45 protein-coding genes are annotated in these 53394 nt (G+C 64.6%); 40 read left to right on the forward strand and 5 right to left on the reverse strand.

Annotated features, from left to right (window positions below; translation table 11 throughout):
• Positions 1–520: 520 nt before the first annotated feature.
• Entirely contained in the window at positions 521–1972 is a 1452-nt protein-coding gene (gene rlmD / locus ACWTSU_RS07725; RefSeq protein ID WP_455139406.1) for a 23S rRNA (uracil(1939)-C(5))-methyltransferase RlmD, read from the reverse strand.
• Between the two features lie 314 nt (positions 1973–2286).
• Here rlmD and ACWTSU_RS07730 point away from each other — a divergent pair, with 314 nt between their 5' ends.
• The 17 genes from ACWTSU_RS07730 to ACWTSU_RS07810 all read left to right on the forward strand — a co-directional run bounded on the left by ACWTSU_RS07730 (position 2287) and on the right by ACWTSU_RS07810 (position 20845).
• On the forward strand, positions 2287–3303 hold the full coding sequence (locus ACWTSU_RS07730) for an SPFH domain-containing protein (RefSeq protein WP_455139408.1): 1017 nt from the start codon (positions 2287–2289) through the stop codon (positions 3301–3303).
• A gap of 12 nt (positions 3304–3315) precedes the next feature.
• Positions 3316–3492 (forward strand): Arc family DNA binding domain-containing protein, encoded by a 177-nt coding sequence (locus ACWTSU_RS07735; RefSeq protein ID WP_455139410.1) that lies wholly within the window; start codon positions 3316–3318, stop codon positions 3490–3492.
• Between the two features lie 398 nt (positions 3493–3890).
• Positions 3891–4298, forward strand: a complete 408-nt coding sequence (locus ACWTSU_RS07740) for a PTS sugar transporter subunit IIA (RefSeq protein WP_455139412.1) — start codon at positions 3891–3893, stop codon at positions 4296–4298.
• 15 nt (positions 4299–4313) lie between these two features.
• Positions 4314–4805: a PTS system mannose/fructose/N-acetylgalactosamine-transporter subunit IIB gene (locus tag ACWTSU_RS07745; RefSeq protein WP_455139414.1), complete on the forward strand. Its 492-nt coding sequence runs from the start codon at positions 4314–4316 to the stop codon at positions 4803–4805.
• Between the two features lie 63 nt (positions 4806–4868).
• Positions 4869–6497 carry a PTS system mannose/fructose/sorbose family transporter subunit IID gene (locus ACWTSU_RS07750; RefSeq protein WP_455139492.1) on the forward strand — a complete coding sequence of 543 codons (1629 nt, stop codon included), beginning with the start codon at positions 4869–4871 and terminating at the stop codon, positions 6495–6497.
• Between the two features lie 76 nt (positions 6498–6573).
• Positions 6574–7683, forward strand: coding sequence for a DgaE family pyridoxal phosphate-dependent ammonia lyase (locus tag ACWTSU_RS07755; RefSeq protein WP_455139416.1), 1110 nt, complete (start codon positions 6574–6576; stop codon positions 7681–7683).
• Between the two features lie 2 nt (positions 7684–7685).
• The gene (gene dagF / locus ACWTSU_RS07760; RefSeq protein WP_455139418.1) at positions 7686–8420 is read left to right on the forward strand and encodes a 2-dehydro-3-deoxy-phosphogluconate aldolase; all 735 of its coding nucleotides are present in this window, start codon (positions 7686–7688) and stop codon (positions 8418–8420) included.
• Between the two features lie 151 nt (positions 8421–8571).
• Positions 8572–9294: a GntR family transcriptional regulator gene (locus ACWTSU_RS07765; RefSeq protein ID WP_455139420.1), complete on the forward strand. Its 723-nt coding sequence runs from the start codon at positions 8572–8574 to the stop codon at positions 9292–9294.
• A 66-nt stretch (positions 9295–9360) separates the two neighbouring features.
• Positions 9361–10014 carry an HAD family hydrolase gene (locus tag ACWTSU_RS07770; RefSeq protein WP_455139422.1) on the forward strand — a complete coding sequence of 218 codons (654 nt, stop codon included), beginning with the start codon at positions 9361–9363 and terminating at the stop codon, positions 10012–10014.
• Between the two features lie 145 nt (positions 10015–10159).
• Positions 10160–12235 carry an elongation factor G gene (locus tag ACWTSU_RS07775; RefSeq protein ID WP_455139424.1) on the forward strand — a complete coding sequence of 692 codons (2076 nt, stop codon included), beginning with the start codon at positions 10160–10162 and terminating at the stop codon, positions 12233–12235.
• A gap of 147 nt (positions 12236–12382) precedes the next feature.
• The gene (locus ACWTSU_RS07780) at positions 12383–13576 is read left to right on the forward strand and encodes an FprA family A-type flavoprotein (RefSeq protein ID WP_455139426.1); all 1194 of its coding nucleotides are present in this window, start codon (positions 12383–12385) and stop codon (positions 13574–13576) included.
• Positions 13577–13772: 196 nt separating this feature from the next.
• Entirely contained in the window at positions 13773–14789 is a 1017-nt protein-coding gene (locus tag ACWTSU_RS07785) for a hypothetical protein (RefSeq protein ID WP_455139428.1), read from the forward strand.
• A gap of 432 nt (positions 14790–15221) precedes the next feature.
• Positions 15222–16568 carry a hemolysin family protein gene (locus ACWTSU_RS07790; protein WP_455139430.1) on the forward strand — a complete coding sequence of 449 codons (1347 nt, stop codon included), beginning with the start codon at positions 15222–15224 and terminating at the stop codon, positions 16566–16568.
• A gap of 80 nt (positions 16569–16648) precedes the next feature.
• Positions 16649–17458 (forward strand): cyanophycin synthetase family protein, encoded by an 810-nt coding sequence (locus ACWTSU_RS07795; RefSeq protein WP_455139432.1) that lies wholly within the window; start codon positions 16649–16651, stop codon positions 17456–17458.
• Between the two features lie 51 nt (positions 17459–17509).
• A complete protein-coding gene (locus ACWTSU_RS07800) occupies positions 17510–17959 on the forward strand; it encodes a YtxH domain-containing protein (protein ID WP_455139434.1) in 450 nt (149 codons plus the stop codon).
• Between the two features lie 10 nt (positions 17960–17969).
• Positions 17970–19001, forward strand: a complete 1032-nt coding sequence (locus ACWTSU_RS07805; protein WP_455139436.1) for a PRC-barrel domain-containing protein — start codon at positions 17970–17972, stop codon at positions 18999–19001.
• 191 nt (positions 19002–19192) lie between these two features.
• On the forward strand, positions 19193–20845 hold the full coding sequence (locus ACWTSU_RS07810; RefSeq protein WP_455139438.1) for an RNA-binding domain-containing protein: 1653 nt from the start codon (positions 19193–19195) through the stop codon (positions 20843–20845).
• Between the two features lie 118 nt (positions 20846–20963).
• Here the strand turns inward: ACWTSU_RS07810 and ACWTSU_RS07815 are convergent, their stop codons facing one another.
• The gene (locus tag ACWTSU_RS07815) at positions 20964–22361 is read right to left on the reverse strand and encodes an endonuclease/exonuclease/phosphatase family protein (RefSeq protein ID WP_455139440.1); all 1398 of its coding nucleotides are present in this window, start codon (positions 22359–22361) and stop codon (positions 20964–20966) included.
• A gap of 495 nt (positions 22362–22856) precedes the next feature.
• On the opposite strand from ACWTSU_RS07815, the gene loaP reads away from it, so the two are divergent.
• Genes loaP through ACWTSU_RS07865 form a run of 10 tightly spaced genes read left to right on the forward strand, consistent with a single transcriptional unit; the run spans position 22857 to position 33550 of the window.
• Positions 22857–23381, forward strand: a complete 525-nt coding sequence (loaP, locus tag ACWTSU_RS07820) for an antiterminator LoaP (protein WP_455139442.1) — start codon at positions 22857–22859, stop codon at positions 23379–23381.
• Complete coding sequence (locus tag ACWTSU_RS07825) at positions 23350–24027, forward strand: sugar transferase (RefSeq protein ID WP_455139444.1); 678 nt, start codon at positions 23350–23352, stop codon at positions 24025–24027. The genes loaP and ACWTSU_RS07825 overlap by 32 nt, the downstream gene beginning before the upstream one ends.
• A complete protein-coding gene (locus ACWTSU_RS07830) occupies positions 24024–25004 on the forward strand; it encodes a hypothetical protein (protein ID WP_455139446.1) in 981 nt (326 codons plus the stop codon). Before ACWTSU_RS07825 ends, ACWTSU_RS07830 begins: the two co-directional genes overlap by 4 nt.
• The gene (locus ACWTSU_RS07835; protein WP_455139448.1) at positions 25001–25816 is read left to right on the forward strand and encodes an NAD-dependent epimerase/dehydratase family protein; all 816 of its coding nucleotides are present in this window, start codon (positions 25001–25003) and stop codon (positions 25814–25816) included. The genes ACWTSU_RS07830 and ACWTSU_RS07835 overlap by 4 nt, the downstream gene beginning before the upstream one ends.
• A 21-nt stretch (positions 25817–25837) precedes the next feature.
• Positions 25838–26959, forward strand: coding sequence for a glycosyltransferase (locus tag ACWTSU_RS07840; protein ID WP_455139450.1), 1122 nt, complete (start codon positions 25838–25840; stop codon positions 26957–26959).
• Positions 26960–26975: 16 nt separating this feature from the next.
• On the forward strand, positions 26976–28133 hold the full coding sequence (locus ACWTSU_RS07845; RefSeq protein WP_455139452.1) for an EpsG family protein: 1158 nt from the start codon (positions 26976–26978) through the stop codon (positions 28131–28133).
• Between the two features lie 25 nt (positions 28134–28158).
• Positions 28159–29307, forward strand: coding sequence for a polysaccharide pyruvyl transferase family protein (locus ACWTSU_RS07850; RefSeq protein WP_455139454.1), 1149 nt, complete (start codon positions 28159–28161; stop codon positions 29305–29307).
• Between the two features lie 17 nt (positions 29308–29324).
• Complete coding sequence (locus ACWTSU_RS07855; protein WP_455139456.1) at positions 29325–31067, forward strand: thiamine pyrophosphate-binding protein; 1743 nt, start codon at positions 29325–29327, stop codon at positions 31065–31067.
• 27 nt (positions 31068–31094) lie between these two features.
• Positions 31095–32489 (forward strand): oligosaccharide flippase family protein, encoded by a 1395-nt coding sequence (locus ACWTSU_RS07860; RefSeq protein WP_455139458.1) that lies wholly within the window; start codon positions 31095–31097, stop codon positions 32487–32489.
• Positions 32486–33550, forward strand: coding sequence for an NAD(P)H-binding protein (locus tag ACWTSU_RS07865; RefSeq protein WP_455139460.1), 1065 nt, complete (start codon positions 32486–32488; stop codon positions 33548–33550). Before ACWTSU_RS07860 ends, ACWTSU_RS07865 begins: the two co-directional genes overlap by 4 nt.
• Before the next feature lie 285 nt (positions 33551–33835).
• Here the strand turns inward: ACWTSU_RS07865 and ACWTSU_RS07870 are convergent, their stop codons facing one another.
• A complete protein-coding gene (locus ACWTSU_RS07870) occupies positions 33836–35131 on the reverse strand; it encodes an ATP-binding protein (protein WP_455139462.1) in 1296 nt (431 codons plus the stop codon).
• Between the two features lie 870 nt (positions 35132–36001).
• Here ACWTSU_RS07870 and rfbA point away from each other — a divergent pair.
• The 13 genes from rfbA (at position 36002) to amrS (ending at position 49798) form a co-directional block, all read left to right on the forward strand.
• Positions 36002–36904, forward strand: coding sequence for a glucose-1-phosphate thymidylyltransferase RfbA (gene rfbA / locus ACWTSU_RS07875; RefSeq protein ID WP_455139464.1), 903 nt, complete (start codon positions 36002–36004; stop codon positions 36902–36904).
• 2 nt (positions 36905–36906) lie between these two features.
• Entirely contained in the window at positions 36907–38385 is a 1479-nt protein-coding gene (locus ACWTSU_RS07880) for a sugar nucleotide-binding protein (RefSeq protein WP_455139466.1), read from the forward strand.
• A gap of 266 nt (positions 38386–38651) precedes the next feature.
• Positions 38652–39677 carry a dTDP-glucose 4,6-dehydratase gene (gene rfbB, locus ACWTSU_RS07885; protein ID WP_455139468.1) on the forward strand — a complete coding sequence of 342 codons (1026 nt, stop codon included), beginning with the start codon at positions 38652–38654 and terminating at the stop codon, positions 39675–39677.
• A gap of 366 nt (positions 39678–40043) precedes the next feature.
• Entirely contained in the window at positions 40044–40778 is a 735-nt protein-coding gene (locus tag ACWTSU_RS07890) for a sugar isomerase domain-containing protein (RefSeq protein ID WP_455139470.1), read from the forward strand.
• 8 nt (positions 40779–40786) lie between these two features.
• Positions 40787–42613 carry a BglG family transcription antiterminator gene (locus ACWTSU_RS07895; protein WP_455139472.1) on the forward strand — a complete coding sequence of 609 codons (1827 nt, stop codon included), beginning with the start codon at positions 40787–40789 and terminating at the stop codon, positions 42611–42613.
• A 3-nt stretch (positions 42614–42616) separates the two neighbouring features.
• Positions 42617–43084 (forward strand): PTS sugar transporter subunit IIA, encoded by a 468-nt coding sequence (locus ACWTSU_RS07900; RefSeq protein WP_455139474.1) that lies wholly within the window; start codon positions 42617–42619, stop codon positions 43082–43084.
• A complete protein-coding gene (locus tag ACWTSU_RS07905; protein ID WP_455139476.1) occupies positions 43071–43802 on the forward strand; it encodes an N-acetylmannosamine-6-phosphate 2-epimerase in 732 nt (243 codons plus the stop codon). Before ACWTSU_RS07900 ends, ACWTSU_RS07905 begins: the two co-directional genes overlap by 14 nt.
• Positions 43802–44551: a sugar isomerase domain-containing protein gene (locus ACWTSU_RS07910; RefSeq protein WP_455139478.1), complete on the forward strand. Its 750-nt coding sequence runs from the start codon at positions 43802–43804 to the stop codon at positions 44549–44551. The genes ACWTSU_RS07905 and ACWTSU_RS07910 overlap by 1 nt, the downstream gene beginning before the upstream one ends.
• Positions 44552–44566: 15 nt before the next feature.
• A complete protein-coding gene (locus tag ACWTSU_RS07915; RefSeq protein ID WP_455139480.1) occupies positions 44567–44863 on the forward strand; it encodes a PTS sugar transporter subunit IIB in 297 nt (98 codons plus the stop codon).
• A 15-nt stretch (positions 44864–44878) separates the two neighbouring features.
• A complete protein-coding gene (locus ACWTSU_RS07920) occupies positions 44879–46165 on the forward strand; it encodes a PTS ascorbate transporter subunit IIC (RefSeq protein ID WP_455139482.1) in 1287 nt (428 codons plus the stop codon).
• Between the two features lie 209 nt (positions 46166–46374).
• Entirely contained in the window at positions 46375–47439 is a 1065-nt protein-coding gene (locus tag ACWTSU_RS07925; protein WP_455139484.1) for an NAD(P)H-dependent glycerol-3-phosphate dehydrogenase, read from the forward strand.
• A gap of 83 nt (positions 47440–47522) precedes the next feature.
• Complete coding sequence (amrA, locus tag ACWTSU_RS07930) at positions 47523–48929, forward strand: AmmeMemoRadiSam system protein A (RefSeq protein ID WP_455139486.1); 1407 nt, start codon at positions 47523–47525, stop codon at positions 48927–48929.
• Positions 48926–49798 (forward strand): AmmeMemoRadiSam system radical SAM enzyme, encoded by an 873-nt coding sequence (gene amrS / locus ACWTSU_RS07935; RefSeq protein ID WP_455139488.1) that lies wholly within the window; start codon positions 48926–48928, stop codon positions 49796–49798. Before amrA ends, amrS begins: the two co-directional genes overlap by 4 nt.
• Before the next feature lie 180 nt (positions 49799–49978).
• On the opposite strand, the gene ACWTSU_RS07940 is transcribed toward amrS, so the two are convergent.
• A complete protein-coding gene (locus ACWTSU_RS07940) occupies positions 49979–51169 on the reverse strand; it encodes an Nramp family divalent metal transporter (RefSeq protein WP_455139494.1) in 1191 nt (396 codons plus the stop codon).
• Positions 51170–51264: 95 nt separating this feature from the next.
• Positions 51265–53139: a magnesium transporter gene (locus ACWTSU_RS07945; RefSeq protein ID WP_455139490.1), complete on the reverse strand. Its 1875-nt coding sequence runs from the start codon at positions 53137–53139 to the stop codon at positions 51265–51267.
• Positions 53140–53394: the final 255 nt, after the last annotated feature.

Consider the following 53394-nt stretch of genomic DNA (forward strand, 5'->3'; position numbering starts at 1 on the left):
TTGTGGTGACTGCGATTCTAGGGAACGGCCGCGCCCCTCCGGGCGCCGGCCGAGTCGCCGCCTACACCAAAATTCGGGACGCGTCCCGATGGAATATCCTGTATTCCTCTCTCGCGCACATTAGTTCAGAAAAAGGTGTGCATAGTGTGTCAACGGGTCGTACTCCCCGATGGTTGCGGGAAAAACCCCGACACACTTCCGATTTTCGTAGTGTGTCAGGAAATCGCCGATTTTCGCGTACTCCCCGATGGGATGGGGAAGGAGCCTGACACACTATTTTTTCGCGATAGTGTGTCAGGACGCCGTCCGACCCATGCAGACCCCAACCTGTACCCCGGCCCGAGACTCGAACCGCCGCCCGCAGGGCGGCCAGCCCCAGCATCGAGCGCACGCGAGATGCGCACCTGCGCCCTCTGTCCCTCTAACGCGCTCAGAGCCGTTTTAAGACACGAAAAAAGCCCGAGGGGTACGCGAGTACCCCAACGGGCTTAAAACGTCTTAAAACGGCAAATGCGTGCCTCTAATCCTCCTCGGACCCGTCCTCATTCATCCCGAAGTGACGGAACGCGTCCAGAATCGCCTCGCGCTTCTCGGGCGGGCAGTTCGGCTGCTTCTTGTCGCCGGAGCGGTCGGCCTGCTTCTCCAGTCCGCACTCCGCCTTCATCTGCGCGATGTTCAGCGTGCTCACGGTCAGGCCGCGGGTCTTCTTCACGTACTCGCGGATGTTTTCGTACGTGGGCTTCTTAATCTCGCCACCCATTCCAAGCTCGGACGGGGAGATGTTGACGTACGCGTAGCTCTTGACGGATTTTTCTCGGGTTAGGAGCGCTACCGTCTCCACGTGCTTGGTGTGCGGGAACATGTCCACGGGCGCCACGCGCGCGAGGCGGTAGCCGTGCGCGCGGATGATCTCCAGGTCGCGCGCCTGCGTGACCACGTTGCAGCTCACGTAGACCACGCGCTCCGGGGCGAGGCGTGCCACGCCGTCGAGGAACTCCGGCGTGCTGCCGGCGCGCGGCGGGTCCATGATGACGACGTCTGGGCGCTCGTCGGACCCGGAGCGCGCCATCCACTCCGTGGCGTCCGCCGCGACGAACGAGCAGCGGTCGTCCACGCCGTTCGCGGCCGCGTTGCGCCGCGCGCACGCGACGGCCTCGCGGCCCCTCTCGACGCCGGTGACCCGCGCGTCGCCTGACGCCGCCGCGCAGATGCCGATGGTGCCGGTGCCGCAGTAGGCGTCGAGCACGTGGCGCGCGCCTGCGGCCCCGTCGAGCGCCAGCCGGTAGAGGACCTCGGTCTGGGCGGGGTTGGTCTGGTAGAAGCTCGTGGGACCTATCTCGAAGGTGCAGCCGAGCAGGCGGTCGTGCATGACGCCGGGCCCGTGGAGCGCGCGGCTGCGGCGTCCCAGGATCGCGTTGGTCCTGCGGTCGTTGACGTTGAGGACGATGCTCGTGACCTCGGGGCACGCGGCGCGCAGCTCGGCCGTCACGCGGCGCTCGTCGCGCAGCTCGGGCACGCGCGAGACTAGGGTGAGCAGCACGTCGTCCGTCTTCCACCCGCAGCGCACGACGGCGTGGCGCAGCACGCCGGTGCCGCGGTCCTCGTCGTAGGGCGGGATGTGCAGGCGCTCGGCCACGCGGGCGACGGCGTTCAGGATGCCCCGGGCGCGCGCGTCCTCGACCAGGCAGTCCCGGCACGGCACGATGCGGTGCGTGCCGGCGGCGTAGAACCCGCAGGCCACGCGCCCGTGCGCACGGTGCACGAAGGGGGTGGCCGCCTTGTGGCGGTAGCGGACGGGCTCGTCCATGCCGCGGATGGGCTCCAGGACGGTGTCGTCCTTCTCGGTCATCGCGGCAAGCAGGCGCTCCACCTGCTCCTGCTTGCGCCGGAGCTGGATGGGGTAGGGGACCGCGAGCCACTCGCAGCCCCCGCAGTCCCGAGCGATCGGGCAGGTGTAGGTCTTGTATCCCATGCGACCAGTGTACCCGAGAGCCTTGCGAGGGGCTTGGCTCACAAGTTGGGTGGTTTTTCAGGGCCCCTCGAAGTAGTCACAAAACCAGCGAGCCTTCTACCTGCACGTTTATCACGTCGCCGCGCGCGGCTACTTGGTGCACTCCCGGAAAACCACCCAACTTGTGAGGGCGGGGCCGCAAAGCGGCCGTACCGCCCGCGGCGGAGGCCCAGCCGCTCGCGGAACTCCTTGCGAAGAAACCAATGTGATATCACAATGGCATCAGGCGAGGACGCCCGCCCCGGGGCGCGCCCGCCACTAGGAAAGGAACCGCAATGACCGTGGAGAAGCAGGCCCGCGCCGCGTCCGGCTGGCCCATGCTCTTCGTCAACCTCGCCCTGTACGCCGTCGTGGTCTGGGCCTTCGTCGAGTCGATCGTCCTGTTCGTGGCGGCCGACGAGGCCGCCGCGCCCGCTCCCGCCCTCGCCGCGGCCCTGCTCGTGGCGAGCATCGTCCTGTTCGTCGTCAACCTGATCGTGAGCTGCGGCTTCTTCAGCCTGCAGCCGGGCCAGGCGCGCGTGCTCGTGCTCTTTGGCAACTACGCGGGCACGGTCCGCGACTCGGGCTTCTACTGGGCCAACCCGTTCTACGCTCGCAGCCTGGGCTCGGACGGCTCCGGGGTCTCCGTGGACGTGAGCCTGGAGGAGGGCAGCCCGTCCGTGAAGGCCGCCGCCGGCAAGGCGCTCTCCACCAAGGTCTCGCTGCGCGCCCGCACGCTCAACGGCGACCGCCTCAAGGTCAACGACAAGATGGGCAACCCCATCGAGATCGCCACCGTGGTGGTCTGGCACGTGGCCGACACCGCCAAGGCCCTCTTCGACGTGGACAACTACCCCTCCTTCGTGGCCATGCAGACCGAGACCGCCCTGCGCCACGTGGCGAGCATCTACGCCTACGACCACATGGAGGACGACGACGCCACCAACCGCTCCATCACGCTGCGCTCCAACATCGAGGAGGTCTCCCAGTCCCTGCGCGACGAGCTCGACCGGCGCCTCGCACCGGCCGGCGTCTCGGTTGACGACGCCCGCCTCACGCACCTGGCCTACGCGCCCGAGATCGCCCAGGCCATGCTACGCCGCCAGCAGGCCGAGGCCATCATCGCCGCGCGCAAGAAGATCGTGGAGGGCGCCGTCAGCATGGTCGACATGGCGCTCAAGGAGCTCTCGGACGGCGGCGTGGTCGAGTTCGACGAGGACCGCAAGGCCGTGATGGCGTCCAACCTGATGGTGGTGCTCTGCGGCGAGTCAGAGGCCCAGCCCGTGCTCAACACCGGCTCGCTGTACCAGTAGGCGGCGAGCAGCGTGGCCGCGCGCAAGCAGTATCCGCTCCGCATAGACCCGGAGGTCTGGGCCGCGGTCGAGCGCTGGGCCGCCGACGAGATGCGCAGCGCCAACGGCCAGGTGGAGTGGATCCTGCGAGACGCGCTGCGCCGGGCCGGTCGCCTGCCCAGGCGCGACGACAAGAGGCGCGAGAGATGACCGCGGGGGCGGAGGCGTGACGAGCGCCTCCGCCCCAACCGTTGCGCGGCGCACCACGGGGCGGCCGTGGGGACGGGGCCGACGTCGGCCCGCAGCCCCGCGGCCGTCCCGCCATGACGCCGTTCGCGGGTGCCGCTCGCGGATGATATACGTCCGCTGGCGGCATTCCCCCTATTGTCCGCATTTCCTCCACCAAGCGTCCAAATTAACGAAATAGCACGATTTACCTGCGGATTTCCTAAATGGGAAACCAACCAGTAAAGGTGAATAAATCGTACCGGTACAATTTGACAACAAGTACCAATTATCCTAATTTCGTTTCGGGATAGAGAAGAAAACACCTGATAGAAGGGCCTGTTTTGCGGCCATACGGTGTACGAGGCGAAGGGATGGTCCCCATGGAGAAGAAGACGGAAATCGTGCTTCTGACGCACGGCGGCTGGGGGGAGGCGCTCGTGAAGAGCCTCCGGATGATCCTCGGGAGCATCGACTGCGTGCACGAGATCGCTCTCGAGCCGTCCTACACCCTGCCCGAGTACATGGCGATGGTCCGCGAGTACGTGGACACCGTCTCGCCCGACTCCCTCATCATCACCGACCTCTTTGGCGGCACGCCCTCCAACGTCGCCGCCGCCATCGGCAACCAGACCGGAATCCGGGTCTTCTGTGGCCTCAATGCCCCCATGCTGCTCGAGGCGTGCGTCGAGCTGCAGGGGGACGGGAAGCTCGACTACGACGCAATCCTCTCTGCGGGCGCGGGTGCCTGCAAGGATGTCGTTGCCGAAGTCAAGTCGAACATGAGCTAGGAAAGGAGGATAGAAATGGGAAACATCGTACTTACGCGAATCGACTCCCGACTCATCCACGGTCAGGTCATGACCAAGTGGGTCAACCAGGTCCAGGCAAACAAGATCGTGGTCGTGAGCGATGAGCTCGCCAACGACGAGTTCATGCGGAGCATCTACCTCATGTCCGCCCCCGCGGGCATCGAGGTCGAGTGCGTGACCGAGGCCCAGGCCGTCGAGCAGTACAAGGCCGACGTCTTCGGCTCCGGCAACGTGCTGCTGCTCCTGCCGAGCCTCAAGGCGCTCAAGAACGTCTACGACCAGGGCCTCACCGTCAAGTCGGTCCAGGTGGGCGGTCTCGGCGGCGGTCCCGAGCGCAAGGTCGTGTTCCAGAACATCACCCTGGACGACCCCGACGCGGCAATTCTCGACGCGCTCGCCGCGGACGGCGTGCAGATCGTGTTCCAGACGATCCCCGAGGACGCCCCGCAGACCGTCGACGCGATTCTCAAGAAGTATCGCGGGTAGGCGCCCGTCCGCTCGCCCCCGCACAACAAACCTCACAAGAGAAGGAGGTAACCAGTGAGCACTATGGGTATCGCAATCGTGATGGGCGTCTACTACTGGTTCGCCCGCCTGCGCTTTGGCTACACCATCTCGAGCGCCCTGCTCCAGCCCGCCACCATCGGCGTGGTCGTGGGCCTGCTTACGGGCCAGATGGTGCTGTCCATGCAGATCGGCGCCGCCCTTCAGCTCGTCTACCTCGGCGTCACCTCGACGCCCGGCGGCAACGTCCCCAACGACCCGTGCCTGGCCGGCTGCATCGCCATCCCGCTCGGCGTCATGTCCAACATGACCCCGGAGCTGGCCGTGGCCCTCGCCGTGCCGTTTGGCGTCATCGGCGTCTTCGTCGACCAGCTGCGCCGCACGACCAACGCGATCTGGGTCCACATGGCCGACAAGTACGCGGAGAACGCCAACACCGCCGGCATCATGCGCTGCGCGTTCCTGTTCCCCGCGCTCATGGGCTTTGTGATCCGCTTCCCGTTCGTCTTCGTCATCGACCTGTTCGGCGCCGAGTGGGCCAATGCCCTCATCGCCGCCCTGCCCGACGTCCTGATCCACTCGTTCGAGGTCATGGGCGGCATCCTGCCGGCCCTGGGCTTCGCGCTCACGATCATGGTCATCGGCAAGAAGGAGCTCATCCCCTTCTTCTTCCTCGGCTACTTCGCCGTGGCGTACCTGCAGATCCCGGTCATGGGCATGGCCATCTTCGGCCTGATCATCGCTCTCGTGCTGCGCATGATCATGTTCCCGGACACCGCCAGCGCCTCCGCCGCGCCTGCTGCCTCGCCTGAGGCGAGCGCCGCCGCCGACGCCGAGGCCAAGACCCTCAAGGACGCCGAGAAGAGCGGGCTCATCACCAAGAAGGACGTCACCAAGGCCTTCTGGCTCTACTACTTCGGCTGCGAGGAGTCCAACTCCTACGAGCGCCTCCAGAGCCTGGTGTTCTGCGCCTCGATGTCGCCGATCCTCAAGAAGCTCTACCCGGCCAAGGAGGACCTGTCCGAGGCCCTCAAGCGCCACCTCGCCTTCTTCAACACCGAGGGCTCGCTCGGCGGCATCATCCAGGGAATCACCATCGCCATGGAGGAGGAGAAGGCCATCGATGGCAACCTGCCCGGCTCGGCCATCACCTCCATCAAGACCGGCCTCATGGGCCCGATTGCCGGCATGGGCGACGCCATCGTCTGGGCCGTGGTCATGCCCGTCATCTACGGCATCTTCATCCCGTTCGCCGAGCAGGGCAGCGCCCTCGGCGGCATCGCCCCGCTGATCCTGTGGCCCGGCATCTCGATCATCATCCAGTACTTCATGACGCAGCGCGGCTACTCGCTCGGCCGTGAGTCCATCACCGGCCTGCTCAAGTCCGGCGTCATGCAGTCGATCATCTTCGCCGCTAACGTGCTCGGCCTGATCATGATGGGTGCCCTCTCCAGCTCCTACATCACGATCTCCTCGCCGCTCGAGTTCACGCTCGGCGCGGGCAACGTCATCGGCGTGCAGTCGATCCTCGACAGCATCGCCCCCGGCATCCTGCCGCTCGTGGCCGTCTTCGCCATCTACTTCTACATGATGAAGAAGGGCCCGCGCTACAACGTCATCCTGATCTCGATCGTCGTCATCAGCGTCGTCTGCGCCGTGCTCGGCATTCTCTAGTCACTGGTTCGGTCGTGCTGGGCACGCGGCACCCTTGCGCCGCGTGCCCAGCGTCTTTCTCAAGAGGGAGGAACCATTGAGCGTCTATCAGGACATCGGTCTCAAGAGGGTCATCAACGCCTCGGGCCGCGTCACCGTGCTCGGCGTCTCGACCTTCAGCGACCGCGTGGCGCGGGCCGCCGTGGCGGGCGGCCAGTCCTACGTGGTGATCGAGGACCTCATGACGCGCGCCGGTGAGATCATCTCCGAGCACACCGGCGCCGAGATGAGCTGCGTGGCCCCCTGCGCGTCGGCGGCCATCGCGCTGACCGTGGCGGGACTCGTCACCAAGGGGCGCTACACCGACATGATGCGCCTGCCCGACCCCACGGGCCTCGCCAATGAGGTGGTCCTGCAGAAGGGCCACTCCATCAACTACGGCGCCCCGATCCCCTCGATGATCCGCCTGGGCGGCGGCGTTCCCGTCGAGGTGGGCCAGGCCAACGAGGTGCACCCCGAGGACATCGAGGAGGCGATCACCGACAGGACGGTCGCCCTGCTCTACGTCAAGAGCCACCACTGCGTCCAGAAGGGCATGGTCGACATCGAGACCATGCGCGACATCGCCCACGCACACGGCCTGCCGTTCATGATGGACTGCGCCGCGGAGGAGGACTTCCGCAAGTACGTGGCGCTCGGCGCCGACATCGTGTGCTACTCCGGCGCCAAGGCGCTCGAGGCCACGACCTCCGGGTTCGTCACGGGCAAGCGCGCCTACGTCCAGTACGTCCAGCCCCAGTACAAGGGCATCGGCCGCGCCATGAAGGTCGGCAAGGAGCAGATCATGGGGCTTCTCGCCGCGCTGGACCAGTACGACGAGCGCGACCACGAGGCCGAGGTCAGGGAGAACGTCGCCAAGGTCGACTATCTCGTCGAGAGGATCGGCGAGATCGACGGCCTGCGCGCCCAGAAGATCCAGGACGAGGCGGGCCGCGCGATCTTCCGCTGCCGCGTCGAGTTCGACGGCACGCAGCGCCCGGAGCTGACCATGGGAGCCGTGAACGAGCGGCTGCGCTCCGGGGACCCGATCGTCTGGGCCCGCACCGAGTTCCTCAACCTCGGGAAGATCGACTTCGACCCGCGGCCACTGGGCGAGGGCGACCCCGAGCTCATCGTCAAGAGACTTCGCGAGATAATGGAGGTATAGCCATGCCGATCAACTACTACAACGACCGCGTCTGCCTGAACGTCCTCGGCGGATCGCTCGACAACGCGCGCGAGGTGTACGAGGCCGCCGAGGGCCACGTCGAGGTGGGCGTGCTCACCGCCGACTACCCCACGGTCGAGGCCTACGTCGAGGACGCGCGGCGCTACATGGAGGTCCTCGAGGGCAACCTCTCCGTCGGTCTGGGCGGCGGCAACCCCAACCAGTGGCGCGCCGTGGCCGAGGTGGCCAAGTACGTCAAGGCGAACCACTTCAACCAGGCGTTCTGCGCCGTGGGCTGGACGCGCGCCAACCTCGACGGGGCCGAGTGCCACGTCAACGCCATGGTCGCCCCGTCCGGGACGCCCGGTCTCGTCAAGATCTCCACGGGCCCGCTGTCCAAGGAGTGCGAGAAGCCCGCGCTCGTCGACGCCGACACCGTCGTCGCCATGGCCAAGGAGATGGGCGCCGACTCGCTCAAGTTCTTCCCGATGGGCGGCCTGAAGGTCGCCGACGAGCTCAAGGCCGTCGCCGAGGCGTGCGCGCGCCACGACTTCATCCTCGAGCCCACGGGCGGCATCACGATCGAGAACTTCGACGAGATCATGCGCATCATCCTCGACGCGGGCGTGCCGAAGGTGATCCCGCACGTCTACAGCTCGATCGTTGACAAGGCCACGGGCAACACGCGCCCCGAGGACGTTGTCACCCTCATGGACAAGGTAAGGGCTCTCGTCTAGTCCCCTAGGGATTTGATATCCTTTGTCACGAGTTCAGACGCTTGAAGACATCCTCATCGAGTGGCCCATGGTGGGTCCCGGAGCGCCCGGGGCCCGCCGAGGGCCGCTTGCGGGAAGAGTCGAGCGCGTTGTCGTGTCAGAGGAAGGGTACGTGCCGAAGTACAAGGCCATTGTGCGGGAGATCGAGGAGTCGATCAGGACGGGTGAGCTCAGGCCGTTCGACCAGCTCCCCACCGTGGTGGAGCTCACCAAGAAGTATCACGTGAGCCGCACCACCATCGAGCAGGCTATGGATGACCTCGAGAAGCGCGGGCTCGTGTCGCGCAAGCGCGGCTCGGGCGTCTACGTCAAGAAGGTCGCCACGCCCTCGCTGGGCAAGTCGCTCAACACGGTCTCGCTCTCCGACGACATCGACCGCGACCTCGCCGAGAACCCCACGTGCGACGTGCACGAGTTCACGGTGCTCAAGCCCGACGAGCACGTCCGTCGCGAGCTGGGCCTGCACGAGTACAGCTTCGCCTTCTACATCGAGCGCTCGCACCTGCACGAGGGCGCGCCTCTCGACATGCAGTACCTCTACTATCCGGTGGAGATATTCCGCGACATCCGCCTCACGGCGGCCGAGACGAGCGTGCGCCCCTGGATCGCCGAGAACTACGAGGTTACTCCTGACAGCTATCACAAGACGCTGCGCGCGGTGACGGCCAACGAGCGGGAGTGCGAGATTCTGGGCGTGACCGCCGGCAGCCCCCTGCTCGAGATCGAGCAGGTCGGCTACCTCGACGACGGTCGACCCTTCGAGTATCTGCTCGCGCGCTTCCCCGGGGACCTCGCCGAGTACCAGACGGTGGACTCCGACTCCCTGCCCGTCTAGGGTCCGTCGGACGGGCGCGTGAGCTCGCCCCCCGTCGTCGCGCGCGGCAGAGAGGAGGCTCGATCCATGCGTCCGGAAGCCGTCGTCTTCGACATGGATGGCCTGATGTTCGACACCGAGCCGGTGTGGGCCTCGTCCTGGCCGCCCGCCTTCGCCCGCTACGGCCTCACGGTGCCCGACGGTCTCGTGGAGTCGTGCGTCGGGGCCGCGCGCGAGCGCGTGATGGCGCTCGTCGAGGAGGCCTTCCCCGGCAACCCCGACGCCCTTCGCGCCGTGGACGACCACTACGAGATCGGGGCCGAGCTCTTCGTTGCCGGCGGAGCGCCCAAGAAGCCCGGCCTCGACGAGCTTCTCGACTGGCTTGCCGACCAGGGCGTTCCCTGCGCGGTCGCCTCGTCGAGCGCGCGCCGCGTGGTCGAGGCCAACCTCGCGCACGGGGGCGTGCGCAAGCGCTTCTCGGTCATCGTGACCGGTGACGACGGGCACCCCTCCAAGCCCGCCCCCGACATCTTCCTCGCGGCTGCGGCCTCGCTCGGTGCCGATCCGTCCGCGTCGATCGTGCTGGAGGACAGCCCCTCCGGGGTGCGGGCCGCCTCTGCGGGCGGGTTCGTGACCATCATGGTCCCCGACCTGATCCAGCCCGACGAGGGGCTGCGCGCCCGCTGCCGCGCCATCTGCGGCGACCTGCGCGAGGTGCGCGCCCTTCTCGCCGCGCTGTGAGGGCGGGCGCCCCGCCGCCCGCGCCGCCCGGTGCCCGCCCGCCTTCGCCGCTCTTCTCGCCCGCTGCCCGATACGTGCGCGCCGCCTCCCCCGCGCACGACTAAGGTGGGGCCATCGTGCACACACCCCGTTCGAGGGAGGCATCATGGCTGCAAAGGGAAGCGAGAAGGTCAAGAACGTGGTCCTTGTGGGCCAAGGCGGCGTGGGCAAGACCATGCTGGCCGAGGCCATGCTCCACCTGACGGGCCGCACCACCCGCCTGGGGGGCCACGCCGGCACCAAGCCCACGCTGGACTATGACGGCGAGGAGGGGGAGCGCGGCTTCTCGATCTCCACCGCCATCGCGCCGATCACGTGGGAGGGCACCCGCATCAACGTGCTCGACGCCCCCTGCTACCCCGACTTCGTCGGCGACGCCTACGCCGCGATGAGCGCCTGCGAGACCGCCGCGTTCGTCGTGGACGCGGCCTCCGGGCCCGGCACCGTCACCACGCGCCTGTGGTACGCGGCCGAGGACCTCTCCCTCGCGCGCGCCCTGTTCATCAACCGCCTCGACCGCCCGGACGCGGACTACGACGTCGCCTTCGCCACGCTGCAGGAGCGCTTTGGCACCAACCTCGGCGCCGTGACCATCCCCATGGGCTCCGGCGAGGCCTTCTCGGGCGTCATCGACGTCGTGCACATGAAGGCCCGCCACCTCGAGAACGGCAAGCCCGTGGTCACCGGCGTGCCCGCCGAGTACGCCTCCGCGGCGGAGGCCGCCCGCTCGCAGCTCACCGAGCTCGTCGTCGAGGCCGACGACGAGATCATGATGAAGTACCTCGAGGGCGAGGAGGTCACCCAGGAGGAGCTCGAGGGGCTTCTCGCCAAGGCCGTCCGCGACCGCGTCTTCGTGCCGGTCTTCTCGGGCAGCTGCGTGCGCGAGGAGGGCGTCGTCTCGTTCATGGACGCCGTGGTCGAGTGGTTCCCCACGATGGCGGACTTCGGCCGCATCCCGCTGGTCAACGGCGAGCAGCTCGACATCTCCGAGGACGACGAGCGCCCCGTGGTCTTTGCCTTCAAGTCGCTCAACGATCCGCAGAACGGGCGGCTGTCGTTCCTCAAGGTGCTCGCCGGCACCATCACGCCGGGCATCGAGCTCACCAACGCGCGCACGCGCAAGACCGAGCGCCTGGGCCACCTCTACCAGATGTGCGGCCGCGAGACCACCGACGTGCAGAGCGCGGCGGCCGGCGACATCGTGGTGGTGCCCAAGCTCGAGGCCATGACCGGAGACACGCTGTCCGTGACCGGCAAGGTCGAGGCGGCCGAGTTCCGCTTCCCCAACTCGCTGTACCGCATTGCCATCGAGCCCGACAAGCGCGGCACCGAGGGCAAGCTCTATGCCTTCCTCGAGAAGAGCGCGGACGCCGACCCCACACTCAAGGTCGAGCGCGACGAGGACACCGGCCAGACCGTCATCTCGGCCATCGGCGAGGCGCAGGTCAGCGTGCTGCTCGACCGGCTCGAGGACCGCGCGGGCATCACCGCGCACACCGTGGCGCTCAAGATCCCGTACCGCGAGACCATCCGCCGCGTGGCGTCCGCCCAGGGCCGCCACAAGAAGCAGACCGGCGGCGCCGGCCAGTACGGCGACTGCTGGCTGCGCATCGAGCCCAACCCGGGCGCCGGCTACGAGTTCGTGGACGAGGTCGTGGGCGGCCACATCCCGCGCGGCTTCATCCCGGCCATCGACAAGGGCGTCCAGGAGACCATGCGCGACGGCGTGCTGGCGGGCTACCCGATGATCGACGTCAAGGTCGCCGTCTACGACGGCAGCTACCACCCCGTCGACTCCAACGAGATGGCGTTCAAGACCGCCGCGCGCATCGGCTTCCAGAAGGCCGTCGCGCAGGCCGAGCCCGTGCTGCTGGAGCCCATGGCGCACCTGCGCATCACCGTGCCCGAGAGCTACGCCGGCTCCGTGATGGGCGACGTCTCGGCGAGCCGCGGCCGCGTGGAGGGCATGGAGGCCGGCACCGGCGCCGCCGCCGGCGAGACCACCGTCGTGGCTACGATTCCGTACGCCGAGGTCACCGACTACGCCACGCGCCTGCGCTCGCTCTCGCGCGGCACCGGCGAGTTCGAGATGGAGCTCTCCGGCTACGAGCAGGTCCCGCACGAAATCCAGCAGCGGCTGGCCGACGAGTACGCCGCCCGCCGCGCCGCCGGCGAGAAGTAATGTGGAAAAGGGACAGTCCCTTTTCCACATCTGACCCCCAGGCGGGCGGTCGGTCCATCCGGGCCGGCCGCCCGTCCTTCTCGCCGTGCCGTGCTATGCTGACTGCGAGTTGACCAGCCGCAAACAGCCCGCATCAAGGGAGGGGCCATGCTCTCTGCAGTTCAGATCAAGCCGGACGTCTACTGGGTCGGCGCGCTCGACTGGAACGCGCGCGAGTTCCACGGCTACACCACCGAGGACGGCATCACGTACAACGCCTACCTCATCCTCGACGAGAAGGTCACGCTGATTGACACCGCCAAGGTGACCTTCGCCGACGAGCTGGTGCAGCGCATCTCCTCGGTGATCGACCCGTCGAAGATCGACGTTCTCATCGCCAACCACGTGGAGATGGACCACTCCGGTTGCACGCCGCGCATCCACGAGCTCGCGCCCAACTGCGAGATCTACTGCTCCGCGCCGCAGGGCGTCAAGAACATGATCGCCCACTACGGCGACCTGGGCTACCACGGCGTCAAGACCGGCGACACGCTCTGCATCGGCAAGCGCACGCTGGCCTTCGTGCAGACGCCGATGGTCCACTGGCCCGACAACATGGTCACCTACGACGCCTACGACAAGATTCTCTTCTCCAACGACGCCTTCGGCCAGCACTTCGCCAGCTCGGCACGCTTCGACGACGAGAACGACATGTGCGAGGTCATGCACCAGGCGCGCAAGTACTACGCCAACATCGTGCAGCCCTATCGCGCGCAGGCCGCGGCGGCGGTCAAGGCCGTGCGCGGGCTGGGTGCCGACGCAATCGAGCTGATCTGCCCGGCGCACGGCGTGATCTGGCGCAGCCACGTGGAGGACATCCTGAGGGCGTACGAGGGCTTCGTCTCCGGCGAGGTGCGCGAGCGCGCCCTGGTGGCGTACGACTCGATGTGGCACTCCACCGAGGAGATCGCCCGCGCGCTGGTCGACGGCTTCCTGGCCGCCGGCATCCCCGCGCAGCTCATGGACATCAAGGAGAACCACATCTCCAACATCATGGAGGTCTTCCTGGACTGCCGCTACGTCTGCGTGGGCTCGCCGACGCTCAACAGCCAGATGCTGCCCACGATCTCGAGCCTGCTCACGTACATGAAGGGGCTCTCGCCCAAGAACGACAACCGCATCGGCCTCGCGTTCGGCAGCTACGGCTGGGCGCCGGCGGGCCCCAACAACGTGGCCAAGGAGCTCGAGGCGATGGGCTTCCAGATGCCCGAGAAGACGTTTGCGGTGAACTTCGTCCCGAGCGAGGAGCAGCTCACCGAGGCGCGCGATCTCGTGGCGCACCTCGTGGAGGCGGGGAAGTAGCGGGGCCGACGGCTTCGTTGCGAATTGTGACGCCGGCGTGCGGGGCGACCCTCCGCGCGCTGGCGTTTTTCTGTAACTTGCACGAGGCTCGCCGCTGGCTTCCGGACCCGATCCGACCGCTCGCCGATTGCGCGCGCTGCCGTCGCACGAGGGATGGCAGAGGGCTACGCTCTGCTCCCAACGGAAGGAGCTGGTCATGGGCGAGCGTGATTTGGTGATCGGGTACGAGTCAGCCCTCGCGTTCTGGCGCCGCGCCCGCGTCGGTGCGACGCCGGAGCCCGCGGGGGATGACGCCGGCGGGCGCGTGTACGGCACGCGACGGCTCACGCTGTCGGAGCGAGCGCGCAGGGGGATCGAAGTGTGCTCGTGCGATGGGCCGCTCGACGTCGTGCGCGCAGGAAGTGGCCCGCGGCACAACAACAAGTTGATTGCCGACCACATATGGCGGGGCCCGATTGCTGACCAGCATCTCGTCAGTGTCGGGGACGGGCTGTGGGTGTGTCGCGCGCCGCTCGCGCTTGCTCAGCTCGGCGCCTCGACGGACGTGGTGGAGCTCGCGGAGCTTGCCTACGAGTTGGTCGGGAGCTACGCAGTCGTGCCCGGGTCAGCGTCGGGCACCGTCGGCGACCTGGAGCCGCTGACGAGTCTCGAGGAGCTGCGAGGGTATGCCGCGGACGCTGCTGCGCTGGGCGTGAGGTGCGCCGACCGCGTGCTCGACGCCCTCGACCTGGTGGTGCCCGGCTCCCGCTCGGTGCGCGAGTCGGACATAGGCATCATGCTCTCTTTGTCCCGTGTGCGCGGAGGGGCGCTGATGAGAGGCTTCTCCCTGAACGCGCCAATCTCCCTTCCCAGGTCACTGGCCGCAACGATAGGGCAGAGGCGAATAATTCCGGATTTCAGCTGGCCATGCGGCACGGTGGTCGAGTACGACAGCACGCGGTGGCACCAGAGTCCGGAGGCCCGTGCTCGCGACGAGCGGAAGCGTCGTGCCTACAAACAAGAGGGGTTGGACTACCTTACGCTCACCCGTGGAATCTTGGGTAGCGACGCCGAGCTCGATCAGTTCCTCGAGGACCTCGAACAAAGTTTGGGCATCAAACGCCGGGCGCCGAGCGAGCGAATGCTTTCCGCCCGGCACGCGCTCAGGGCTCGGCTCTTTGGTCCGGAACTCACCGAGGCGGCCTTGCTGCACCTTAACAACGGCGTGGGATAGGGTCGTCTGATTTCAAAAGTGCCGCGAGATGGCTAGGGTGTGCAATTTGGCTGTTCGTTACGCAAAATGGACCGCGAATGCGCAATACCGTGTTTTCTTACACAGGGTTTGAGCGGAGCCTCCAGTATCGAAAGACCTTCCTTAATGGTAAGTATCATATATTCGCAGGTAGAATGAGTGATTATATTTTTAAGTATACGTGGTCTACTCAAGGTGTCGTCAAAACCCCGTGTAAGAAGCTGACGTTTTGCGCCTTGGAAGCTCAAATTGTGTAACGAATGGGCGAATTGCGCGGGTGCCGCACTCGGCATGCGTTCTCGTGCCGTCCGCACGCTGACGACCTGCTAGAATTATCTGACTGTGCCGGTGGCGCCAACGTCCCTGCCGACGGCACGCATCTGACCCTCGACCAAGGAGGTTGCGCACAGGCGCATGGACGTAGCGATAAGTATTGTGGTCACCTTCCTGCTCACGCTCGCTAACGGATTCTTCTCCATGTCCGAGCTTGCGGTCGTGAGCGCAAAGCGGGCGCTTCTCGAGCCGGAGGCGGAGGACGGTGACCGCAAGGCGCGTGCCGCGCTCGACCTGGCCTCCAACTCCGAGCAGTTCCTCGCGACCATTCAGGTCGCCATCACGCTCGTCGGCTTCGCGTCCTCCGCGTTCGCGAGCACCAGCCTCTCCGACCCGCTGGGCAGCTGGTTCGAGAGCCTCGGCATGCCCGCGCTCATCGCCGAGCCGCTCGCCCCCATCCTGATCACCCTCGCCGTCTCCTACCTCTCGATTGTCGTCGGCGAGCTCGTCCCCAAGCGCATCGCCCTCGCCGACTCCGAGTCCGTGGCCAAGTCCGTGGTGGGTCCCATCCGCGCGTTCATGCACGTCGCGCGCCCGCTGGTGTGGTTGACCGCCGCATCCGCCAACGGCCTCTCCGCGCTCCTGGGCATCAAGTCCGCCGACGAGCGCGACAGCGTCTCCGAGGAGGAGATCAAGTACATGGTGACCGACGCGGACGAGCTCTCCGACCAGGAGAAGTCCATGATTCACGAGGTCATCGACATGGGCGACACCATCGCGCGCGAGGTCATGGTCCCGCGCGTGGACATGACCGCCATCGAGGACACCGCCACGCTCTCCGAGGTCCTTGCCGTCATGCGCCGCACCGGCTACTCGCGCATCCCCATCTACCACGAGTCCGTGGATCGCATCGTCGGCATCGCGCACATCAAGGACATCATCAGTCCGATCCTCGACGAGGGCCGCGCCTCGGACCCCGTCTCGGCGCACGTGCGCTCGGCCGACTTCGTGCCCGACACCAAGGACATCATCCCGCTGCTCTCTGAGATGCAGTCCAGCCACGACCAGATGGTCATCGTGGTGGACGAGTACGGCGGCACGGCGGGCGTCATCACCGTCGAGGATATCGTGGAGGAGGTTGTTGGCGAGATCGAGGACGAGTTCGACCCCGACAACAAATACCTCACCAAGCTCTCCGACCGCGAGTGGCTGGTGGACGGCCGCTTCTCGCTCGACGACGCCATCGATCTGGGCTGGCCCGTCGAGGACAGCGAGGAGTACGAGACCGTTGCCGGCTTCGTCACCGACCTCGCCGACAAGCTGCCGCACCCCGGGGACGTCGTCGAGAAGGACGGCTACCAGTTCCGCGTGCAGTCCATGCGCGGCCGGCGCGTCTCCATGCTGCGCGTCGTGGCCCCCGAGCCGCCCGCCGAGGACGAGGGGCAGAACGCTGACGGGGAGAAGGGCGCCGACTCGGCGAAGGATTAGTCCCCGACACGCGAGTTTCACTACAATGTACGGAAGGCCGTAACCCGCCGCGCGCGGGTCCGGAGCGAGAGGGAGCTGGGATGGCTCAGCTGTTCGATATCAGGCGGGTCACGGTTGGCCCGCGCGCACTCGTTGCCGAGGTCGAGGTCGCCCCGAGCGGCCCGCTCATGACCTCCGACGACCCCGAGGCCACCGGGCGCGTCATGGCGCTCATGCCCGGCCTCGCCAACCACGTCTGCCTGGGGGACGCCTCCTCGCGCTTTGGCGAGGTCGCGGGCGACACCGAGACCGCGCACCTTCTGGAGCACGTGACCGTTGAGCTCCTGGCGCAGACCGACGTCGCCGGTGACATCACGAGCGGCCAGACCCGCCAGGTGGGGGAGCGCGCCTACGAGATTACGCTCGCCTGCCCTGATGACGTGCTCGTCGCCGGCGCGCTCTCGAGCGCCGCCTGGATTCTCCAGTGGGCCTACTCGGGCGGCGGCGAGCCGCAGCCCGACGTCGAGGCTACCGTCGGCGGGCTGGTCGCGCTCGTCCAGAGCCTCGGCGACCCGGCGGGCGAGAAGGACGCCGCGCCCGAGGCCGAGCCGGAGACGACCGCGGAGGATGTCGAGCCCGATTCCGAGCCAGAGCCCGTCGTCGACGAGCAGCCTGCCGAGCAGCTCCCCCTCGAGTTCGTCCCCGACGAGGTCGCTCCCGCTCCCGTTGCCGCGCCGGAGCCCGAGCAGGAGGCAGAGGCCTCCGACCTCCCGCCGGCATCGGAGAAGCCCATATCGGAGGAGGGCGCTCCGCGCCCCGAGGCGTCTGAGGTCACCGAGGATGCCCCCGAGCCCCCCGCGCCCGGACCCTGGGACCGCAACGACATCCCGCGCCCGCACCTCGTGCGTTAGCTAGCCGGCGCTCTTCGCGCCTCACATTGTCCGCATTGACAGGAGGTTCCCATGAACAAGAAGACGGTCGGCTTTATCTTCGGCAGCATCGTCGGCGCCGCCGCCGGCGTGGTCGCGGGCATCATGCTCGCCCCGCGTTCCGGCGCCGAGACCCGCGCGATGGCCGCTGACGCCATGAACGACGCCTGGGACTCCGCCGTCGACACTTACGAGCGCGGCGCCGGCGTCGTGAACGACAAGTTCAGCGGCGTGCGACCCGTCGTCGACGCCAAGACCGACGAGCTCCGCGCCAAGGTCGACCTCGCGCGCGAGCGCATGGACCAGCTGCGTGACTCCCTCTCCGAGGCGGTCTCGAACGCGTCCGATCAGGTCAAGGATGCCGCCAATGCCGTCGCGGACCGCGTCACGGCCATGAGCGACCCCGCACCGTCCGCCTCCAAGGAGGCCGAGGCCGTTCACGTCGAGGTCGTCGACGAAGAGGCCTCGACGCCCGAGGCGTAAGGGCCACGGCGTGCTCAGAGTCGCCGAGCTCACGGGGCGCAAGGTCCTCGTACACAAGAAGACGAAGACGGCCAAGGACGGAACCACGACCGAGAAGTACCAGAAGCTCGGCAAGGTTCACAACGCCGTCTTCTACCCCGACGGCAGGCGGGTCGCCGGCCTGATGGTCAAGCGGCCCGACGTCGTCGGGATGGTCAAGCGCGCCGACGCGTTTCTCGCCTGGGACTCGTTCGCAGTCGCCGACGACGGCTCCCTGCTAGTGAGCGACGCCGAGGCGCCGCTTGACGACCGTGCGATCAAGCGCCTCGGCCTCAACTGGGACGCCTGCATCATCTGGTCGGGCATGGACGCCCGCACCACGAGCGGCAAGTCCCTCGGCTACGTCTCGGACGCCGAGGTCGACGAGAGGACCGGGCGCGTGACGCGCTTCCTCACCACTGACGGCGGCATGGCGCGCGCCCTCATCGGCTCCTTCGTCATCACGCCTGACATGGTGTGCGGCTACTCAAACGGCTGCATGGTCATCGACCCCGGCGACCGGGCGGTCGAGCTCGACGGCGGGCTGGCCGGCGCGGCGGGCGAGGGCTACGCGCGTGCCAAGGCGGGCGCCAGCAAGGTGGGCAAGCAGGTCGGCGCCGCGGCCGGAAAGGCCGTGGACAAGGGCTCGTTCGCGCTCGGGAAGGCGCTCGGCAAGGCCAAGCGCGCCGTCGCCGACGCCGCCGCTGACGACGATGAGCCCGTGGCGTCCGCGCCCGCCGTCCCGGCTGCCGACGTGCGCGTGGAGAAGCCCGTCGAGCGCCTCGCCGAGAAGAGCGTCGATCCCGAGGCGGCCCCGGCGCGCCCCGCGCCCAAGACCTACGCGCCGGCGCCCAAGCAGGCCCAGAAGCCGGCCGCCAAGACGCCCGCGGCCAAGCCCGCTGCCAAGAAGAAGCCCGCCACCACCGGCGACAAGGTCGCGCGCGCGGCGGGCAAGCAGCTCAGCTCCTTCGGCAAGATGTTCGGCGACTTCAAGAGCGAGTTCGACAAGGCCAGCAAGGAGTAGCAACGGGGGTACTCACGCCACACGGACGCGTGGCTTTCCAATGGTTCCGTACTGCTCTGTCCCATTGTTGCGACGACAGTCAATCTGCTGCAATCGCTCATTTCCTACAGAGATTCCGAATTAATTCCGAGAGATTCCGAATGATTCGGAATCTCTGGTATTCTTTCGGAAACCGGAGAAAGGACTATGCGATGGCAGCGCCTTGGACCGAGTCCCTTTCAATCGAATTCAAGAGCGATAGAAAAACGCTTTCGGAGAATGTGATAGCAGAAGAGGTTGTTGCCCTCTCGAATACCGATGGCGGAGATCTTTATGTCGGAATAGAAGACAACGGCGAGGTAACGGGGGCACAGCCGCAACACAGAGACGCTATTCAGATGGCGGCTGTGGTTGCCAACAAGACGGTCCCTCCCGTGTCAGTTCGCTCTGAGGTCATCGAGCTCGAGGGGCTCCCCGTTCTCCATCTTGAGGTTCCTCAATCCGCCAGCATTATCGCAACGTCATCCGGAAAAATGCTCAGGCGCAGGCTCAAGACTGATGGGAAGCCCGCGTCGGTTCCCCTGTACCCATTTGAGATAACAACGCGTTTATCAGATCTCGGCCGTCTTGATCTTACGGCTCAAGCGATGCCCGATGCGTCCGTTGACGACCTTGACCCAATGGAACTCATCCACCTGCGACGAATTGTCGAGGACTCCAGAAGCGGGGACAAAAGCTTGCTGGAGCTGTCTGACGAGGAACTCAGAAGAGCCCTCCGCCTCACAACAACCATCTCCGAGGTTGAGGTGCCCACATTAGCGGGCCTGCTGCTAGTCGGGAGGGCGGGATCGCTGGCGAGGCTTGCCCCAACCGCTGGAGCCGCATTTCAGGTGCTCGAGGGCACCGACATTCGCGTGAACGCAACGTATGACACGCCGCTTCTCACGACGATTGAGCAAATGGTCGCAGCCATTGAGCCGTGGAACCCCGTGACGGAGGTGTCGTTCGGCGGCCTTTTCAACGACCCCGTTCCGGCGTTCGATCGCCGGGCTATCAGGGAGGCAGTGGTCAACGCCTTTGGACACAGGGACTACTCAATGCTCGGTAGGGTTCGGGTGCTGATTGACGACGGGGGCTTCGCGATAACGAACCCTGGTGGCTTCATCGAGGGCATTACCGTGAAGAACCTGCTGACGGCAGAGCCCGGGGGGAGAAACCCCTGCCTCATGGACGCCCTTAAGCGCGTTGGGCTTGCCGAGCGCACGGGGCGCGGGGTCGACAGAATATATCAGGGGTCGCTCTCATACGGGCGTCCACTGCCAGACTATTCGGAATCCAATGCGCGACAGGTTCGGCTCTTCATTGCTCGCAGCGAGCCGGACGAGTCCTTCGCACGCCTCATCGTGGAGGAGAGGGAGCGTACGGGCAAGCAGTTGTCGCTTCAGGCATTGTTGGTTCTGGATTGTCTTAAGCGGGTGCGTCGTGCGTCAGCCGATGTTCTTGAGGGTGAGATTGACCTACAGGCCTCGCGCCTCAGGCAGACGCTTGAAGCGTTGACCGAGGCGGGGCTTGTCGAAGCGAGCGGCCAGGGAAGGGGACGAACCTATACGCTTAGCGCAAGGGTCCACAGTGCGGCAAACAAAGGCGCGGAATATGTTCGTCAGACAGATATAGACCGGCTGCGCCACGAGGAACTTGTTCTTAAGCTTGCCGAGAAAAGCGAGCGGGTTACCAACTCGGATGTGTGCAACCTCCTGCACGTTGATGCCCCCACGGCATACGCCGTACTCGTCAAGTTGGTCAAAGAGAACAAGCTTGAGAGGCACGGGAAGACGCGGTCGACATACTACGTGGCAAAACGATAGCGCCTGTGACAACGAGAATGGGGCGTCTACTAAGGATGGATATGCGCCAAGCTGACACTCTGAGGCCTCAAATCGTCCGGATGACGCACCTCGGGCGTCGCCGTCACGCACGGCGGCCCTAGTCCGCCTCGAGCGTTCCCAGCAGCGCCCGGTGGTCCGTCCCGCTCACTGCGACGGCCTCGAGCCCGCTCACGGTGAGCCCGGAGTCGCGCGCGTACACGATGTGGTCGATCTCCACCAAAGACGGCAGCGTCATGCCGGCCACGGACCCGGACGGGTACGTCATGTGGAACCCCTCGCCGGCCTGCTCGCCGGCGTCCACGAAGCTCGTCCCCAGCAGCTCGCGGAAGCGCGCGTGATCCCACGTGGAGTTGAAGTCGCCCATCACCAGATAGGTGTGGTCGTAGTCAGAGAGCGACCCGATCACCGAGAGACCCTCGTCCCACAGATCCTGCGCCCCGCGCACCGGCGAGTTGGGGTGCACACTCACCACGCGCACCGCGCGGTCGCCAATCTGCACGGTCCCCGCGGGCATGGAGCTCGTCTCTATGGGTAGCAGGTTCCCGCTGACGTTGCTCATCGGCGCCATCGTCCAGATGCCGTTGCGCCCGCCGTTGCTCACCTCCGAGGCCGCGTCCGAGATTACGTAGTAGGGCAGCACGTCGTAGATCCCGGCCGCCGCCAGCTCGGCGACGAACTCGTCGGACAGCTCCTGCAGGCACAGGATCTCGACGTTCTTCTCGCGCACCAGGTTCACGACCTCCTGCGCGGACGCGCCGCCGTTCCTGGTGTTGAGCGTCATGATGCGCGCCACGTTGTCGGAGGTGCTGGCTCCTGTCGCAACGGCCGAGCCCGCGGCGCCGGAGACGCGCGCGCCGGGAAGCAGGTAGCCGTGGTGCCACCAGAGCATCACGACCAGCGCGGCCACGCTCACCACCGTCAGCAGCCGGCGCCGCCACAGCATGGCCAGCACGCCGCACACCACGATTGGCGCGAAGAGCCACGGCACGAACGAGACCACCTCGGGCACCAGGCGCCCGTTGGCCATGTCAGACGGCAGGCAACGCAGCGCCATCACGGCCAGGACGCCTGCCATGACCAACCACAGCAGCGCGGAGAGGCACCCGTGCCGCGCCGGTCGGCGCCCGTGCTCGTGACGCGGTCGGTCAGGGCCAGAAGTGCCTCCGCCCGCGGGCCCCGCGCCCGCTCCGGCGTCATCGGGCCGCCACGAACCTCCCGCCGGCGCCTCGCCCGCTGACGGCGCGGCAACGCGCGGCGCGGACGCCGTGTCCCCTGGGGCTCGCGGCGCCGCAACGGGCCGCGCGCGCACGACGGTCGACCCGGGAGCGGGCTCCAGCCACTCGTCGACGGCGCGACCGGCCGCCGTGTCGGACTCGGGCTCAGGCACGGCCTCGTTGAGCTCCCACACGTCGTCCGGGATGGGCTCCCACCGCGCGTCGGTGTCCTCCTTGCCGGGTGTCGCGCCGGCGGCGTTGTCAGAGAAGTGATCAGCCATGGCACCATCGTACCCAAGCGCCCAGCAGCCGGCGGGCCCGCTCGCCGAACCCACAAGACATCCCGCTGCCTGATACGCCGCCTGAGGCGCGTTCCGTCCAGAGCCCGCCTCGGCGCTCTCGAATTCGCGGAAGTCGGTGGATTGCGCGGTGCGCCGCCCAAGAAACCACAGAAGTCTGCCGCCGCGCCCACAGACTTCCGCGACTCTCTAAGCGGAGGCGAGAGAGGCCCTCCGACTTCCCAGAAATCCCGGGCGTCGCGCATCGTGTTTAGTCAAAGTCCATGGCGATGCCGCAATCGGCCGTGTTGCCGCAACATTTACTTGGCTGAATGCGGTAATGTAGCCTTGTCTCTGCATGCATGTGCGGGGGCGTACATATCCTTCCGGCGGGCAATCGTCGCTGAGCGCGCGTTGTCGCGGCCGCCAGGAGAATGAATAGTCGCAGTTGCTGCCGGGAGCGGTTGTGGCGAAGCCTTGCCGAAAGAGGGTGATGCCATGGCCAAGTCCTCTCTCTACGTGATCCAGGTCGCGGGCGGCAGGGAGGAGCGCGCGCATCAGCTCGTGCTGCGCCTGCTGCCGGACGTGGCCGAGGATTGCTACACCCCCGCTTACGAGGCAATGAGAAAGATCCACGGCGAATGGAAGCTCTGCCGGGGCGTGCTCTTCCCCGGCTACATCTTTGTTCAGACGACCGATCCCGCGGCGCTCGCGCAGAGGCTCTCGCGCGTGCCCGCGTTCACCCGCCTGCTCGGCGGCAACGACGACTCGTTCATTCCCCTGACGGACGACGAGGTCGCATGGCTCAACGCCTTCACCGACGTCGAGACCCACGTGGTCGCGATGTCCGAGGGCGTCATCGAGGGCGACCGCGTGCTCGTGACCAAGGGTCCGCTGCGCGGGCACGAGGCGCAGATCGCGCGCGTGGACCGCCACAGGCGCATCGCCGAGCTGGAAGTGCACATGTTCGGCCGAACCAAGAGAGTGAAGGTTGGACTCGAGATCGTCAGAAAGCGCAGTTAGCGAGAAGGGCGCGACAGCCGCGGCTCCCAAGAGGGGCGGCCTCGGCTACCGCTTCATCAAGAGGACGTTCGACATCGTCTTCTCTGGGGCTGCGTGCGTGGTTGGGCTTATTCCCTCGCTCGTCCTGTGCGCGGTCATTGCCATCGACTCCCCCGGCAGCCCCATATTCCGCCAGGAGCGTGTTGGTCTCCATGGAAGGAAAATCGGCATATTTAAGTTTCGCACGATGGTTGCCGATGCCAACGAGCACCCTGAGCGCTACATGACTCCGGAGCAGTTCGAGATTTGGAAGCGGGAGCAGAAGCTCGACAACGACCCCCGCATCACGCGCGTCGGCAGATTCCTGCGCAACAGCTCACTCGACGAGATTCCCCAGTTCCTCAACGTGCTGCTGGGGGATCTTTCTGTGATTGGTCCCCGGCCGGTCACCGAGTCCGAGACCTACGAGTTTGGCGAGAACCGCGACGAGTTCCTGAGCGTCAAGCCCGGCATCACCGGTTGGTGGCAGGTCACCGAGCGCAACGACGCCACCTGGCAGAACGGCCGGCGACAAGAGCTTGAGCTCTATTACGTGCGCCATGCCAGCTTGTCGCTCGACCTCCAGGTGTTCGCCAAGACCTTCAAAGCTCTCGGGAGGGGCCAGTGAGCGCGCGTGTCCTCATGCTCGCCCCGCCGTTCTTCGGCTACCGCGACGACGTGGCCGCCGAGATGCGCCGCCGGGGAGTCGAGGTGGACCTGATGGGCGACCGCCCGAGCGACGGCGTCGCCTTCAGGAGCCTCGCCAGGGTCTCCTACGGGCTCGTGCAGCCCCTCATCGACCGTCACCTCGAGGCGGTCCTCGCCAGGGTGCGGGGGACCCGCTACGACGCGGTGTTCGCCCTCGGCGGCATGTCGTGGTGCTTTGACCTCCCCCAGACGATAAGGCTCAGAGAGGAGTCGGGGGCGAGGACGGCGCTCTACCTCTGGGACTCCGCCGAGAACTGCCAGCGCGCCGGCGCCGCCGCGCCGGCGTTCGACAGGGTTCTGTCGTTCGACCCGCTCGACTGCGAGCGCCGCGGCTTCGGGTTCCTGCCGCTGTTCTACGCCTTCGACCCGCCCCGGTTCCCGTCTGGGGAGCCCTACGAGTACGACGCCTGCTTCGTGGGTAGCGTCCACCAGGTGAGCAAGTTCCTAAGGGTCAAGTCGATGGTCGACCGACTCGAGGCCGCCGGTGCGCGCGTCCTGAAGCACTACTACGTCCCGTCGCGCTCCGTGGCGGCCCTGCGCAGGGCGCAGGTGCCGGAGTACCGCGAGGTTGAGCTCACGACGCGGCCGCTCTCTCGGGTGGAGACGCTCGCCGCCTACGCGCGCTCGCGCGCCCTGGTGGACTCGCCCCAGGCTGGGCAGCGCGGACTCACCATTCGGACCATCGAGTCCGTTGGTATGAACAGGAGGCTCGTGACCTCCAACGTCGGGGTCAGGGCCTACGACTTCTTCCCGTTCGGAAACGTCATCGTGGATGACGGCGGGGCGGACATCTCATCGGCAATGGTCGACCCGGAGCCCTACCCGGACGAGGTCCGGTACTCCTACTCCGTGCGCTCCTGGGTCGGGAGGGTTCTCGAGGAACTGGGGGTCTTATGAGGGTGCTCGTCACCGGCTCTGACGGATACATCGCGAGCGGCGTCGTCGACGAGCTGCTCGGCCGCGGCTGTGAGGTCGTCGGCTGGGGGCTGCGCGCCTCGGGCAGGGAGGCGCCCGGATACTCCGAGAGCGTCATCGACGTTTTCTCGGCGAGCGTCGGTGACCTGCGTGAGGCGGGGGCCGACGTCCTCGTTCACCTTGCCTGGCGCAACGGCTTCCGCCACTGCGACGACTCGCACGTCGACGACCTGCCCGGCCACTACCACTTCCTTCAGAGGGCCCTCGAGGCCGGCGTGCCGCGCGTCTGCGTCATGGGGACGATGCACGAGGTGGGCTACCACGAGGGGGCGGTTGACGCGAGCACGCCCTGCCGTCCGACCACGCCGTACGGGGTGGCGAAGAACGCCCTGAGGCAGCTGTTCCTGCCCATGTGCGAGACCGCGGGTGGTGAGGGGCTCTGGATGCGGGGGTTCTACCTCGTGAGTGCTGACGGCCGGGGCGACTCGATCTTCTCCAAGATCGTGCGAGCGGCCGAGTCCGGGCAGCGAACATTCCCCTTCACCTCAGGCAAGCCGAAGTATGACTTTCTGCCATACGAGAGGTTCTGCGAGATTGCCGCGGACAAGATTCTCTCGAGCGAGACGGGTGTAACCAACGTTTGTTCCGGGAGACCTGTGTCGCTGGCGGAGGAGGTCGAGTCGTTCATCCGCGATAACGGGCTCGGCATCAAGCTGGAGTACGGGGCGTACCCGGATCGGCCATACGACTCGCCCGCGATATGGGGGGTCAAAGACAAAGGAAACCTTTCTTGATTGGCGGGCTCTGGGGTTGAGATGAAGTACGTTCAGATAAACGCCTTTTCATATGGGTCGACGGGCAGGCTCATGCTCCAACGGCACGCGCACTTGACTGACAAAGGGGTTGAGTCTTATGTATGCTGGGCGCGCGGGCGAGAGACAACGAATGAGCATGAATACAAAATAGGCACTAAGGCGGATGTATATACACATGCGCTATACACTCGAGTCACTGACAGGGTCGGGTTTGGTTCCAAAAGAGCAACTGTTAAATTGATTCAGTGGCTGGATAACCTTAAGCCAGACGTGGTCCACCTTCACGTCCTTCACGGCTATTACATAAATATAGAAATCTTATTTGACTGGCTAAAGAAGGAAAAATGTCAGGTTATCTGGACGTTGCATGATTGCTGGTCATTTACTGGGCACTGTGCACATTTCATCAGAGCGAACTGCAGTCAATGGAAAAGCGGCTGTGGAGAGGAAGGCGATTGTCCGCAGCTGGAAGAGTACCCAAAAACATACTGCCGAAGTGGCTACAGGCAAAACTATATTGATAAAAGAAGGATATTTACTTCAGTACCATATGAACGAATGACTCTAGTGGTGCCTTCACATTGGCTAGAAAATAAAGTAAGGGAGAGCTTTCTGCGGAAATATATGGTGAGGGTGGAGCCTAACGAGGTGGATGCTAGTCAGTTCAAATTCACCCAGTCAGACTTTAGGCAGAAAAATGGGATTGAGGGCACGTATATGGTCCTCGGCGTTGCGTCACCATGGACAAGACAAAAGGGGTTGTACGACTTTATTCGCTTAGCCCAAGATCTTGATGAGGGCTATTCAATTGTTATGGTGGGCATAACACCAAGACAGAGACGAAGGATGCCAGGCAGGATTCACTGTTTGCAGCGTACAAATTCAGCCAGAGAATTGGCCGAGATATATAGCGCGGCGGATTTGTTCGTGAATCCAAGCCTCGAAGAAACATTTAGTATGACTGTTGCTGAGGCCCAAGCCTGTGGTACTGCAGTGCTTGTGAGAAAAGGAACTGCATGCGAAGAAGTCGCTAACCCCCAACTATGCCACGTAGCTGAATGGTCGTATGAGTCTCTTCTAAAATGCGTCAGACAATGCAAAGAATTATCTACAAAAAGATGAACGTATACGACACACCATGAGTCCATACATCCTTCTGTTCATACTACTAATCCTCGCACGACTCCTGGCATTCCTGAGACCTCGGGCTGATAAGAAAATATACATCTTGTTACTGATAACGATGACCCTGTTTCTCGGGCTAAGGGAATGGCAGGGCACCGACTATAATATGTATAGATGGCTATACGACATCGCTCCAACGAACATTTTCGATGGAGCAGAGTATTTTTCCGACCAGATACATTCTGAAGTGGGCTGGAAAGTCGGGATGTTAATCCTGAAGGCAGTGAACATCCCCTTCGAGCTGTTTATTTTCTGCATATCATGCTATATGATGGCTTGTCTTAACGGATTCATCAATTCTTATTCAGAAGACAAGATACTATCATTAATTCTGTCTTATCCAAGTTTGTATTTAGTCTTATTCTTTTCTGGGATACGTCAGGGAGTCGTTGTGGCAACGTATCTTGGGATTCTTTTGCCAATGTTGGAGTCAGGAAAACGCTTGCGCTTTTCCCTAGGTTGCGCAGCGCTGGTGTCGATACACAGCAGTTCGTTCGTTTTGCTAATTTCCCTACTCCCTTTGGCCATAAAGAACAGCAAGGGATACGTAGCCCTGCTCATAGGATGCCTTGTTATTGGCCTGCTGCCCCTCTTCTCCGAAACCGCGCTTTCAATTGCTCAACATATACCATCGATTGGTTACTATTTTACAAACTCATCGGTTGATACGATGGTTGGGATATCTGTTGTTTCGGCTTTGCGGCGTGCATTCTTTGCGGGCTCGATAGCGGCGCTTTCACTCACCGCCTCATCTGGCAAACACAATAGATATGCACAAAAAATCGAGTTCTTGCTTAAAATTTACGTAATTGGATTTGGAATCTATCTACTATCTATCGCCTCTCCCTCTGCGTCTACTAGGCTGTACTTTGCATTTCAGACAATAGAGGTCGCCCTCATCCCCCTTCTCTTGGCCAGTGCACCGCGATATAGAGAAACCCTGACCCTTTTGATGGTGACGGCCTCTCTTGTGATCACCTGTAACTCTCTGAATTCTTTTGTAGAAGAGAGGGGCTATGTCGCATCTTGGTATGAATATCCATACTATTCGATATTTACTCCAAAGGAAACAATAGAGGCTGGGCGCGAGGGACGTTACGGCCTCCCATAAAGGTGCCGAAACAAAGGATATAGAAGTGAACGTCGCAATACTATCTTTTTCCTCGAGTCAAACCAACTATGGCCAGTTGTTGCAATGTTTCGCTCTGGAAGAGGCGCTGAGGAAGCTTGGACATACTGCTTTTCATGTCCAATATACTCCCCGCACTACATCTAAGACTATATCTGCCGTCGCCTCACATCCAATTAAAGCGCTCGCAAAACTTGGTGATTTTAGGTACCTAACGGATAAAATCCGTGTGCTAAGACGCAGCGCGTATCCTGACAGAGGCTTTGACGCTTTTCGAGAGAACTACCTACGCTTGTGCCCGCCCACTTACTCATCAATAGATGAGTTGAGAAGAGATCCGCCAGATGCCGAGGCGTATATTGTGGGAAGCGATCAGGTCTGGGGCTTCCCGTGCGACGACCCCAATACGGAGGGGTGGTTCCTGCATTTTGGATTAAAAGATGTACGAAGGATCTCCTATGCAGCAAGCGTAGGGAGAACGTTGACAGAGAAAGAAGTCCCAGTCTTTGCCAACTTGTTGTCGAAGCTTGATCATATTAGCGTGCGAGAGGATTCGGTAAAGCGGTTATGTGCTAGATGCGGATTTGAATCAGACGTCGTTTTAGACCCTACGCTCCTCTTGTCCGCAGCGGATTACGAGAGCCTGTTTATGGACGAGAGGAATGTCTGTCCTGCCGAGGCGTATCTGTTCGCATACATTCTGAACATTGCTTTTAGTAGGGATATGCACTGGAATCAGGTTAGGGAGTATGTGCAATCAAGAAGATTGTCTATAGTGCCCGTCTACTCATCCGGTTACTACTCTCAATATCCCGTCATCGCTCATGTTCCCCCTATGTATCCGAGCATTCCACAGTGGCTTTCGCTTGTGCGTAATGCTGAGAGTGTCGTTACGTCATCGTTTCATGGAACTGTGTTTAGCATTTTGTTTGAAAGGCCGTTTCTCTCGATTCCTCTTCCTCGGTCGCGAACAAGCAGAGGGGGAGACCGCATCGAAACCCTCCTAAAATCTCTTGGAATTGAAGACCGAATCTTCAATCCAAAGTTGCCGCTTAAGTATCAAATGGATGCTCCAATAGATTGGGCCCTGGTGCGGAGCCGGCTTAAGACCCAAAGAAGCCTCTCTTTCGATTATCTCAAAAATTCCTTAAGTTAATGATTGGGGTAGAAGCAATGAAGGGATACACAAACGAGGAAAACGTTCGGATGCTCGTGGCTCTCTTGAAGCAATTCGGAATCAAAAGAATCGTAGCCAGTCCCGGCACCACGAACATAACATTTGTTGCAAGTGTTCAAGGCGACTCATTCTTTGAAGTGATTTCCTCTGTGGACGAGCGCTCAGCGGCATATATTGCGTGCGGTATGGCGGCAGAATCCGGCGAACCAGTCGTTCTTTCTTGTACTGGCGCGACGGCCTCGCGAAATTATACCCCGGGGCTCACCGAGGCATTTTATAGAAAGCTCCCCATTCTCGCGGTGACCTCCATGCAACATCCCGGGCGAATCGGGCAGTATGTCCCACAGGTCCTGGATAGAAGCACGCCAATGGCGGATGTCTGCGTCAAGCACGTGCGGGTTACGGTGCCCCACTCAGATGAGGATGTGTGGGCATGTAACCTGATGCTTAATGAGGCGTTGCTCGCCCTCACCAGGGACGGAGGTGGTCCGGTACATATTGACCTGCAGACCGAATATAGTCGTGACTTTTCAACTAGGCCTCTGCCGCGCTACCGCGAAATAAGGAGGTATACGGTTGAAGATAGCCTACCCACAATAAATGCGCAGAGGATTGCCATCGTTGTCGGTGCACATATGCCGTTTTCCGCTGACCTCACGGAGGCAATCGAGGGATTTTGTGGGCGCTACGATGCGGTTGTGCTTTGCGATCAGACGAGCAACTATCGGGGAAATCACCGAGTTCTCGCCGCGCTAGTGACCAATCAGGATGCCTCCCTTCCCGATATCGCGAGACCTGATTTGCTGATTTACATCGGTTCGGTTTCGGGTGCGTCCTTGCACATATATCCATCTGAAGTCTGGCGTGTCAATCCAGATGGGGAGATTCGAGATTGTTATAGGAAGCAGACAGCGGTTTTTGAGATGAGCGAGAGATTCTTCTTTGCTCACTATGCCGGTGTTGATGCGGCGCGCTCAGATGCGACGAAAAAGAGCCTCCAACAATGGAACAAAGTCTACAAGGAAATCGTTGCGGCCATACCCGAACTGCCCTTCTCCAATCTCTGGATAGCGCAACACACTGCCCCTAGACTGCCGGATAACAGCGTGTTGCACCTTGGAATTCTTAATTCACTTAGGGCATGGAATATGTTCGAGACTCCAGAAAGTGTTGCATGCTATGCGAATACCGGTGGTTTTGGAATCGACGGTGTTCTTTCGACAACGTTAGGGGCCAGTCTAGCGAGTCCCGAGAAGCTGTTCTTCTGTGTTTTGGGGGACCTGGCATTCTTCTACGATTTAAACGTGCTAGGGAATCGTCACCTTTGTTCGAACATTCGTATTCTCTTGGTAAATAACGGTCGGGGAACAGAGTTCAGAAACTATGTCCATCCTGCTGCGCAGTTTGGTGATGAGGCAGATGCGTTCATGGCGGCAGCGGGACACTTCGGCGACAAAAGTCGCACGCTCGTGAAGAACTTCGCCAGTGATTTGGGATTCAAGTATCTGAGCGCATCTGGCAAGGAAGAGTACTTAGAGTGCCTGCCGCAGTTTATCTCCCCCGAGAACCGCGAGAAGCCTATGGTCCTTGAGGTGTTTACGGACAGCCAGAACGAGTCGGACGCTCTTGAGGCGATTTCGAGCATAGCGCATGACTCTAAGGGGGCGGCGAAGCAACTGGTCAAGAAGGCCTTGGGACAGAAAGGCGTCGACATGGCCAAGAAGATACTGGGCAGATAAGCGGCTTTCTCGCGAAAGGATGGGCTTGTGGACCGTTCCGAGCGCCTCATAAAGAGTACTCTTGTGTTCGCGGTCGGCACCTTTGGGTCAAAGGTGCTCGTCATGCTGGTCATCCCCTTTTGCACCCATTACGTAGACACGGTGGGTATGGGGACGTATGACCTCATCTACACGGCCTCGGAGCTGCTGAAGACGGTGGCAGTCCTGTGTATACCCGAGGCGCTCTTTAGGTGGATAGTCGAGAAGACAGGCGGGTATGAGGATATGCTCTCAACCTGGGTGCTGCTCTTTCTGATGCTCATAGCCGTCTTTTCCGCGGCGTACTGGGGCGTTTGGCTGGTGATCAGGTTCCAGGACGCACTTATTCTGTACGCGATGATTGTGACAGGCGCGTTGTATCTAGGCGTACAGTTCGGGGTGCGCGGAGTCCACCGAAACAAGCTGTTTGCGGCGCAGGGGATTCTGTATGCGGCTATTATGTGCACCCTCTCATTCCTATTCGTGATTCCCCTCTCGATGGGTTATCAGGGACTGCTACTGGCAATACTGCTTGCTACAGTTGCCGCCATTGTTTTCTGTGTGCGAAAAACGGCGGAGTTCAGAGGCATCCGCCTAGGTCTTGCGCGCTTTGAGGATATGAGAAAGATGCTGCGATATGCAGTGCCGCTCATCCCGAATCAGGTGAGTTGGTGGTGCATTACGAGCCTGGGGCGTCTGGCAATCGCAGGCTTTATTGGTGTTGCGGCGAATGGTATCTACGCCGTAGCGTCAAAATTTCCCTCAGCTGTGACCATGCTATCCTCGATATTCCAACAGGCATGGCAGGAACAGGCGGTTCTCGAGTATTCCGCGAGCGATCGCGATTTATTCTTTACGAGGGTTTTTGGGGTTCTAGCGCGTGGACTTTCAAGCGCTCTACTCGTCCTATTGCCGGCGACGGCTGTATTTATCCTCCTGTTCACAGAGGCAGACTATCATTCCGCGAAGAACCTGACCTCTGTCCTCTATGTGGGGGCACTGTTCTCGGCGTTCTCGAGCTTCTATGGGACGCTCTATATGTGTTCGGTAAAGACGGAGGGTGCTGCCTCGACCACGATTGTGGGCGCGGCGGTCGCGGCGGTGCTCAACTTCACGCTGGTGATGCCGCTGGGGCTTCTTGGAATCGGCGTGGCGGTTGCCGTCAGCCAGCTTGTCGTATGGGTCGTGCGGGTCTTCCAGACGAGGAAGTATGCGGTCATCGTCGTCCGCTGGGGGGAACTGCTCCTCATTCTGGCGGCGGTCAGCGCGGAGATTGTCGCTGTCTACAATACGGATTCAGCCGGCCCTCTCGTAGCGCTTTCCCTGCTGGGTGGCGTCGCGTTTGTGGTTCTGAACCGGGCCCTTGTGGGCAAGGCGATCTCCATGGCAAAGGGACGGCAATGAGAGCTTTGGTGCTTGGCGGCACAGGTGCCATGGGAAGGCATCTTGTGAGCCTCCTCTCCGATGGCGGCTGGTCTGTGGACGTCACCACTCGCTCGAGGGGGAGAATGGGGCACGGTAGCGTGCGATACATAGTTGGCGATGCGCACGACAGGGCCTTTCTAGAGAATATTTTGATGATTGCCAACTACGATGTCATCGTTGACTTTATGGTGTGGCGGACGGAGGAGTTCTCAGAGGCTGCAGAGAGATTGTTGTCCAATACTCGTCAGTATCTCTTCATCTCCTCCTATCGCGTTTACGCAGACGCTCCGGTGCTCAAGGAAGACTCGCCGAGACTAATGGACGTATCTCAGGACGAGAAGTACCTTAGGACGGACGAGTACGCGCTGGCAAAGGCCCGTTGCGAGGACATGCTAAGACATTCCGGGCGTACCAACTGGACCATTGCTCGTCCGGGCATTACGTATGACTCGGGCGGCAGGTTCCAGCTCGGGATACTTGAGGCGAGTACGTGGCTGTGGCGTTCGATACACAACTATCAGATTGCGATGCCTGACGAGCTGCTCTCCAAGACGACGACGATGACGTCTGGTGCCGACGTTGCGCACATGCTTTACGCTCTCGTCGGAAACGATATCGCTCTGGGTGAGGTGTACAACCTGGCGACGTCGGAGTCGCTGTCTTGGTCAGAAGTTCTTGAGCTATACCGCCGGAGCCTCCCCGTGACGGTGGTGACATGCACGCTCGACCAGTACGCATGGGCGGCGCGGGCGCCCTACCAGCTTTTCTACGACCGGATGTATGATCGCGTCATCGACAACTCAAAGGTGCTCAAGGTGGCGGGGATTAGGCAGGCAGATCTGCGCCCGGTGCGGGATGGGCTCCACGAGGCTCTGAGTGCATTCCTTAAGTCCGGTGGCCGGGTTAATCCGTCCTGCGGGGCGAACGCGCGCATCGACACGTTGACGGGTGAGTACTGTCTCAGCGATCTCCTGCGGGAGGGCAGTCCCATCTTGGCGGCTGCGAAGTATGTGGCAGGGCGTCTGAGGGGCCGCATCTAAGAAAATGAGTGCTCGATAACGTGCTGTGAATCATTCAAAAGCCCCTGTCCTTCGGCAGGAAACTAATGAGTCCAGTGCGACGCTCTCGCAGCCTTCGTTGGGCGGAGGGAGCCAGGCATTCGGGAGGTGTGAGTGCGATTCCCGTTTGCGATAGAACTGTGACAGAACTGTCTTCTATAGTGGCTTCGAAAGCGTTGCGACAGGGATATACCAGCGTTTTCAACGACGACAATCAAAAGTGTCGCTTGAGGTGCGATTAACCCCCTATCGCAAGTCCTCGCCAGGCTAAGCGCCTAGGAGTGAGGCGGGAATGACCATGACGCCGTCGTCGCGGGTGTAGGAGAGACTTCCGCGACCAACGATTACCGCCAGGAACGCTGGCTCGCTGTTTTGCGCTGCCGGATTTGCGAGCACCTTATTCCTGAGTGCAACGAGGTTTTTGGCCCCCTCATCTACCTTGGTGTCGCTTAGCTTGATTTCTATGCCTGCCCACTGTCCGGCGTGTTCCACAATGGCGTCAACCTCGAGCCCGGAGTCGTCGCGGTAGTACGAGAGGGCGTTTCCCAGTCCGGCATAAGTTGACAAAAAGACGCGCAGGTCGCGGATGACTAGGTTTTCGAAGAGCATTCCAAGCGTCTGCGTATCCTGCAGAAGCCTAGTGGGTGTTGCGCCTAGGAGCGCGGCTGCAATCGAGGGGTCGCAGAAGTAACGCTTGGGCTTGACCCTCACGCGGGCCTTCGAGCGCATAGGTGGCTCCCAGCCTCGCAGCCCGTCGATGAGCTTGAGGCGCTCAAGGAGCTCGATGTAGCTTGCGATGGTGTCGACGTCGGGGGCCTTGTCTCCGGCGGACATGTCTTTGGCAAGCGTCTTGTGCGTCACGGCCTGGCTCTCGTTGAGGGCCAGCGCGCGCATGAGGGAAAGCGCTGTTTCGGGAGAGCGCCCCTCGTCGATGACGTTGATGTCAAGGACGGACTGCACGTACTGGCTTGCGGTTTCTGCGGCCGCCTCGTCGGGGATGCCGAGGTTGGCTGGCCACCCACCCCGGCAGCACCATCGGGCAACGTCTTGAATCCCCGTTTCGCACCTCATGCGCGGAAGGGGGGCGCCGCCGAACAGGGCCTTAAGCGATATGGCCGCAGAGGATTCCCCGCTCTCGCACAGCGCCATGGTGTGCATGGAGAGCCGTGCGATTCGCCCTGTTCCGGTGTGGCGCACCTTGTCGCGCGAGGACTTTTTGAGCGAGGTCGATCCGGTGAGTAGCAGGAGCCCTCGCTTGTTTCCCGAATCATCCACGTAGCGCCGCGCGGCGTCCCACACCTCAGGAACCTCTTGCCACTCGTCAACTAGGTGTGGCGGCGTGCCCACGAGAGCGAGCGTGGGGTCCATTTCTGCGGCCTCTCGCTCAGGGCGATTGTCGAGCCTGGTGACGCTTGTTGAGCGTGTCAGGGCGGTCCAAGTCTTTCCGCACCACTTTGGGCCCGTTATCTCGACGCACCCGAACGCCTGGAGGAGCGCGTCGAGGCGACCTTCGATGAGGCGGGGGACATAGCCGTCCGGAATAAGCGTCTGTTTTGCGGGCATGCCCCCTCCTTCTTAGTGTCTAGCTGCAGTATATCTCATACATTCGGTAAAATACGAGTACTACGTTCGGTAAATTACGAATAAGTCATTCGGTAAAATACGAATAGAGGGTTAGGTAAATTGCGGTAATACGGTCCAGCTCGCCGCATCAAAGCGGTCTGACCCATCCAATTGAGTGAAGGATACTCTCGGACACGAGGTTCTTCTCGTCAGATGAAGATGTGTCTAATATTATGAAAGCATGCATAATGCAAGGCTGCATAGTACGACGCCTTCGACTATGTAGCAGAGCAGGCGGCTCACGAGCCGCTCGTGTTCATATTCGACGAACCGCCCTATGCGGCGTAGCGGGGCGAGTCCGTCCCCTTTTGACTTCTGGTTCCGCTTTGTGATGTCCGCGGTGTCCGACATCGAGGGCGTGCTGGGGTCCGTTGTGGCGCACCGCCTGTCCGACCAGCGACTTTCTGATCTGTTCTCCAAGAGACCTGTCTCTGATGCGACCGCCCGTAAGTGCGCGGGGCGACAGGACATACATCTTGTCACGCTCGATGAGATGTATGTGTGAGCATTTGCGAGACGGCAGTGCGGTCAGGCGCGGGGCTTCTCGACCCAGATCCAGGCGACCTATTATCTACTTACTATTTACCTTTCACTCAAAGTAAATAGTAGAAAGAGATAGTAAATAGTGGAGCTTGGGGAGCGCTGCGCGGGGCTGATTGCTCCTGCGTTTGGAACCAACCCGAACCAGCCTGAACGTTCGCCGTTCGCCAGCGCGTTTAAGGTTCTTCTCGGTACTCGTTCCGTGATGATGCGGGGCCAGCTGGCCCCCGTCTATAATCGATTCGTCCAGTCCGAACAGGGAGGAAACCCATGAAGGGCATCATCCTGGCGGGCGGGTCGGGCACGCGCCTGTACCCGCTCACCCTCGTGACGAGCAAGCAGCTGCTGCCCGTCTACGACAAGCCGATGGTCTACTACCCGCTGTCGGTGCTCATGATGGCGGGCATCCGCGACATCCTGATCATCTCCACCCCCACCGACCTGCCCAACTTCGAACGCCTGCTCGGCGACGGCTCGCAGTTCGGCGTCTCGCTCTCCTACGCGGAGCAGCCCTCGCCCGACGGCCTCGCCCAGGCCTTCGTCATCGGCGAGGACTTCATCGCCGGTGAGCCCTGCGCGCTCGTCCTCGGCGACAACATCTTCTATGGCAACGGGCTCTCCCGTCACCTGCGCCGCGCCGTGGCGCGCGCGGAGTCCGAGGGCGGCGCCACCGTCTTCGGCTACCACGTGGACGACCCGGAGCGCTTCGGCGTGGTGGAGTTCGACGAGAACTACAACGCCGTCTCCATCGAGGAGAAGCCTGCGCACCCCAAGAGCTCCTACGCCGTCACTGGCCTCTACTTCTACGACTCCCGCGTCTGCGAGCTTGCCAAGCGGGTCAAGCCCTCGGCGCGCGGCGAGTACGAGATCACCGACCTCAACCGGATGTACCTGGAGGACGGCACGCTCAGCGTGGTGACGCTCGGGCGCGGCTACGCGTGGCTCGACACCGGCACCATGGAGAGCCTCTACGAGGCGGGCGAGTTCGTCCGCGCGGTGGAGCGCGCCCAGGACACGCCCGTGGCGGTGCTCGAGGAGATCGCCTGGGAGAACGGCTGGGTGGGCACCGACGCGCTCCTGGCCGCCGCGGATGCCTACGGTAAGAGCGTCTACGGCGAGCACCTGCGCAAGGTGGCCGCCGGCACGTTCGTGAAGTCGCGAGGGGAGTACTAGGCATGGAGTTCGAGAAGGACCTCGCCGTCACCGAGACCGGCATCCCCGGCCTCAAGGTGGTGGAGCTCTCCGTCCACGGCGACGCGCGCGGCTGGTTCAAGGAGAACTGGCAGCGCGAGAAGATGGTGGCCCTGGGGCTGCCGCCGGACTTCCGCCCCGTGCAGAACAACGTGAGCTTCAACGCGAGCCGCGGCGTCACCCGCGGCATCCACGCCGAGCCGTGGGACAAGTTCATCAGCGTGGCCGCGGGCTCGGTCTTCGGCGCGTGGGTTGACCTGCGCCCCGGCGCCACCTTCGGCCGCGTCTTCACCTGCGTGCTCGACCCGTCGCGCGCGATTTTCGTGCCGCGCGGCGTGGGCAACTCCTTCCAGGCACTCGAGGACGGCACCGCCTACACCTACCTCGTGAACGCGCACTGGTCCGCCGAGCTCAAGAAGACCTACACCTTCGTCAACCTCGCCGACCCCACGCTCGGCATCGAGTGGCCGATCCCGCTCTCCGAGGCCACGCTCTCTGAGGCCGACCAGCACCACCCGATGCTGGCCGACGCCCTTCCCATGGCGCCGCGCCGCACGCTGGTCACGGGCTGCAAGGGCCAGCTCGGCCGCGCCGTGCGGAGGCTCGCCGAGGCGCGCGGGCTTCTCGGCAGCTTCGACTTCTGCGACATCGACGAGTTCGACTTCTCGGACCCCGCGCAGTACGACCGCTACGACTGGAGCCTCTACGGCACCGTTATCAACTGCGGCGCCTACACCGCCGTGGACCGCGCCGAGACGCCCGAGGGGCGCACGGCCTGCTGGAAGGCCAACGCCACCGGCCCGGCGCTGCTCGCGCGGACCTGCGCCGAGCGCGGCATCACGCTCGTGCACGTGAGCTCCGACTACGTCTTCGACGGCACCGCCGAGAACCACGGCGAGGGCGAGGACCTCTCGCCGCTGTCCGTCTACGGGCAGTCCAAGGCCGCCGGCGACCTGGCCGTGGCCGGCTGCCCGCGCCACTACGTGGTGCGCTCGAGCTGGGTCATCGGCGAGGGCCGCAACTTCGCGCTCACCATGCGCGCCCTCTCCCGGCGCTGCGCCGACCCGGCGGACGGGCTCGAGCGCGTGACCGTGGTCGACGACCAGCTGGGCCGGCTCACCTTCACCGACCAGATGGCCGAGGGGATCCTCTGGCTGCTCGGCTACCGCGGGGACGACGTCGAGCCGAGCGAGCCGGCGCCGTTCGGCACCTACAACCTCACCGGCTCCGGGCGCGTGGCGAGCTGGGCCGAGATCGCGCGCGCGGTCTTTGAGGCCACCTGCGGCAACGGCGACGCGGTCGCGCCCGTCTCCACCGCCGAGTACTACGCCGGCGCCGAGGGCCCCGTCGCCCCGCGCCCTGTCCATTCCGACCTCGACCTCTCCAAGCTCGCCGCCGCGGGCTTCTCGCCCCGCGACTGGGAGGACGAGCTCGCCGAGTACCTCGCGGGCCTGGAGGACTAATATGTGCGCGAATGGGGGCGCTACATTCGAGGGGCGGTGTTGTAAGGTAGCTGGCTGCGATAGCGCTGATGCTTGGACTGGGCTTCACGAGGGGCCAGCAGACTCGGCGTCTGCCTGCGCGCGCCTCGAGGCAGATGCCGCTCTTGCTGACCCTGACCACAGGACGTTCGATAATCTACAGGAGTTTTTCTCCGCTGTCGGACTCTGACACACCGTTATTTCAAAGCGTGCAATCCTACTTGAGTAGCAATCAGAAAGGCAGGACCATGCCAGACACCGAGACCTTCGAGCCCAAGAACATCATCGTCACCGGCGGATGCGGCTTCATCGGCAGCAACTTCGTGCACTACGTCGTCAACAACCACCCCGGCGTCCACGTGACCGTGCTCGACAAGCTCACCTACGCGGGCAACCCGGCCAACATCGCGGGCTTGCCCGAGGACCGCGTGGAGCTCGTGGTGGGCGACGTCTGCGACGAGGAGCTGCTCGACCGCCTGGTCCCTGGCCACGACGCAATCGTCCACTACGCCGCCGAGTCCCACAACGACAACTCCATCGCCGACCCGGAGCCCTTCGTGCGCACCAACGTCTACGGCACGTTCCGCCTGCTCGAGGCGGCGCGCAAGTACGACGTGCGCTACCACCACATCTCGACCGACGAGGTCTACGGCGACCTCGCGCTCGACGACCCGGCGCGCTTCACCGAGGAGACGCCGTACCACCCGTCGAGCCCGTACAGCTCCACCAAGGCCAGCTCCGACATGCTCGTGCGCGCGTGGCACCGCACCTACGGCGTGCGCGCCACGATCTCCAACTGCTCCAACAACTACGGCCCCTACCAGCACGTGGAGAAGTTCATCCCGCGGCAGATCACCAACATCATCTGCGGCATCCGCCCGAAGCTGTACGGCGACGGCAGGAACGTGCGCGACTGGATCCACACCGACGACCACTCCGCGGCCGTCTGGACCATCCTCACGCGCGGCCGCGTCGGCGAGACCTACCTCATCGGCGCGGACGGCGAGAAGAACAACATCGACGTCCTGCGGGAGATCCTGCGCGCGATGGGTCAGCCCGAGGACGCCTTCGACTGGGTGCGCGACCGCCCCGGCCACGACCGCCGCTACGCGATCGACTCGACGAAGCTCCGCCGCGAGCTCGGCTGGGAGCCGAGGCACACCGACTTCGCCTCCGGCCTCGAGGCCACCATCGCCTGGTACCGCGACAACGAGGACTGGTGGCGCCCGGCCAAGGAGGCCACCGAGGCCAAGTACGCCGCCCAGGGGCAGTAGGGAGGAACGACGCCCTAAAAACAGACAGCTCTCACCGGACGCTTTCGAGGCGCGTCGCCCATAGTTGGGCGGCGCGCCTCTCTGGTATGAGACTATAAATTTTCTGAAGGGCTTCTCGGTCGGCGGACCCTTGGTCTGCTTGTTGCACGTTTTGTTGCGCATTTTCGGAAGAACATCGTGTTGCAATCATGTGGGGACCCCGGCACACTGGAATCGTGGAGATATGAAAGGCTCTCTACCAGAGTGTTATTGCTCGCAGGGCACTTCGATCTAGGGAAGTGGTGGGGCAAGGACGTAGGAGCACGACGTTCAACAGGGCTCTTAAAATTAACTATATGATGTTATAACCGCTGTCGGGAGGAGAATATGGGCTTCGTCGATCAGTACTATTGTGCAGTTGAAAGCGTGATCTCTGGCATCGTCGCCGAAGAGCGTGCCTCCATCAAGCGTGCTGGCGACCTGGTTGCCACCTCCCTCTCCCGGGGCGGCATGCTCTACGTCTTTGGCTGCGGGCACTCGCACATGCTCGAGGAGGAGCTCTTCTACCGAGCGGGCGGACTCGCCCCGGTCTGCCCCATGTTTGACACCGCGACCATGCTCCACGAGGGGGCCGCAAAGAGCAGCCAGCTCGAGCGTCGCAGCGGATACGCGGAGCTCGTTGCGAGGCGCTATCCCATGGGGGCCGACGACTGTCTGCTCGTGGCGTCCACAAGTGGCATCAATCCGTTGACCATCGAGATGGCCCAGACGGCAAAAGAGATGGGGGCGGCAACGGTCGGCATCTCCTCTTTTGCCTATCGGGAGAAGCCCAGCCGCCATCCGGACGGTCTGCACCTGCCCGATGTCTGCGACGTTTGCGTGGACAATCACGTGGCCGTGGGAGACGCGAGCGTGCCGGTGCGCTCCGACGGGACAAAGGCGGGCCCGACCTCGAGCATCGCCACGCTGCTCATCGCCAACCTCATCGCGCTCGAGGCATGCGAGCGCCTGCGCGTCTCCGGGGCCGAGCCGGAGGTGTTCCTCAGCGGAAACTGCGAGGGCTCGGATGAGCACAACGCCGAATTGGTCCGTCGCTACTCCCTCCGAGTCCGAAGCCTCTAGGAAGCGCCGTGAACAGTCGTATCGCACATATCGCGAGCATCCTTCTCGCCAAAGGCGAGTCGACCCTCGAGCTTCTTGCCCGAGACCTCGACATCAGCGTGCGGCTGGTGCGCTATGAGCTGGACGGACTCGACTCGTTCTGCCGCGGCCGCGGGCTGGAGCCCCCCAAGCGTGACAAGGCGACGGTCCGCTGCGGGCGGCAGCAGGCCTGCCTGATCGCGCAGTCCATCGAGTCGCTCGGCCTCATGGAGTGGGCACTTACTCCTGCCGAGAGGCGCGACGTCGAGTTCCTGCTCCTTCTCGCTGCGGGCGACGCTCATCTAACCAGCCAGTGGATCGCCGACCTGCTGGGCGTGAGCCGCAGCCTGGTTGACCGCGACATGGCGCCGCTCAAGCGCGAGCTCTCCGCATCCGGCGTCGAGCTCGAGTCCCTATCGAGCAAGGGGCGTCGGCTTGCCGGCAGCGAGTTTGCCATTCGCCGGCTTGCCGTTCAGGTCATCGAGCGAAACCTCGACTTCTCGTGCGTGCATGCGGAGGCGGAGCTCATGTGGAGCGCCGTTGCCCGATGGTTGCGCGAGCTGGGCATCGTTGACTCCGCGCGGGGTCTGCTCTCTATCGTGATGAGTCTTGAGTCAGGGGACTTTGGGCACTGGCTCGCCTTTGACTCTCTGCGGATGATCGTCTATACGCTGGCCGTGATGAGGCTCCGCTTTGCCTCCCGATGCGTGAGGAGCGAGGAGATCCCTGACCTTGCCTCGGTGATTTCGTCCCGTGAGTACGTCTATGCGGTGCAGATTGCCGACGAGATGGGCCGCGCGGGCGTAGCGAGCCTCCCTGCCGGCGAGGTGGATTACCTCGCCACCGCCCTTCTCGGCGCTCGCTTCGTCACCCCCGAGCCCTACCTCCGAGAGGACTGGATCGGTGTCCAGATGCTGCTCGATCGCATCGTTCGTGCGATGGGGGAGCGCCTGGACGAGGACTTCTCGGCCGACCAGGAGCTCATTGCGTCGCTTCAGAATCATCTTGGCCCCATGGTCTTCCGCCTTCGCCACGGCATCGTCACGCTCTCCCCCGACGTCGGCGAGGCGCGCGCGGAGCACCCCGAGTGCTTCGAGGCGTTGGAGGACATCGTGGCCCGCGAGACGGGCGCGGACAGCCTGCTCGGCGAGGTCTCCGAGGGCGACGTGGCATACCTGGCCCTCTACTTCTGCGCGTCCATGGAGCGCATGGCCCGCCGCTCTTCTGACAGCCGCTCGGACGACGAGCTGCTTGAGAAGGTCATGGGCATCATTCAGCGCAACTGCACCATCCTCGACCCCGAGGGGCTGCTCGGTGACATCGAACGAGCCTTTGTCTCGCACGGCTTGTCGGTTCATGCCGAGTGCCTCCAGCCGACTCTCTCCGACCTGCTCCCCTCCGAGAAGATCCTGTGCGGGATGCGGGCCGATGGCTGGGAGGACGCGGTGCGGCAGGCCGCGCGGCCCCTGGTCGCCGCGGGCGACGTCGAGGATGCGTTCGTGGAGACCGCCATCTCGGACATGAAGCGCGGCGGCATGTCGTTTGTATTCATGCCCGGCGTTGCCCTCGTCCATGGCCGGGCAGGCCAGAACGTGAACCGCCTCGCCATGACGCTGGCGGCGTTCGGGGATGGCGTCGCGTTTGGTCGCGAGGGGTACGACCCCGTGCGCATAGTCGTGTGCCTGGCCGCGACGGACAACTGGTCTCACATCAGGGCGCTGCGGGACCTGCTCGAGCTCTTTGACCGAGTGGATGTTCAGACGCTGGGCACCGCTCGGGACGTTTCTGAGGTCAAGGCGATTCTGGGAGGTGCATGAGAGATGTCCATTGGCGACTGCGTTTGTGCCGGGGGCGTTGTCCTGGGGCAGACCGCCGGCACGTGGGAGGAGGCGGTGACCCTCGCGGGCGACCGGCTCGTGCGCGCGGGGGTCTGTGACTCGTCCTACGTCCGGGACATGGTTGGAACGGTTCGGGAGCTGGGGCCCTACATCGTGATAACCCCAGGGGTGGCGCTCGCGCACGCCCGTCCCCGGGGCAACGTCCTTCGCAACGGCATCGCCATCGCGACCTTCCCAGAGGGCGTCGTCTTCGGAAACCCCGACAACGACCCCGTCTACGTGGTGTTCGCCATTGCGGCAACTACCGACGAGGAGCATCTCGGCCTGTTCCAGCGAGTTGCCCTGTTCCTGGGAGAAGAGGGGGCCATCGATCGGCTCGCTTCGGCGAGGCGTTTAGAGGACCTGCCAAACGAGTTGAGGGAGGAGCTGGTTGACCATGAGGTTGCTTGATGCGGTGAGGGGAGGCCTCATCGTCTCGTGCTATGCCGGGGACGACATCAATGCGCTGATGGCGAACCCCGTGACCATGGCTTGCGTGGCGAGGAGCGTGATGGCGGGCGGCGCCTCCGCGGTGCGGACGAACCTCGAGAACGTGTCCGCGGTGAAGGAGGCCGTGGGACCGGATGTTCCCGTCATCGGCATCAAGAAGATCTATCGCGAGCCGGGGTCGGGAGACTTTCGCATCACCCCAACGATGGCCGAGGTGGACGCCCTTCTCGCCGCCGGCGCCGACGCCATCGCGATCGACGGCACGCGTCGTCCGCGCTACGACGACCTGACGCTGCCCGAGTTTCTCGCCTCGATCAAGGAGAAGTACCCCGATCTGCCCGTCGTGGCGGACGTCTCCACGGTCGACGAGGGCGTCGTTGCCTGGGAGGCCGGAGCCGACTTCGTGGGCACCACGCTCTCGGGCTACACGCCCTACTCAAAGAACCCGATTGCCTTCGGCACGCTCCCAAGCCCGGACCCAGACTACGAGATCATCGAGGAGCTGCGCGCCGCCGGTGTGGAGCACGTGGTGGCAGAGGGTCGCATCACCGATGGGCACAAGATGCGGCGCGCCCTCGATGCGGGGGCGGATTGCGTGGTCATAGGCACGTCGATCACCGAGCCGAGAAAGATCGTCAAGACGATCCTGCTGGACGCGAGCGAGGGGAGTGAGGGCTGATGCGTGCGTGGCAACGATACTTCCAGACGATGAACGAGGTCGTCCAAAAGGCCTATGACACCCAGGGAGACAACATCATGCGGGCCGCGGAGATGCTCGCGGATGCGACCGAGGCGGGCGGGCTCATCCACCTCTTTGGATCCGGGCACTCGAGCCTCGTGACCGAGGACTGCTTCTGGCGCTCGGCCACGCTCGCCAACGTCCACGCCATCTTCGAGTCCGCCGTGGCGGGCATCAACGAGATCACCAAGACCGCCCTTCTCGAGAAAGTCGAGGGCATCGGCCAGGTCATCGTCTCTTACAACGAGGTGCGGCCGCCTGACGTGATGGTCTGCTTCTCCAACTCGGGGAACAATGCCGCGACGGTCGACGTGGCGCTGGCCGCGCGTGCGGCCGGAGTGCCCGTGATCGCGTTTACCAACGTTGAGTACGCGGACACCCTGACCACGCAGCACTCGAGCGGAAAGAAGCTCAAGGACATCGCGGACCTCGTGATCGACAACTGCTCGCTCATCGGAGATGCGGCCATCGAGCTCGAGGGGCTCGAGGTCAAGGTCGGCGCCACCTCCACGATTCCGGTGGTCTACATGCTCGCCGGCCTCCTTGCCCAGACTTGCGAGCTGCTGCTTGAGCGCGGGGTCACGCCCGACGTCTACTACAACGGCCATCTCGAGTACGAGCGCTCTGACGTCCGGGAGCACAACCAGGCGCTCGTCGAGAAGTACCGTCGTCGCATGAGGAACCTGTGAGAGGAGGGAGGAAGGATGCACGAGCTCAAGGTGCTGACGGTGTGCGGTGCCGGCGTGGGGACGTCCACCCTGCTCAGGATGAACATCTCCGACGCCTTCAAGTCCTTTGACCTGCCGTTCTCCGTCAAGGTCGAGAACACGAGCCTGTCGAGGGCCAAGGGCACGCGATGCGATCTGGTGGTGACCTTCGACAGCTTCGCCGACGACGCGCGCAAGTTCTGCCCGCACGTGATCACCATCAAGAACCTGATGGACAAGCAGGAACTTCGCGAGAAGGTCGAGGGATACCTGACCGAGGCCGGGCTCATCTAAGAAGGGGTGAGAACAGTGGAAGCGATCCAACCCGTTGTTGACTTCATCGTAACGTACATCTTCAATCAGCCGTTCATCCTGCTCGGCCTCATTGCGCTTCTCGGCCTCGTGCTGCAGCGCAAGCCGTTCCAGGACGTGGTCACCGGCACGCTCAAGACGGGCATCGGGTATCTGATCCTGTCGCAGGGCACCTCGATCCTCTCGGGCATCGTCATGCCCATCTCCGACATCCTGGACAAGATCTTCAATATCGAGGCAACCGCCCCGGGCATGGGCACCGACCCCTTTGCCGCCGAGTGGGCCTCCACGATTGCCCTGATCATGGTCGTTGGCTTTGTGGTTAACCTGATCCTGGCGCGCTTCACCCCGTTCAAGTACGTGTATCTCACGGTTCACCAGACCTACTACATCACTTTCGTGTACCTGGCGCTTGCCGTTGAGGTCATCGCCAACCCGAGCATTCCCATGTTCATCATCGTCGGTGGCATCATGCTCGGCGTGTACTGCACGCTCTCCCCCGCTCTCGTCCAGCCCTTTATGCGCAAGGTGACGGGGACCGATGAGCTGGCATACGGTCACACCACCTCGTTCGGCGCCATCGCGGGCGCCCTGGTGGGCAAGCTTTTCAAGAAGCACGAGACGGAGACCTCCGAGGACCTGCACATCCCGGACAAGCTGTCGTTCCTGAAGGACATCACGGTCTCGACCGCCATCGTCATGACGCTGCTCTATGTCGTGGGCGTCTCGCTCGCCGGTCCCGCCTGGGTCGAGGAGAACATGAGCGGCGGCACGGCCGCCTACCTCTATGCCATCACGCAGGGCGTCCAGTTTGGCGTGGGCATCACCATCGTGCTGACCGGCGTCTCGATGATGGTCGCCGAGATCACCGAGGCCTTCAAGGGCATCTCCGAGAAGCTCGTCCCCAATGCGGTGCCCGCCCTCGACTGCCCGATCGTCTTCAACTTTGCTCCCACCGCCGTCATGATCGGCTTCCTGAGCTGCCTCGCCACGGTCATCCTGTGCGTGGTCATCTTCGGGGCCATCGGGTTCTACTCGCTGACGCCGCCGGTCATCACCTGCTTCTTCGGCGGAGGTCCCGCGGGCGTCTTCGGCAACTCCACCGGCGGATGGCGCGGCGCGATCCTCGCGGGCGTGGTGGCCGGCCTGCTGCTGAGCTTTGGCCAGGCGCTCACCGTTGGCTGCCTGCCCACCACCATCGCCGACTTTGCCCGCTGGTCCAACGACTTCGACTACTCGGTCTTCACGTGGCCGTTCCAGCAGATCTTCAAGCTCTTTGGATAAAGGGGGCCGTCGTTCCTCTTGGGGCGCCGCCGGCATCGAGTCGGCGGTGCCCTTTTTTCGTGGCCGTGAGGAGCTTGCCGGGGCCTGTCGCGGCCCGCACCGTCGGCCGCGCCCGAATGCGCGGTTATGATGGCGCATCGCTTCTGATGGCATAATCAGGTAGTTGATATATGTGACCGTCGGCGCTTCTGAGCGTGAGTGGGGGAGACATGGGCGAGATGGACGCGACAAACCAGCACGTCAAGGTCGGCGTGATCGGGAGCGGCGCATGGGGCCTCGCCCTCGCGCGGCTCTTCTCGCGCGAGGGGCACGACGTGACGGTGTGGTCCGAGTCCGAGCAGACCGTCGAGCGCCTGGCCTCCACGCGCACGATCCCGCTGCCGGGCGACCCCGAGCTCCCCGCCGACATCGCGCTCACCTGCGACCTCGCCGCTGCCGTCGCCGACGCGCGCGTTGTCGTCTTCGTGACCTCGTCGCGCTTCGTGCGCTCCATGGCCGAGCAGGCCGCCCCGCTCGTGCGGTCCGACGCCGTGCTCGTCTGCGCGACCAAGGGCCTCGAGGAGGGCTCGATGGACACGATGACGCAGGTCATCGCCGACGAGCTCGCCAAGGCCCGCCCGACCGTGCCCGCCGAGGAGCTGCCCTCCGTGGCGGCCCTCTCCGGACCCAGCCACGCCGAGGAGGTCGCCTTCGACATGCCGACGGCCATCGTCGCGGCGAGCCACGACCCCGAGGCCGCCCTTCTCGTCCAGCGGCTCTTCTCGAGCGACGTGCTGCGCGTCTACACCAGCGACGACGTGCACGGCGTCGAGCTGTGCGGCGCCATCAAGAACGTCGTCGCCCTCGCGTGCGGCATCGCGCGCGGCCTGGGCTTCGGCGACAACTCGTCCGCCGCGCTCATCACGCGCGGCCTCGCCGAGATCCGCCGCCTGGGCACGGCGCTCGGCTGCGACCAGGAGACCTTCTTCGGCCTCGCCTGCACCGGCGACCTGGTGGTCACGGCCGGCAGCCTCCACAGCCGCAACCTGCGCTGCGGCAAGCTGATTGGTTCCGGCGTGCCCGTTGACGAGGCACGGCGCCAGGTGGGCGCCGTCGTGGAGGGCCTGAACGCCCTGCCCGCCGTCCTCGAGCTCTCCCGCCACTGCGGCGTCGAGATGCCCATCTGCGAGATGGTGGGCCGCATCGTCTCGGGCGAGGTCGCTCCCGAGGACGCGACGAGCCTGCTTATGGGTCGCGAGCTCAAGGTCGAGGGGCCGGCCGCGTACGAGGGCTAGCCCGCTCGCCCTGACCGCGGGCCGCGCGGGCTCGGAAACGGGCACAATAGCGGCAACGTCCTCGATGTCCTGAGGAGGCCGCCATGCCCGTCGTTGCCGCGTTCGCCGTCCCGCACCCGCCCGTGATTGTGCCGGGGGTGGGTCGCGGCCGCGAGAGGGGCATCGCTGCCACCACGGCCGCGTACGAGGAGGTCGCGCGCCGCGTGGCCGACCTCGCGCCCGACACGCTGGTGATTTCCAGCCCACATACCGCCTCGTACCTCGATTACCTGCACATATCGCCAGGCCGCGGTGCGCACGGCGACCTCTCCGACTTCGGCGACCGCGCCGACGGCTCGTCGGTGACCTACGACGAGGAGTTCGTCGCGGCCCTCTGCGAGGAGGCCGCCGCGGCCGGCATCCCCGCGGGCACGCGCGGCGAGAAGGACCCGGCGCTCGACTGGGGCGTGCTCGTGCCGCTGCACTTCATCCAGGCGCGCCTGGGCACCGACCGCTTCAAGGTGGTGCGCATGGGCCTCGCGGGCTTCTCGCCGATCGAGCACTATCGTCTCGGGCGCGCCGTCCGCGACGTCGCCGAGCGCCTGGGCCGGTGCGTGGTCTACGCGGCGTCCGGCGACCTCTCGCACAAGCTGTCCGCCGACGGCCCCTACGGATTCGCGCCCGACGGCCCCGTCTTTGACGAGAAGGTCTGCGAGGCGTTCGCCGCGGGCGACTTCCTGAGCCTGCTGACCCTGGATCCGGGGCTCTCCGAGCGCGCCGCGGAGTGCGGCCTGCGGTCGTTCCAGATCATGGCGGGCGCGCTCGACGCCACGCCGGTGCGCGCCGAGCTGCTTTCGCACGAGGGTCCCTTCGGTGTGGGGTACGGCGTCGCGGCCTTCACACCCGCGGGGCCGGCGGGCTCCGACCCGTCGCGCGCGCTCGAGCCGGCGTACCAGGCCTGGCACGAGGAGCGGCTCGCGGCCACGCGCTCGGCGGAGGACGCGTTCGTCCGCCTGGCGCGCGCCTCGCTCGAGGCTCGCGTGCGCACCGGGGAGCGCCTGCGCCTGCCCGACGACCTGCCGCCCGAGCTCACGGGCCGCCGAGCCGGCGCGTTCGTCTCGCTCAAGAAGGACGGCCGCCTTCGCGGCTGCATCGGCACCATCGCGCCCACGCGCCCGAGCCTCGCCGAGGAGATCGCGGCCAACGCGGTCTCGGCGGGCTGCCACGACCCGCGCTTCCCGCCCGTCACGGCTGACGAGCTCCCCGAACTGGTCTACGACGTGGACGTTCTCGGCGAGCCCGAGCCCGTGGCCGACCGCGCGCAGCTGGACCCGGCGCGCTACGGCGTCATCGTGAGCGCGCCCGACGGCCGGCGCGGCCTGCTGCTGCCCGACCTCGACGGCGTCGACACGGTCGACGAGCAGCTGCGGATCGCCGCGCGCAAGGGCGGCGTCTCGCTCACCGAGTCGGGCGTGCGTATCGAGCGCTTCGAGGTGGTGCGGCACCTGTGAGCGGCTCGACCGCCACTTGCGCCGTCTGCCCGCGGAACTGTCGCCTGGCGTCCGGCGCGCTCGGGGCGTGCCGGGCGCGGCGCAACGTGGGCGGCGCGGTCGTGCCCGAGGCCTACGGCCGCGTGACCTCGCTCGCGCTCGACCCCGTGGAGAAGAAGCCGCTCACCCGCTGGCGGCCCGGCGGCTACGTGGTCTCGGCGGGCTCCTATGGCTGCAACCTCGCCTGCCCGTTCTGCCAGAACCACCGGATCTCGCAGGCCGGCGAGAGGAACGTGGGATGGCGCGAGCTCTCGCCGGAGCGCCTCGTGGGGCTGACGGCGGAGGCGGCCGCGCGCGACCCGCGCGTCGTCGGCATCGCCCACACCTACAACGAGCCGCTCGTGACCTGGGAGTACGTGCGCGACACGGCGCTTCTCGCCCGCGAGCGCGGCCTGGCGACGGTGCTCGTTTCAAACGGCTGCGCCGAACAGGGCGTCATCGAACAGCTCGCGTCGCTCGTCGACGCGGCGAACATCGACCTCAAGGGCTTCTCGCCGGCGCTCTACGACGCGTGTGGGGCACCGCCCGGGGCCCTCGACGCCGTGCGCGCCGCGATCGAGCGCCTGTTTGCCGAGCCGGGCTGCCACCTCGAGGTCACGACGCTCGTGGTGCCGGGCATGAACGACTCCGAGGAGGAGGTCGAGGCCATGGCCGCGTGGCTCGCGAGTCTGGGCGGCGGCCGCGGGGCCGAGAGGATCACCTATCACGTGACGCGCTTCTTCGGCCGCTGGCGCATGGCCGACGCGGCTCCCACGCCCGTGTCCGTGGTGCGCCGGCTGGCCGACGTCGCGCGCCGCCATCTGGTGCACGTCCGCGTGGGCAACTGCTAGGGGGCGGTTTGCTCATCTGTGGCCTGCCACCCAAATAGCATACATTTCAACCTGTGAAAATGGCAAAATACGGATAAAATTTTCAGGTTAGCTCTAAAGTGTATGCTAATGTTTGCGGCGGACACCTGCGGGGCGAGAAGCTCCTGGCCCGAGAGGCTTCATGCACGCGGTCCCGTCCCGCTACAGCCCCGCCGCCTGCATCACGAACATCACCACGGTCAGCACGGTCACGGCCACGATCGTCGCCCACGTGAGCGCGTTCCACACGCGCCCGTTGGCGTTGCGGCCCATCACGTGGCGGTCGCCCGCGATGAGGACCATGAAGACGAGCAGGACCGGCAGCAGCACGCCGTTGATGACCTGCGCGAGCATCATGATGCCGAAGAGGTCAACGTTCGGCAGCACTACCACGGCCGCCGAGACGAGGACCACGGCCGTGATGATGCTGCGGTAGACCGGCGCCTCCGCCCAGCTGCGGTCCGCGCCGCGCTCCCAGCCGAAGGCCTCGCAGATGGCGCTCGACGTCACGCTCGGCAGCACGCAGGCCGCCAGGAACGACGCCCCCACGAGCCCCGCGCCGAAGAGCGCCTCGGCGTAGTCGCCCACCAGCGGTGCCAGCGCGCTGGCCGCCGCCTGCGCGCTGTCCACGGTGATCCCCGCGGGGTAGAGCACGGCGCCCGTCGTGAGGATGATGAACCAGCTGATGACGCTCGCCACCACGGCGCCCGTCACGGTGTCGATGCGCTGGTAGGGGAGGTCCTCGGCGCGCGCGTTCTTCTCGACCACGTTGTTCTGCGCCAGGAAGAGCATCCACGGCGCGATCGTGGTGCCCACGTTGGCCACCAGCAGCGAGAGGTACCGCGGGTCGCCGGACAGCCGCGGCACCAGCGTCGCGGAGAGGGCGTCGCCCCAGTCGGGCCCCACCATCACGCCGGCCACCACGTAGACCACGAAGACGCAGGCCACGGCCAGAAGGATCTTCTCGATGCGTCGGTACGAGCCGCTCATCGTGAGCAGCCAGATGACCACGGCCGCCACGGGCACGGACACGTACGTGGGCACGCCGAAGAGCGCCAGGCCGCTCGCGATGCCGGCGAACTCGGACAGCGTGACCGTGGTGTTGGAGGCCAGCAGTGCCAGCATGGCCAGCGCCGAGAGCCGCACGCCAAACTGCTCGCGGATGAGCGACGCCAGGCCCTTGCCGGTGACGCAGCCCATGCGCGCGGCGGTCTCCTGCGCCACGATGAGCAGGAAGCACATGACGGGCACGGTCCAGAGCTGCGCGAAGCCGAACGCCGCGCCCGCGTTGGAGTAGGTGGCCACGCCGCCGGCGTCGGCCCCCGCCAGGGCGGCGAGAAGCCCGGGCCCCATGGCCGCCAGGATGAGCCTGGGCTGCAGCCCGGTGCGTCCCGCCCGGCGCTCCGCCCGCTCCCGCGCGCGCTCCTCCCTGCTGAGGCGCGGCACGGCTACCATCCCGCCCCGACCAGCCCGGCCGGCCCCGCGAGCGCCAGGGTCACCGCCACGTAGACCGCCAGGGCCACGAGCATGGCCACCACGGTGAGCGTGAAGCCGGAGGTCTCCTTGTTGGCCGCGTCGCGGCGGCGCAGCACCAGCAGGTAGAGCGGCGTGAGCGCAAACGAGAGCAGCGCGCACGCGGCCGCCGCCACGCCACCGGCGACCAGCGCGTCCCCCAGCGCGGAGGCGCCCGCCCCGCCCGCGCCCTGGGCGGCCGTGAGCACGACCCGCGCGAGCACCACCACGACAAAGGCCGCCAGGGCCCCCAGCACCACCCCGATGCCGAGCCCCTTGAACGCGAAGCCCAGCATGGAGGGGGAGTCCTCGTCGTCCGGGTCGTTCTCGAGGAAGAAGTTGGTCACGTAGCTGATGGAGTCGTCCGCCAGCACGAGCGCGACGGCCAGCGGGAGCGAGGCGGCCAGCGCCAGCGGCAGTGACGCCGAGCCGCCGCTCAGCAGCGTCAGCGCCATCGTGCCCGCCGCCCACAGCAGCACCCAGACGTTGCGGCGCACCAGCCAGATCAGCGTGCTCGCGTGCCCGGAGTCCTCGCCGTCCGCCGAGCCACCGGCCACGCGCAGGTCCTCGGCGTGCTCCTCCTCCAGGACGTCGAGCGCGTCGTCCACGGTCACGATGCCCAGCAGCTTGCCGTCATCGGCCACCACGGGCATGGCGAGCAGGTTGTACTTCGCGATGTCCTCGGCCACGTCCTCCTGGTCATCCTCGGGGCTCGCGGTGACGAGGTCCTCGGTGGCCAGGTCGGCGAGGGGCGCCTGGGGGTCAGAGACCAGCAGGCTCATCAGCGACACCGTGCCGGCGAGGCGGCCCTCGTCGTCGGTGAGGTAGACGTAGCGCACGCTCTCGAAGTCCTCGTCCAGGCCGCGCAGCAGCGCCACGGCGTCGCCCACGGTGGAGCTCTCGGGCAGCGCCGCCACCTCGGAGGTCATGATGCGGCCCGCGGTGCCCTCGCGGTAGCCCAGCAGCTGGCGCACGGCGCGCTGCTCCTTGACGCCCATCAGGCGCAGGAGCTTCTCGGCCTTGTCGTAGTCCAGCTCGCTGACCAGCTCGGCGGCATCGTCGGGGTCCATCTCGGACAGCATGCGCGAGGCGTCGGTCTCGTTCATGCCGCCCATGAGCTCCACGGCCATGGCGTCGTCGTCGAACTCGGCCATCGCGCCGGCGCGCTGCTCGTCGTCGAGCTGGGCGAAGACCTGGCCGCGCAGCCGCGGGTCCAGCCGCTCGATGATGTCGGCGATGTCGGCGGGGTGCATGTCGTCGAGCGTCTTGTGGCTCACGGAGAGCTTGACGTTGGAGAGGTCGCGCTCCACCAGGTCCATGTAGCTCCACGCGATGATCTTCTCGGGCATCGGGTGGCCGAAGGCGCGCGCCAGCCGCAGCGCCAGGCGCTCGAGCGCCGGGTGCAGGCTGCGGAGCAGGCCGCGGACGCCCACCTCGGCGCCCAGCAGGCGCAGCTGCGTGGAGCTGGTGTCCGAGAGCTTGAGGTCGTTCACGCGGACCACGCGCATGCCGTGCGTGTCCACGATCTGCTTGTTGAGGATGTCGCGGGCGAGCAGGACCTCGTCGGGCTGGAGGTACGAGAAGCGCAGGTCCGTGGCCACGACCTTGAGACGCACCTCGCGCTCGTCGTAGGTGTCCACGAACTTGCGCCAGCTGATCATGAACGGGGTGCGGCCGGGGCCCATGAAGGCCAGGCTCGTGATGCGGGGGAAGACCTCGCCGGTGGCGATGCCGAGGTCAGAGACCGTGCCGATCTTCTCGCCCTCGGAGTCGAGCACGGGGTTTCCCAGAAGCTGGGAGAGGTAGATCATCTGCGCTCCTTCTTGTCACGTCGGGGCGACGCGACTCGAAAGCGAGCGCGCCGCAGGTCATCGACTATACGGTCGAGGTTTCATGCGGTCCCTTCTCCTGGCCCAGTGATGCGGCCGCCCGCGAGCGGCCGCCTGCCATTGTAGCGCACCTCCCGCGAGCGGGAGGCGACGGCTCGAAGTCCTGACGGGAGCCCTGCGCGCTCCATCCGGGGGCTGCCCTCTCATGGGGGGAGACCGCGGCGTGAGGCAGGTGAT

Source organism: Thermophilibacter sp., from assembly GCF_966187215.1.

Excerpts from the sequence above, each read along its gene's own strand:
- ACWTSU_RS07775 (WP_455139424.1), top strand. The coding sequence starts at position 10,160 with ATGGCTGCAAAGGGAAGCGAGAAGGTCAAGAACGTGGTCCTTGTGGGC.
- ACWTSU_RS07815 (WP_455139440.1), bottom strand. The coding sequence starts at position 22,361 with ATGGCTGATCACTTCTCTGACAACGCCGCCGGCGCGACACCCGGCAAG.
- ACWTSU_RS07810 (WP_455139438.1), top strand. The coding sequence starts at position 19,193 with ATGGCAGCGCCTTGGACCGAGTCCCTTTCAATCGAATTCAAGAGCGAT.
- rfbB (WP_455139468.1), top strand. The coding sequence starts at position 38,652 with ATGCCAGACACCGAGACCTTCGAGCCCAAGAACATCATCGTCACCGGC.
- ACWTSU_RS07800 (WP_455139434.1), top strand. The coding sequence starts at position 17,510 with ATGAACAAGAAGACGGTCGGCTTTATCTTCGGCAGCATCGTCGGCGCC.
- dagF (WP_455139418.1), top strand. The coding sequence starts at position 7,686 with ATGCCGATCAACTACTACAACGACCGCGTCTGCCTGAACGTCCTCGGC.
- ACWTSU_RS07740 (WP_455139412.1), top strand. The coding sequence starts at position 3,891 with ATGGAGAAGAAGACGGAAATCGTGCTTCTGACGCACGGCGGCTGGGGG.
- ACWTSU_RS07915 (WP_455139480.1), top strand. The coding sequence starts at position 44,567 with ATGCACGAGCTCAAGGTGCTGACGGTGTGCGGTGCCGGCGTGGGGACG.
- ACWTSU_RS07890 (WP_455139470.1), top strand. The coding sequence starts at position 40,044 with ATGGGCTTCGTCGATCAGTACTATTGTGCAGTTGAAAGCGTGATCTCT.
- ACWTSU_RS07780 (WP_455139426.1), top strand. The coding sequence starts at position 12,383 with ATGCTCTCTGCAGTTCAGATCAAGCCGGACGTCTACTGGGTCGGCGCG.
- ACWTSU_RS07795 (WP_455139432.1), top strand. The coding sequence starts at position 16,649 with ATGGCTCAGCTGTTCGATATCAGGCGGGTCACGGTTGGCCCGCGCGCA.
- amrA (WP_455139486.1), top strand. The coding sequence starts at position 47,523 with ATGCCCGTCGTTGCCGCGTTCGCCGTCCCGCACCCGCCCGTGATTGTG.
- ACWTSU_RS07730 (WP_455139408.1), top strand. The coding sequence starts at position 2,287 with ATGACCGTGGAGAAGCAGGCCCGCGCCGCGTCCGGCTGGCCCATGCTC.
- ACWTSU_RS07865 (WP_455139460.1), top strand. The coding sequence starts at position 32,486 with ATGAGAGCTTTGGTGCTTGGCGGCACAGGTGCCATGGGAAGGCATCTT.
- ACWTSU_RS07905 (WP_455139476.1), top strand. The coding sequence starts at position 43,071 with ATGAGGTTGCTTGATGCGGTGAGGGGAGGCCTCATCGTCTCGTGCTAT.
- ACWTSU_RS07845 (WP_455139452.1), top strand. The coding sequence starts at position 26,976 with ATGAGTCCATACATCCTTCTGTTCATACTACTAATCCTCGCACGACTC.
- ACWTSU_RS07840 (WP_455139450.1), top strand. The coding sequence starts at position 25,838 with ATGAAGTACGTTCAGATAAACGCCTTTTCATATGGGTCGACGGGCAGG.
- ACWTSU_RS07870 (WP_455139462.1), bottom strand. The coding sequence starts at position 35,131 with ATGCCCGCAAAACAGACGCTTATTCCGGACGGCTATGTCCCCCGCCTC.
- rlmD (WP_455139406.1), bottom strand. The coding sequence starts at position 1,972 with ATGGGATACAAGACCTACACCTGCCCGATCGCTCGGGACTGCGGGGGC.
- ACWTSU_RS07790 (WP_455139430.1), top strand. The coding sequence starts at position 15,222 with ATGGACGTAGCGATAAGTATTGTGGTCACCTTCCTGCTCACGCTCGCT.
- ACWTSU_RS07745 (WP_455139414.1), top strand. The coding sequence starts at position 4,314 with ATGGGAAACATCGTACTTACGCGAATCGACTCCCGACTCATCCACGGT.
- ACWTSU_RS07855 (WP_455139456.1), top strand. The coding sequence starts at position 29,325 with ATGAAGGGATACACAAACGAGGAAAACGTTCGGATGCTCGTGGCTCTC.
- ACWTSU_RS07835 (WP_455139448.1), top strand. The coding sequence starts at position 25,001 with ATGAGGGTGCTCGTCACCGGCTCTGACGGATACATCGCGAGCGGCGTC.
- ACWTSU_RS07900 (WP_455139474.1), top strand. The coding sequence starts at position 42,617 with ATGTCCATTGGCGACTGCGTTTGTGCCGGGGGCGTTGTCCTGGGGCAG.
- loaP (WP_455139442.1), top strand. The coding sequence starts at position 22,857 with ATGGCCAAGTCCTCTCTCTACGTGATCCAGGTCGCGGGCGGCAGGGAG.
- ACWTSU_RS07910 (WP_455139478.1), top strand. The coding sequence starts at position 43,802 with ATGCGTGCGTGGCAACGATACTTCCAGACGATGAACGAGGTCGTCCAA.
- ACWTSU_RS07945 (WP_455139490.1), bottom strand. The coding sequence starts at position 53,139 with ATGATCTACCTCTCCCAGCTTCTGGGAAACCCCGTGCTCGACTCCGAG.
- ACWTSU_RS07940 (WP_455139494.1), bottom strand. The coding sequence starts at position 51,169 with ATGGGGCCCGGGCTTCTCGCCGCCCTGGCGGGGGCCGACGCCGGCGGC.
- rfbA (WP_455139464.1), top strand. The coding sequence starts at position 36,002 with ATGAAGGGCATCATCCTGGCGGGCGGGTCGGGCACGCGCCTGTACCCG.
- ACWTSU_RS07785 (WP_455139428.1), top strand. The coding sequence starts at position 13,773 with ATGGGCGAGCGTGATTTGGTGATCGGGTACGAGTCAGCCCTCGCGTTC.
- ACWTSU_RS07880 (WP_455139466.1), top strand. The coding sequence starts at position 36,907 with ATGGAGTTCGAGAAGGACCTCGCCGTCACCGAGACCGGCATCCCCGGC.
- ACWTSU_RS07750 (WP_455139492.1), top strand. The coding sequence starts at position 4,869 with ATGGGTATCGCAATCGTGATGGGCGTCTACTACTGGTTCGCCCGCCTG.
- ACWTSU_RS07925 (WP_455139484.1), top strand. The coding sequence starts at position 46,375 with ATGGGCGAGATGGACGCGACAAACCAGCACGTCAAGGTCGGCGTGATC.
- ACWTSU_RS07770 (WP_455139422.1), top strand. The coding sequence starts at position 9,361 with ATGCGTCCGGAAGCCGTCGTCTTCGACATGGATGGCCTGATGTTCGAC.